The following is a 56,001-nucleotide window of genomic DNA, read 5'->3' as shown; positions in this document are numbered from 1 at the left end:
AACGCGAACACGGCGAGCGGCAAAATTCGTTGGAATACTCTCATGCCTGGCTCCTGCAGGTGCCTTTAACAACGGCAAAGTATTTGAAGCGTTCCAGAGGCGGGGATGCGCGCGCTCAGCGGCAGTCGAGGCGGGTTTTTTCTGTTGGCGTGGAATACGATATGGCGACCATGGTTGGGTGCCGACAGCCGACTGTGCTGGCACATCGGAGTGTAGGAAGTTGCCTACCGAGAAAGAAAGACAAGCCAGAGACGAGCGCGCCTCGGATGCTGCACGAGGATTGACCGACATTGAGCGTGCGGCACGAGACGCAAAGACCGCGGCTTCGGGAGCAGCGCCTGAAGGCCGCACTTGCTGTGACGTCGGCCCGCGGCATCTAAACCGAAGAGGACACCAAAACCGCGAAAGCCTAGCAGTCAGTTGCACCACACGGGAGCTTGCATTCAACCCCACGGTGCTCAAGATCCAAGTAGGCTCTGCAGCTCTCTAGGCTCAGAACGTCGTGCACCCAAGTTAGATCCTGCTGCAGCAGTCAGGACTACCCCAGAACGAATATGGCCAGCAGGGCAACAAAGAGAACAAGGGCGATCGCGGCGCCCCAGATGAGGACCTTTCCGGTGCCGCGTTGCTCTTCCTCGCGAGAAACGTCTTTCGCCATTCCATGCATCCTTTGCGAAGGTCCAAACTGAGCAACGTGCCGTGCCAGGCTGTTCCCAGCGCTCTCGGAGCCAACTTGGTGTCAGTCCAACTGCCGGTTGCCGTAGGGCTTCTTCGCTCTAGCGCTATCGGCAATACAGCGCGGCTCTCCTCTGAGCGCGGCCGCAGCTCCCTTCAGGCAAGATGCGCGAGCAGGCGGATATCTATCTGACCGAAAGCAAACAGAAGCCAGGCGTGCCCACTGAAAGCACAAGCAAGCGCAAAGGTTCCTCAACTGATGCTCGGCTGGCGGCAACTTGCTCGCCAGCCGAGTTGAGTTCAGGCGGTGGTCGGGGGAGACTGGCCAGCCACACGCTGGTGATTCCAACCTTTGCCGATGTGCCAATCAGCAACCTTGGTCGGTCTTTTTGACCTGGCCTGGCGCGGCGGTGTTGGCTGCCGTGTCCTGCTGACCTGGCGCCGCCTGCTGAGCGCTGCCAGTCTGCTGGCCGGGCGCGCAGTCTCTGGCCGAGTTCGGATTTGTGGTGCCGCTGGTGGTCGTCGTGTCGGTGCCTTGATCGCCGGACATGTTGGTCCCGCTGCTCGTCGTGCCGGTGCCCTGATCCGTCGTGCTGGGCATGGTCGTCGTGGTCGAGGTTCCGCTCGTCGAGGTTCCGCTCGAAGTTCCGCTGGTCGTCTGGGCAAAGGAAAGCCCGGCCGACACCGCCAGCACGGCCGAAGCCAAAAGGATGCGTTTCATCTTCTTTCTCCTGTCTGAATGCGCCGGATGCGCCTGGCAAATTGAACAGGCAGACAGAAGGAGTGTTCCCCGATGAAGTTCAACTTTTGTAACTCTGGTCGTAGGTCAGCCTTAGGATGGCCGGCGTATATTAGAACCTCATGACGGCGGCTCGAGTCGAAAAGCAATCAATGAGCGGAGAGGCCGTCGCGTTCCTTGTGACTGCGGTGGCGCGGTGAGGCACAAGGCTCAATGCGGAGCGCCAGCGGCCGCGATCAGCGCCTCGTCGAGAATCCACTTCAGCTTCGCCGAGCGCTGGTAGCTTCATCTGCTTGCCGTTCTTACTTGCCAGGAACGACATGCAGCGGTCGCAGTATGCCATGCGGGACCTTCAATATGTCGCCGTATGTCGCCGCGTCGGATGGCCAGGAAGCGGCCAGTGCCAGTTGGACTTTGTGATGGAGCGGCGCAGCGGCGAGCGTCCACGGGCCGTTTTCCTTGCGCCGATCTTCCGCGATCTTGGCCTTTTCCACGCATCGCTGCAGCATTTTCGCGAGGTGAATTGAGACCCGCCACGACGCTGATCTCTGCGACGGTCAAGGCCCGTTCGGCGGGCTCTACTCCGGAACAATGTCCTCTTCTGAAAGTTTCCTTAGATCGCAAAGGAGATTCGAGATGTCAGAAAGCCGCGAATGGTTTGTCCAATGGCTTAGAGATGCCCATGCCATGGAAGAGCAGGCCGAAACGATGTTGAACGGGCAGTTGGGTCGCATCGAGAACTATCCCGAGCTGAGCGACCGGATCCGACAGCACCTCGACGAGACGAAGCAGCAGGCTGCCCGGCTGAAGACTTGTCTCGATCAGATGGACGAGGGTTCATCCACGATGAAGGACGCTGGCGGTAAGCTGACGGCGATGGCGCAATCGCTGAGCGGCGTCTTCGCTGGAGACGAGGTGATGAAAGGATCGCTCGCGAGCTACACGTTCGAGCACATGGAAATCGCCTCCTACACGATCCTGATTGCCGCTGCTCGATCGCTCGGCGAAACGGAGGCTCTTCGGGTTTGCGAAGAGAATCTGCGAGAGGAAGTCGCGATGGCGGATTGGCTGAAAACCCGTCTTCCCTCGACGACCGAGCAGTTCCTTGCGCGGGCCGAAGCGGACAGCGACAGCGCCAAGCGGTGATCGGGTAGGAACGTAGTGACCGTGAACTGGGTGATCGGGATTCGTCCGCTAGCGCGTCCCCCTTCGTGAACGCTGGGCAACGAACACGCCTAGCAGGCGGTCGTCGAGCTGCGCATTTCGAGAAATTGCAACGACGAGCGATGCTAATATTGCGGCGTCGTCACTTAGAGAGTTGAAGCGTTCGTCTGCGCAAGCCTGGTCGAATACGCATTGGCACTAGCCAAGATCGGAAGGGCTAGCGCAGCGCTCGGCGAGATCAAGCTTGAGGGGGCGTGTTAAAACGTTCGAAACGAGGTCGCGATAGCGGAATGCCCGAGAACACTCGTCCCTGATCACTGAGCAGTGCGTGCGCGGGCACCGGCAGCGCCAAGCCGGATCGAAGAAAGTTCGTCCTGACAGCGGACAGAGCGCGCCGTTGCGCTCACGTTATGGGGTCGGCAGCACTTGCACGGTTTTCGGGGTGAATTCCGCTTCAGCCGGTCGCTGGCGGTTTCGCTGAAGGCCGTGACCGACCGGCCGACGATCATCATGCTCGAAGGGGTTGACCGCTTTGTCCGATCTTCTCCGCCGTGCGCATCGTCATCGCGCCGTCCGTGGTTCCAGAATATGCAATCCGATGGCTGAACTCGTCGGGACTCGATAAATGTGAGCGCGGCATCATACTTTGCCTTCAGGACGACTGTTTCTCTGCAATGACCTCTGTCTACGCTCATCCAGTTCGGTCGGTGTCCATCTGCTCATTCAGACGTCGTTGATAGGCAAAGCCGACAGCCGCGGCGACTGCCAAACCCGCCGCCGCCAGAAGGAGTTTGTCCTCGGTATGCTCATTGCCCCATGCGTCTTGAACAGCTAACGAAGCTTCATCGAAGGGTGCGGATGCTTTTGCGACAGTCTCGCCCTGGTGCGGCCCAACGCCGCTATGGCGGATACCCGCAGCCAGACGTTCTGTCTTCTCTTTAACAGTTTCCTTGGCCACGCCGGTCAACTCGGCAGCTTCGCGTTTTATTTTGCCAGCCGTTTCAAGAGCGAAATCACTGACGCTTTCCGCCAAATCGCTAGATTGCTCCTTCAGGCGCTCCTTGGCGTACGATAGGTGATCAACCTGCTGCTCGCTGGGTGGCCGGGCTGAATTGGTCCGCAACAAGCTGATTAATCCCGCTCCGACGAGTGCAGTTGCGATCGGCGGATGGCGGAGGAAACGCCACCCCAAACCGGCCCCAATCGCCAAAGCAGCGCTCGGATTGGCAGCCGCCTTGGCCTTGAGATCGTCAATAATCGCCTGCGCCACCGATTGCATTGAGGCTCTTGCTTTCTCCACCAGCGCATCCTTTGCCTCAAGCGCTTCGTGTTTCAAATCATCGGTAAATTCGGAGAGCGTGTTTGGCGACCGAAGTGTCGACAAGTCCTCGGCGAGCTTAGCCCGGGCAGCCTCAACTTCGTATTCAAGATGCTCAAGTTGCGGATCGGCCATCATAAATCTCTCTTGCCACCGGGGCGGGCAGGTTTGCTCGACCGAGCGTTGCCCGACCGCTGCGATTTGGCCGTTATTCCTTCCGAAGGGGGGGCGCTGCCCGGTTGCAGCTTGGCGGCCGGAGTGGATGAACCGCTCGATCCACTTGGGCTTGGCGAAGGCGGCTGCACGGGTTCACTTGATTGCTCTTCTGACAAGGCGCTTCCAAAGGCGCCCGCAACGTCCCTTGCGACCTCCTTCAGGCCGTCCGAATTCAGCCCATGTTCCTCGGCGGCGCTTTTGAGCCGTTCGCCCGCCTTTGCTGTCGAGGACTTCAAGCGTTCCCCAGCTTTTTCAGCAGCATCCGTCAATCGCTCTCCTGCTGGGCCGAGCGTGCGCCTCTCGACATCGCTGGCCGGCAAAGCAGCAGCTATAGCGGCACCAGCTGCGAAGCCGGCCAGAACAAAAGCCAATGGCTGTTCTTCCACCATGCGGCCAATCGTGTCTTGCAACGTTGATTGGGCTTGCTGCACCACGCGCCCTGACTTCTCGGATACGGAGCGACCGGCCTGTTCTGCGTATGACGCGGCGGATGATGCGTACTGACTTGCGGTTTCACTCACCTTCTCCCCAATGCCGGCTAAATTGTCGCGCATGGCCTCTGCTGTCTCGCTAGCCTCTTCCTGCGCTTTGGACGCCCCGCCGCTGGCGGTGCGTACGTGCGGAGCATTTTGGCGCCCGTCGGTTGCACGGGATTGCTCGCGATGCCCGGCACTTGAACTGCGGCTGCGCATTAGCAGCGCGCACCCTGCTGCGACGAGCAGAAGGCCTTCGGGATTGTTCCTAGCGGAGCTGAGAAGCCATTCTTTCGTTCCAAAATCCTGGACCTGTGAATTGCGGCTCATGTTAATTGCTCCTTGGTTGTCGCAATATCCTGCTTTATTTGGCTTATGGAGTGTGTCGGCAGAAGTTCTTTTTGCGCATCAGCGCGGCCCCGATAGTAGGCGAAACCAGCGGCGAGGGCCGTTGCGGCCGCGACGATCAGACACGACCAGTGCAGGGCCATCCCTAAGCTGGCTATTCCAAGTACGAGGGCTTGCACTAGAAGCAGAGCGGCGACCACTCCCAGCCCGCCAGCAGCAGACATCCACACACCTGCTTGGAGCTTCGTTGAGACGTTGGCGGACAGCTCCGCATGCGCCAGGCGCAACTCTTTTTGAAAGAGGTCCGCGACGTCCGCCAACACTGCCGACAGCGCTTGAGGGAGAGGCGAATTCTTCAGTTGTTCCTGTGCCATCAGATCAGTTCGCTCCCTGCCGCCTTCCCTTGTTGGACTCTGGTGCGGGAGGCGCGCTCTTCAGTGTGCGGAACGTCAAAAAGCCCGCTACGGCGGCCAGCCCAAACACCAAACCCGGCTTGCGCCTCGCCAAATCGGACGCTGCAAGAACCAGCTGATCGACGGACCTGTCTCGCAGGTCGTCTGCGTATCCATCAAGCCTATTCGCGAAGGTGCGCACGACCCCAGCGACTATCGGTGCGTTTGCGTCGAGGTCCTCGGCCGCACGCTTGGTCGAACTCGCCAGTTGGCCCATCACCTCGGCGCCGCTGCCGACCTGACGGTCCAACATCTCCTTCACCTGATTGGTCACGGTGGACGCGCCACCAACGGCCGCCCGTTTGGCGGTTTCCGCTGCCCCTTGCGCTATGTCGGACGCTTTGGATAACGTGCCGCTTACGGTCGCTCCTATGTCTTCCGAGGTACCGTCACCAGCTCTTACCGCAGTCGGGGGACGCCGTTCAGAATTCCGGTTGTTCATGGTTTCCTCCATTCGAGGAGCAAACGGAGGTAAGGCACGTTGGTTCCCAATGAGTGACTATCTGGGGTGTCAAGTTGCGTTTGCGAACTCGTGGCGCGCATCGCGTGCTTTTGCATTGGGAATGATGGGTAGCTTGCGGGCGGGCGCAATGCGAATAGTCATCTTTTCCTTTCCTGTCTGAAGGCGCGGGGGGATCATATCTGGCGACGGTGAGCGCGATGAGGAAAAGGATGGAGCGCGGACCTTTACGGCCGCCGCGCACCGGTCTTCGACCGCTGCGTCTGCCGCTGTCATTGGCGATCGGCGCCAAGCCCACGAGTTTGGCGATGGCCTTATTGGAAAGGTGTCAATCTCGGACAACTCGGCCATCAGGAGTACGCGGGGCCCTTGACCGAACCGAAGACCTGATCGAGACAGGCCCACAGCGGATCGTCGTCGAGTAGCGAGCGATCTCGCCCTTCAAGTCGGCGGCTCTGACGCTTGAGCAGAACAATGAACCTCGTCGAGGCTGGCGAGGTTTCGGCATCGGCGACGATGCTTTTGCGTTGCTTCTGGATGGTGAGATCGCCAGTCACCTGGGCAAGCCGGGCGACCAGCGCCTTGAGCCGTTGCTCACGCTCGGCTGCAGCCGCTTGACGATGGCGTGCAAATTGATCTGCGCGCTACGCGTTGCGCTCGTCCAAACGCGACTGCTGGTCGGCGGCATCGGCCGGTCCGCCCAGTGTGTCGGCGACCGTGGCACCTCGCGCACCCATCGGCTGCTGCGCACCTGTGGTGGTGTCCATCGCTGTCTGATGCTCCATCTCGGAATTCAGCTCCGCACCTACAACCAGGATAATCACAGAAATCCAAGTCCACATCATCAAGCCGATGACTGCCCCAAGAGCTCCATACGTGGCGTTGTAGTTGGCGAAGTTTTCAAGATAATAGGAGAAGCCTATCGAGACTGCGATCCAGACCACAGCGGCGAGGAAGGCGCCCCATGTCGCCCATTGCCACTTTGCCCTTTCCCGGCTGGGTCCGTAGCGGTAAATCAGCGTGATCCCGACGCCCACCATGATCAGCATCATCGGCCACCGAAAGATCCGCACAAGGGCTTCGGTCCAGCCGCCGAGGTTCAGCAGCACAAGCATGGCCGGCACAATCCCCACCGAGATGATAAAGCCGATACCAATGAGGATGGCGCCAAGTGTGAAGCCCAAGGCCAGGAGATTCAGGTGGATGAAGCCGCGCTTTTCACTCTCCTCGTAGGCGATGTTCATGGCTTCGAATAGCGTCTTTATGCCGTTACTGGCGCTCCACAGTGCGACGGCAAGGCCGAAGATGAAGCCGAAGCTGAGCGCGCCAGCCTTCTGAGCGGCCAAGGACGCAAGCTGAGATCTGATAATATCCAGACCTCCCGAAGGCAGTACGCCGCCAAGGAACGCAATGTGCTCAGCGATGGTCTGAGGATCGGCGACGAAACCGTAGATGGACACGAAGGCGGCAAGTGCTGGAAAGAGGGCAAGAAGCAGATAGAATGCGGCCCCGGCCGCGATAAGCATAACACGGTCCTCGGTGAGCTCAGCGAAGACCCGCCACAGCACGTCCTTCCAGCCGCGGCTGGGAATCTCTGACGGCCATTCGGCATTGCGTCCGCGGCTCTCCCGTTCGGCCCGCCGCTCAAGTTGCACTTGACCTTCGTAAGCGTCCTCGGTTGTTTTCTTCGACATGGCCGCCGGTCCGGAGCATCTTCTTCGCGGGGCAAACGTATAATAGCGCCAAAGGATGCAGGTGCAGACCTGCGCTTACAAATAAAGATCCGCCGCCTGTACCAACACCTGCGCCATCCCCACTTGGCCCTTCGGCTCCCATGCCCATCTGGCGGAGGATGCGACGGCTGAGCGTGCATGTTGTCGGGACGACGCAGCCTGATCTAAATCCTCATTGCGCTGGATCACTTTAACGACACCCACGTTACCAGCCATGATCTCACTCGCGCCTGAACATCAGTTCGTCAACGCCGGAAGCATTCGGCTTCATGTCGTTCAGGCCGGGCCTGCCGAGGGTAAGCCGGTCATGCTCCTGCACGGGTTCCCGGACTTCTGGATCGGCTGGAGACGGCAGATCCGTACGCTCGCTTCCGCCGGATATCGGGTCATCGTTCCCGACCAGAGGGGCTACAACACCAGCGACAAGCCCGAGGGCATCCACGAGTACACGCTCCCCAAGCTCCTCGGCGATGTCGTCGCCCTGGCCGACGCGCTCGGCATCGGAAGGTTTCACCTCGTCGGCCATGACTGGGGCGGCATCGTCGCTTGGGCCGCCGGGGCAAACTTGCCTCATCGCCTGGACAAGCTCGTCATCCTGAATGCGCCCCATCCCGAGGTGCTGTTTACCCATGCCCAGCGATCTCCGACGCAGTTTCTGCGGAGCAGCTACGCGGTTTTCTTCCAGATCCCCTTGCTGCCCGAAGCCGTTTTGGGTGCGCGCCGCTCGGCCTTGCTCGCACGAGCACTCAGGACATCCAGCCGGGCAGGCGCCTTCGAAGAAGAGGAGATTGCAGAATATCGGCAGGCCTGGGAGCGGCCGGGGGCGCTGACCAACATGCTCAACTGGTATCGCGCCCTGCGCTTTCGCCCGAGCCTGAAGGAGCGGATCACGACGCCCACTCTTGTAATCTGGGGGATGCGGGACCAGGCTCTGGAATCCGGGCTGGCCAAGCGCAGTCTCGCCCTTTGCGACGATGGCCGCCTGCAGACTTTCGAGAAGGGGACGCATTGGGTTCAACGCGAAGAGAGCAACGAGGTGAATGCGGCGCTTCTGGCGTTCCTGGAGGGCTGAGGAACTCAAAAATGGATAGAAACTGGGGGCAGCGTCAGATGGAGCCGGAGGAGGCCTGCAGGGCATTCCTGGCTGCTGCAAAAGAGGAGGGGACATTACAACTAGCTAAGTTGGATTGCGGTATAAGGTTCCCTTGTCTCCGACCAACACCGCGCTTTGCGGAGCCCGCCGCCAGCAAGGAGAGGCGACGGACCCCCGCCACAGCGGCTGCACATCCGAAGAACGACCGCTGCAACCTCTAAACCCGCGAGGGGCCTACATCGTTCCCCTATCCGCGCCTACAGCTGGGTTGGTCAACGGGCTCTTCCCGCCTAAGTTCCCCCTCATGGCACTTTACTGGTTATCCCCTCCGGTCTACGTCAGGGCCAACCGACCTGGGCTCACCTACGGGGTGAGCCACGTCAAGGGAGCCGCCGAGGAACATGAAGTGGCCGAAGAGGGGACCGAAGTGGAAGCTGGCGATCCAGTCCTGCGCCGACGCATTTTAGGGGCGGCTGACCCCGGTGGAGGTCCGTCAGGCCTTCGAGGCTGCTGCCAAAGAGGCCAAGACGTTCCTTCCTGCTGATTAGCCATCGAGAACGATGCAGAGTGCCCCTCTTTGCGAATGCCGACGCCGGCACAGTCCCGGTTATCTTCGGTTCTCGTGCCGACCTGGCTGAACCATCTGACGGCCACCACCAGATTAGTTGCCACCGCCGCGACTTGGGTCCTGGCTGTCCCGGACGAAGCCAGGGCCTTCTCACGTCCAGGCTAATAGCCCGTTTGAGGCGTTTCGGCTGCCGCGGGAGAAGGCAGTATTTCGGGCTTCAAGTGGGGCGGCTCTTCAGTGTTAGCGAGGCCGGCATGACCTCACATCAGATCTTCAACCATCCGCGCAATTTTCCCCAGACCTGCGGTGGTCCCTCTTGTTCTAAGGAGTCCCTGTTCAGCCGCCGCCGCCTTGAAGGCCTCGAGCGCAGCTTGCTGGCTGCAATGCCCGGCGAGGGACTCCTCGACCATTCGGATCGCGTTGAGCCGCCCCGGCTTTCCCATTCTAGGCCATGGTTGCTGAAGCACCTTCATTGCGTCGGCTATGGACGCGACCACGGTCAGGTTGCGATTGAGGCAGATTGTAATTGGACTGAAGGCCCGCATTCTTGTCGCTCCCCACGATTGAACGCAGCTAAACGCGAAGACAAGGGCAGTGGTTGCATGAATGTGGATTACCGCGAATTCAAAGAACCGCTGGCCGATTCGATTGAGGCTGAGCTGGCTCTCCTTGGGCCCGGCACTTTGCCTAGCCGGACCATCCTCTCGTCGTACAACAGGACCCGGCCGGCAAAAAGCATCTGTGCACCGTCCGACGCCGCGAACTATTTTTCGAGCTCGTCACGCCGCTTGCCCGACGGCTTCTCAAGCACACCGCGACGAATTCGACGGCTGTGAGGGAGGAGATGAAAAGATTATGGTCGTTTCGTTGGGCCGTCCTTTAGAGCAGGGGCTCCGAGGCGGTTTGTATCGAGCAGATGTCGCATCAGATCTTGACCTGGAGATCGGCTCCGGCAGCGGGATCGGCGCAGCGCGGCAAGGATGCCACGTTCCTTCGGCGGCTCACCGGCGATGGTCTGGCTGACGGCCCCGCGAAGGCGCGAAGCATCGAGGCCTTCTTCTGCCAGTCGGGCGAGCCAACTTTCTTTGGCTGGGAGGGCGGTGCAGTGCTTCGGCTCGGAACTGTTGACACATGCGCCAGACTGGCAGACCGGAAGCGGCGGCGTGCCCTGACGTCATGGAGACTAGCCTCGCTTCCGAAGCCGCAGATTGTGATCTCGTTGGCTATGCAGAGCATCCAGCCGTCGTTTTGATCCGTTTCCGTCATCCAGAGCCAGCGACCATCCATGATCCGTCTCAACCGCTTAAAAGCCGGTCTTGCCCCGCCGCGACTGTGTGGAAATCAGCCATGTTTCAAAGTCGGAATGCTGGACGAACTCGCCAAGGAACTGGAGCGACGCAAGCACTGCTTCGTTCGCTACGCCGACGACTGCCCTCTATGTTCGCAGCGAGCGTGCGGGCGCACGGGTGATGGCCAGCGTCGAACACTTCCTCGACAGGCGTCTGAAGCTGAGGGTCAAGATACGGAAGAGCGCGGGTCAGCTTAGGAGAGGAGCGTTTCATAGTCTGGTGGGGCCTAATTCGCCTCGTAGTCCTAGTGGTCACCTATAGGCGCTCACCGGTCCCCTGAAGCGCCGGATAAACGCTCCGCTCACTGACCCCCAGTTCCTTTGGCTATCGCTGTTCTGGTCATGCCCTCGGCATCCAACTTCACGATCTTGTCGCGCTTCCCCATCGCTGCTGGCTTCCGTCCTGGGTACTTGGTCTTGTCGCCTTTGACGGCATCGATCCCGATCCGTTGGCGCTCCAGCATGACGCTACGCTAAAGGCCATCCGCCAGTATCTGGCGCCCTTCTACAAGTGGCGGCAGGCCGAGATCGTGGCGACGGCCGAGCCGCTGATGCCTGGCCCCCAGGCCTTTATGCGCATCATCAGCCGGCGCGATCAGGCCAGACCTTTGATACGCCTGTTCGTGGCCTCCACGCTCATATCGGCGCAGCGGGCGCTCGACATCACTAGAGCTCATTGGCAAGCAGCCCGCCGATATACACTGGCCGTGTCCAGGCGTGGGCGTGGCCTTTCCGCTTGGGTATTAGGGTGCGGCCTGCCCGGTCGGCCGTCCCTCGATCGACCCTGAGTTGCTGATCCGCATGCGGATCGTCGGCAGCTCGTCCTCGACTCGATGCGCGAAGTCGTCGACGCCGTGCGCACCGGGAAGACAAGCCTGGAGCTGTAGCGGCCCCGCCTGTCCCGCCCCGGTGTCGTCGCTTCGCTGGCGCTAACGGTGAGACCGCATAGATCTGGTCCAGTATTTTCAGCATCAGAACGTTGAGCTGGCGGGAACTTGCTCGCCAGCCGAGTTGAGTTCAGGCGGTGGTCGGGGGAGATCAGCCAGCCACACGCTGGTGATTCCCAACCTGAGCCGATGTGCCAATCAGCAACCTTCGTCGGTCTTTTTCACCTGGCCCGGCGCGGCGGTGTTGGCTGTCGTGTCCTGCTGACCAGGCGCCGCCTGCTGAGCGCTGCCAGTCTGCTGGCCGGGCGCGCAGTCTCTGGCCGAGTTCGGATTTGTGGTGCCGCTGGTGGTGGTCGTGTCGGTGCCCTGATCGCCGGACATGTTGGTCCCGCTGCTCGTCGTGCCGGTGCCCTGATCCGTCGTGCTGGGCATGGTTGTGGTGGTCGAGGTTCCGCTCGAAGTTCCGCTCGTCGTCTGGGCAAAGGAAAGCCCGGCCGACACCGCCAGCACGGCCGAAGCCAAAAGGATGCGTTTCATCTTCTTTCTCCTGTCTGAATGCGCGGGATGCGCCTGGCAAATTGAACAGGCAGACAGAAGGAGTGTTCCCCGGTGAAGTTCAACTTTTGTAACTCTGGTCGTAGGTCAGCCTTAGGATGGCCGGCGTATATTAGAGGCCTCTTGAAGAAGACACTGCCCGCACCAGAATCCATGGCATGGCTCGGAGAATAGGCATTGGTGACCAGGTGGCGATTACGGCCAGGGTTCTGACGCGGGTAACAGAGGACCGCGTAAGGGTCTCGATCCCAGGTTACGACTTCCCACATTCCATCATCGACCACACCAAGGTGAACCGAGGCCAGCAAATCGACCTGAAAGGCGAGGTCACGCGCATCGACGAGGACACCGTGACTATCGACCTCGGGCCGCTGGTCACGGTCGACCGTGACAAGGTCCGGCTAATGGAGAAATATCGGCCGCCAAAACGACGAAAGGCACTTGTCGTTGCCCCGGATTAGAACCGACAACATCGCGACAGGCTATGAGGGCAGGCCGCATGACGGGCCGGTAGAGGACGAGTCGAAGCACTTGGTCTACTGCCCAGTCTGCGGCCAAACGTTCGACGCGCGCGATCTTGGACAGGTGTTCCACCACGCTGAGCCGCAGCACGAGCCGCTTCCGGTCGAGCAATAGTCCAGCTAGTTGAGCTCCGGCGGCAGACCGACGTTGAGACCCTTCAGCGCGCCACCGACGTACGTTGGATGAGAAAAGGGTGCTGCGTGCACCGCGCCTTCCCCGCGCGCCGATGTTCCACCTGGACCGCAAAAAAGTCCCGCCGCACTGCCAGAACGGCGGGACCGATCAAACGCTTTGCACCAGGCGGGGGGATGCGGGGTGGGCTTGCCAAGTGAGCGCGGACCGTAACCAACCCTAAGCGCAACGGCGGCAACGCGTCCACAACCGCCGGTTGGAGCGACAGGACGATTGAGCCGCCGGCAGGTCAAGTCATCCCGGGTCGCTATCGCTCGCAACCAGACGGTACCGGAAATTGTTGCGGATGTGGTCGTTGAAATAGCGGCCCTTGGCGAACGCGGCCCGGAACGCGGCAAAGGTTTCCGGCGGTACCCCCTCAAACTCGTACCGCTTGCCGCTGGCGACGAACCACACCGAGAGGGTCCTTCTATCCAGATCATATTCCATCTTGCGGATCGAAGTAGATGGCATGAGCACCACAGGCCGAGGCCCGCGCCCTTGCGGGGGAGCGCGGGCCGATCGGGATACCGATCTGCAGCAATACCTGGAGGGGAGGAATGGCTGCGTGCACCGAACTTGCGCGGCGGTCCCGTGTTCCAACCAGGATACACAAAAAGCTAGCCGCACCTTTCGGCATCATGCGGACGTTGGATTTCTGAGAAAGCGGGAGCGTCAATACCAACTTCTGGCGATGGAATTTTCCCGTGAGATAGGCACGCTCCACGGCGAAAGGAGTGCCCCGCCATGGCCGTCCTCGCCTATAACCTTGCCAATGACATCAAAGGATCGTGGAGGGTCGTCTTCGTGCCGGACGAACTGCATCTGTATGTGGAATTCAGCCAGCCAGACGCCGACACAAACCCGGCTGATTGGATGAGCGTTGATGATTTCCTTGCATGGCGGCCGAAAGGCGCACTCCACGAGCGAGCGCGCGACAGCTTGGTTTCGCTCATTTGCAAGGCGCTGACAGGGCGATGAGACACGGCAAACCCGCACCGAGATCGAGTGCGAGCGCCGCGAGTGGGCCTAGGGCCCCACAAGCCAGTGCCACCCCGCCGCCGGCAAACCGCGGCGGGCGAGTGCCTCGGGGACACGATGGTAGATTGCTAATGCGTCCGCGTGTGGCCTTAAGTCGCAAACTATTGGCTTCAGAAGCAGGGCGTAGGGCTTCATTGATGGTGCTACCAACACCATATGGTGACCCATAGCCCTCCAAAACGAGAGAAGCTCGTCCCGACGGGTCGCACTGCGGCCGTCAGCTGGTAATTGCTACGAACTAGGAAACCATCATGCCTGAAAATCCTGAAAATATCAGACCAACTTCGAGAGACGTCCCCCTCATTCAGCTAGGCCTCTATCAGTGCCGCTTCCCGGTGAGCGAAGACGCTTCTGTACCTGGCGGTTATCGTTTTTGTGCTGGGCCAACTTCGCCGGATCGCGTCTACTGCGATCACCACCACAACATTGTGACCGCCGTGGACCCTCGTCGAGCCCGTTCGGGTCTTCACCTCGCTCAACGACGCGCCGCGTAAGCCTGACTGGCGGCGGCCTCCCGGCCAGGCGCTATGCGCTCCAAGGCCTTGGCTACGACCTTGCCGTCGGCTCGGTCTGGCCCATCCTGCCTTATGCCGTCTTCGCCGATGTATCCCCGTCGCCCGATTGAGAACGACGACTTCTCGCCGAGCCCTTCAGCTCGCTAATCGCACAAACGCGTCGGCTCCAAAGGTTTGTCTGTCAGCACATCTTCAATGTGCCCGCGCCTGAAGCCCCAACATCTTCTGCGACCAAACCGCGTACCTGGCACCGCCGATCGGTTGCTGCGGCGGATTTTTGCTGTTCGCAGCTGAACAATGCCTATCAACCTTGTCATCGCACCTAGTCGCACGTAGCGGCCGTTCGAATTCTCATCGCTCGGCGCGATGTTTGGTCCGTCTGCCCAGAAGAGCGGAGCAAGCCATTGACACCCACGAAGTTGCTGATTGGGCAGATCGCTGTCGTATTCGCAATTGTCATTCTTGGCGTGTGGACTGCAACCCAATGGTGCGCCCACATGCTCTCCTATCAGCCGCCACTGGGCGCGCCATGGTTTGTGACAGTCGGCTGGCCGATCTACCAGCCGTGGAAACTGTTCGAATGGTGGTTCCAATTTGACGCCTATGCGCCTGAAGTCTTCGACAAGGCTGGCATACTTGCCGGAGCCAGCGGGTTCCTGGGCTGTGCCGCCGCGATAGCTGGGTCCCTCTGGCGCGCACGGCAGCGGGGGTTGGTCACCACCTATGGGTCCTCACGATGGGCCATGAAGCTGGAGATCGAGAAGGCGGGGCTGTTTCAGCCGGCCGGCGTTTTCCTTGGCGAACTGAATTATCGCTATCTGCGCCATGACGGACCGGAACACGTCATGGCCTTTGCGCCGACACGTTCGGGCAAGGGCGTCGGACTCGTTGTTCCAACCCTTCTTTCCTGGACCGGCTCGGCCGTCATTCACGACATCAAAGGCGAGAACTGGCAGCTGACCTCTGGCTGGAGGTCGAAGTTCTCGCACTGTCTCTTGTTCAATCCGACCGATCCGAGATCGGCGCGGTACAACCCGCTGCTGGAAGTGCGCAAAGGTCCAGATGAGGTCCGCGACGTTCAGAACATCGCCGACATTCTCGTCGATCCGGAAGGCGCGCTGGAGCGGCGGAACCATTGGGAGAAGACCAGTCATTCACTCCTAGTTGGCGCCATCTTGCACGTGCTCTACGCCGAAGAGGAAAAGACACTCGCCCGTGCCGCCACCTTCCTGTCGGACCCGCAACGCTCATTCGCTGCGACACTGCAGCGGATGCTGACCACAAACCACCTCGGCACGGTGGACAAGCCTCAGGTCCATCCGGTCGTGGCCTCGGCGGCTCGTGAGGTGCTGAACAAGTCAGAGAACGAGCGCTCAGGCGTTCTCTCGACCGCCATGTCGTTTCTCGGGCTCTATCGTGATCCAACGGTGGCCGCGGCAACATCGGCCTGCGACTGGCGCATTGCCGACCTTGTGGATGCCGAGCGACCGATGTCGCTGTATCTGGTCGTGCCGCCGTCGGATATCTCGCGCACTAAGCCCCTGGTGCGATTGGTGCTCAATCAAATCGGCCGGCGGCTGACCGAGCGCCTGGAGGGGGATCCAAAGAAGAGCCGCAAGCATCAGCTCCTGATGATGCTGGATGAATTTCCGGCGCTCGGTCGGCTCGACTTCTTCGAGACTGCGCTCGCCTTCATGGCAGGCTACGGCATCCGCGCTTATCTGATAGCGCAATCGTTGAACCAAATCTCCAAAGCCTATGGCGAGAACAACGCCATTCTCGACAATTGCCATGTGCGGATTGCCTTTTCCTCAAATGACGAGCGCACGGCCAAACGCATCTCGGACGCGCTCGGTACCGCGACGGAACTCAGATCGATGCGCAACTATGCCGGCCATCGGTTGGCGCCCTGGTTGTCCCACGTCATGGTAAGCCGCCAAGAGACCGCTCGCCCCCTGCTGACGCCGGGTGAGGTGATGCAGTTGCCGCAGGCTGACGAGCTAATCCTGGTTTCGGGATTGCCGCCGATTCGCGCCAAGAAGTTGCGTTATTACCAGGATCCGAATTTCACGGAGCGAGTGCTGCCTTCGCCGGTGCTGCGCGACGGTGCCTACGCGGATCGGCCCACGTCGCGCCCGGACGATTGGAGCGGACAGGTGCGCGGCGTGGATCGGCGTCTTGCTGGCGACGACGACAGTGCCGGCGCGGCAATCGAAGACGGAGGTGTCCAGCAGCAGCGCCATCCGGGCCTGCGCGAAGAACGGACCCTCGTCGTCCAGGAGCCTGATCAGGGCGATCTGTTCACGCCCGCAGACGATGACTGCGAGACGCTCGCCGACAAGCGCGTCATGGATCGGATTTCCACCGCCGCACGTGCGTACGGCCTCAACGAGGGAATGGGCGACGACAAGGACATCGTGCCCGGCTTCTGAACGGCGCGCCATACGCGGGCGCATCTCAGCGTAGATAACGGCCGTAAGCGATTTCGAGGATCTCGACGATGCTCGTTCCCGTCGCCGGTGCATCAGCGCCGGTCAGAGGGAACGAGCAGCATGAAGCCCCACCGCATTCGTCACCAGTTTTTGCTTGAACCCGAGTTGAGCCAGAAGCTGGAGAACCTCAGCCGCAATCCATCGACCACCAAATCGGCCATTGTGGCGCACGCGGTCGAGACCTTTATCGAGCGGCGTGGGGAGAATGAACTCGACCAGCGCTACGGCAAGAGGCTCGACCGTCTTTCCCGCGACCTCGGACATGTCAGGCGCGATGTCGAGATGATCCTGGAGAGCCTGGCGCTCTTCATCCGCTTTTCGATCACGCTTCATGCTCACACGCCGGTGCCGGACAGGGCCACGCAAGCGATTGCCCAGGAGCGCTTCGACAAATTCGTCGAACAGGTCGGCCGCCAAATCGCTTCCGGGAAACGGTCACTTGGCACCGACGATCGCAGGGGAGGGGAAGGATGAGTTCTCATCCGGAAGCCGACCATCGCCGCCGCGTCATGCTGCGCACCGCCATGGGTCCGGCGATCACCGAAGCCCTTGCCGATCCGACCGTCATTGAGGTGATGGTCAATCCCGACGGTGCGCTGCGGCTCGACCGGTTGGGTGAAGGCCGGGTCGACACCGGCGTGCACATGCATCCTTCTGAGGCCGAACGCATCATCCGCCTGGTCGCCTCCCACGTGCGCGCCGAGGCGCATGCTGACAATCCGATTGTCAGCGCCGAATTGCCATCGGGCGAGCGCTTCGAGGGTCTGCTGCCGCCTGTCGTGCTGGGGCCATGCTTCGCCATCCGAAAGCCTGCGGCGAAACTCTACACGTTGGCCGACTATGTCGCCGACCGGGTCATGCTGCCGCTGCAGGCCGATGCGCTGAAGAAGGCGGTCCGCGAGCGGCGCAACATCCTGGTCGCCGGCGGCACGTCGTCGGGCAAGACAACACTTGCCAATGCGCTGCTGGCACAAGCCGCCGATTGCGACGAGCGGGTGATCCTGATCGAGGACACGCGCGAACTGCAATGCGCGGCGAAGGATTGCGTTGCCTTGAGGACGAGGCGGGGGTCGGTCACGCTCGCCGATCTCGTGCGCTCGACCCTGCGGCTCAGACCCGACCGCATCATCGTGGGCGAAGTCAGGGGCGCGGAAGCCCTGGACATGCTGAAGGCATGGAACACCGGGCATCCCGGCGGCATCGCGACGGTTCACGCCAATTCGGCGCGCTCCGCTCTCTACCGTATCGAGCAGCTCGCCCAGGAAGCCGTCGTCACCGTTCCCCGCCGCCTCATCGCTGATGCGGTAGATCTGATCGTCTTCATCGCTGGGCGCGGATCCTCGCGCCGCATTGACGCGATCGCTGAGGTCACCGGTCTCGACAGCAGCGGTGATTACGCCGTCACCCCGCTCACGCTTCCGCAACTCCAGCAGTTTTGAAAGGTCACCTCATGCTCAAGAAGCTTCGCTTCCTTTCGTCCACCGCGCTCGCGTTTCTTCTCACCCTCCCGGCCCACGCAGCGGGCTCCGGCATGCCTTGGGAACAGCCGCTGCAGCAGATCCTTGAGTCGGTGCAGGGACCGGTCGCCAAGATCGTCGCGGTGATCATCATCATCACCACCGGCCTGACCCTTGCTTTCGGTGACACGGCAGGCGGTTTTCGCCGGCTGATCCAGATTGTCTTCGGCCTGTCGATCGCCTTCGCGGCATCGAGCTTCTTTCTCTCCTTCTTCTCCTTCGGCGGCGGGGCACTCGTCTGATGGCCACCGGAGAGCAGCATATCGAGGGTTTCGAAGTCGCCGTTCACAGGGCATTGACTGAGCCGATCATGCTGGGCGGCGCGCCGCGAGCGGTGGCGATCCTCAACGGCACGGTGGCCGCGGCAATAGGCCTTGGCCTGCAGCAGTGGATCGCCGGACTGGCGCTCTGGATCGCCGGCCACACGCTCGCGGTCTTTGCCGCTCGCCGCGATCCGGACTTCGCCAGCGTGCTTGTCCGTCATCTTCGCCTGACGGGGTGGCTTGCATGCTAAACCTTTCGGAGTATCGCGGCAAAGCCGATCGGCTTGCCGATCATCTGCCCTGGGCCGCTTTGGTCGCGCCCGGCATCGTGCTCAATAAAGACGGTAGCTTCCAGCGAACCTTCCGGTTCCGTGGCCCCGACCTTGAAAGCGCGACCGAAGCCGAATTGGTCGGCATCTGCGCACGAGCCAACAATGCGCTACGAAGGTTGGGCTCCGGATGGGGGTTGTTTTTCGAGGCCGAGCGCGTTGAAGCGCTGGGCTATCCGAGCTCGGCTTTTCCCGATGCTGCCTCATGGCTGGTCGATGAGGAACGGCGCGCGGCCTTCGAGGGCAAGGTCGCGCACTTCGAGAGTCGCTATCATCTGACCTTGGTCTTCATGCCGGCGCCAGATGGCCAGGCGCGGGCGGAAAGCGCACTGGTCGACTCGCATCACTCGGGAGGGGCTAGAGACTGGCGCCAGGAGCTGGCGTGGTTTCGCGACGAGACCGACCGCGTCCTGGATTTGCTGTCCGGCTTCATGCCGGAAGTGCGCGCCCTCGATGATGCCGAGACGCTAACCTATCTGCACGGCACAATCTCAACCTACCGCCATCCGGTCGCCATGCCGGAAACGCCAATGTATCTCGACGGTGTTCTGGTTGACGCGCCGCTTACCGGCGGCCTGGAGCCGATGCTGGGTGAGCAGCATCTGTGCACCCTCACCATCCTTGGTTTCCCGAACGTCACCCGGCCAGGGATCCTCGACGCGCTCAACCATCAGGATTTCGCCTACCGCTGGATGACGCGCTTCATCCCGCTCGACAAGACGGAAGCCACAAAGACACTGACCCGGTTGCGCCGTCAGTGGTTTGCCAAGCGCAAATCGGTCGCAGCCATCCTGCGCGAGGTCGTGACCAACGAACCCGTCCCTCTCGTCGATAGTGACGCCGACAACAAGGCGCTCGATGCGGATGCCGCCCTTCAGGCATTGGGCGGCGATCACGTCGGCTTCGGCTATCTCACCACAACGGTGACGGTATGGGACCAGGACCGACAGGCCGCCGCGGAAAAGCTCCGAGCGATTGAGCGCATAGTCAATGGGCTCGGCTTCACCACGATCCGTGAAAGCATCAATGCGGTCGAGGCGTGGCTCGGCTCGTTGCCCGGTCATGTCTACGCTAACGTTCGCCAGCCGCTCGTTCACACGCTGAATCTTGCCCATGTCATGCCGCTGTCGTCGGCGTGGGCCGGTCCGGTGGATAACGAGCATCTCGCCAACGTGACTGGGACCGAATCCCCGCCGCTTCTCTTCGCAGAGACCAATGGGTCGACACCGTTTCGGCTTTCCACCCACGTTGGCGATGTCGGCCACATGCTGGTCGTTGGGCCGACCGGTGCCGGCAAGTCGGTTCTGCTTGCGCTAGTCGCTCTGCAGTTTCGACGCTATGCCGGGGCGCAGGTCTATGTCTTCGACAAGGGCAATTCGGCTCGTGCGGCAACACTGGCCATGGGCGGAGAACACCACGCGCTGGGCGCGGATGGTGCGCTTGCCTTCCAGCCACTGAGCAATATCGGCGACCAGGCTACTCGCAGCTGGGCGGCGGAATGGATCGCCGGCCTCGTTGCCCATGAGAATGTCACCGTTACGCCGGACGTAAAGGAGGCGATCTGGTCGGCACTCATCAGCCTTGCCACTGCGCCGGTGCAGGAACGCACGCTGACGGGCCTGTCGGTTCTGCTTCAGTCCAATGGGCTCAAGGCCGCGTTGATGCCCTACACGCTCGACGGTCCCTTCGGCCGGCTGCTCGATGCCGATGAAGATCGGCTGGCTTTGTCGGATGTGCAGTGTTTCGAGACCGAAGAGCTGATGCACCAGGAAGGCGCCGTGCTGCCGGTGCTCACCTATCTCTTCCATCGCCTCGAGGAGCGGTTCGACGGCCGGCCAACACTGCTCATGCTCGACGAGGCCTGGGTCTATCTCGACAACCCGCTCTTTGCCGCCCGCATCCGCGAATGGCTGAAGGTGCTGCGAAAGAAGAACGTCTCCGTCATTTTCGCCACGCAGTCACTTGCAGACATCGCTGCCTCGTCGATCGCGCCGGCAATCATCGAGAGCTGCCCACAGCGCATTTTTCTTCCCAATGACCGTGCCGTGGAACCGCAGGTGCAGGCAGCCTATGAGCGCTTCGGCCTGAACGAGCGACAAATCGAATTGGTCGCCCGTGCCACACCGAAGCGCCAGTATTATCTGCAGTCGCGCCGCGGCAACCGCCTCTTCGAGCTCGGGCTCGGCCCGATCGCTCTTGCGCTCTGCGGCGCCTCTGATCCGGCCACGCAAGCTTTGATCGACAGCGTCCTGTCAGAGCACGGGCAGGACAGCTTTGCCTCCCGGTTCCTGAGTGCGCGCGGCCTCGATTGGGCTGCCGAGCTTCTCCAGCAATTCCCTCAACCAGACAAGGAGCAATCGTCATGATGCGGCGCCGCCTTCTCACCAGCCTGATCACCGTTTCCCTAATCGCAAAACCGATGGCCGACTACGTCCAGCCGGCCCACGCCCTAATCGTGTTCGATCCGTCGAATTATGCGCAGAACGTGCTGACAGCGGCACGTTCCCTGGAGCAGATAAACAACCAGATCCAGTCGCTTCAGAACCAGGCGACCATGCTGCAGAACATGGCGCGCAACCTTCAGCGCCTGGATTTTTCTTCCGTCGGCCAGCTCACAGGTTCGCTCCAACGGATCGACGGCCTGATGACCCAGGCCAGCGGCCTGAGCTTCGATCTCGACAAGCTTCAGAACCAGTGGCGTTTGCAATATCCGGAAAGCTACGACGCCACAATCAAGGTCAGCGATGTGGCGAGCGCCGCGCGCGAGCGCTGGCAAAACGCCATGCAGGCGTTCCGCCAAACCATGAGCGCGCAGTCGCAGATCGTGGAGAACGTGCGGGCCGACGGCGACCTGCTTACCGATCTCGTCAACCGCAGTCAGGGCGCGGCAGGTGCCCTTGAGGCAAGCCAGGCCACCAATCAGCTGATCGCGCTTTCGACCAAGCAGCAGATCCAGATCCAGACGCTGCTCGCGACCCAGTTCCGGGCTGAAGCCGAAGATGCTGCCCGCAAGGCGCAGTCCGAGGAAGCCGCCCGCGAGACGACGAAGCGTTTCCTGGGCACCGGTACGGCCTATCCCGGCAACTGATCAGCAGTTCTTCAAGACAACGAGGAAGGCGGCGACATGAATGACCTCGGCGTCATTGATCGCTTCATGGAGACTTTTACCCGCTATATTGATAGCGGGTTCGGTCTGCTTTCGGGCGACGTCGCCTTTCTCACCACCATCCTGATCGGCATCGACATCACGCTGGCAGGCCTGGTCTGGGCGTTCGGCGGCGAGCCCAATGTTCTTGGCCGGCTTGTCCGAAAAGTGCTCTATGTCGGCGCCTTCGCCTTCATCCTGAATAATTTTAAGAACCTCGCCGACATCATCTACCATTCCTTTGCCGGGCTCGGCATCAACGCATCGGCCGGCAATCTGTCCGCCGACAGTCTCCTGCGGCCAGGCCGCATTGCCGCGGCCGGCTTCGAGGGCGCCTGGCCGCTGCTCAATCAAGCGAGCCAGCTAGTCGGCTTCCCCGAGATCTTTGGCAACGCGCTGACCATCTTCGTGCTGCTTCTCGCCTGGTTTCTGGTCCTCATCGCCTTCTTCATTCTTTCCATCCAGCTTTTCATCACCATCCTGGAGTTCAAGCTCACCACATTGGCCGGTTTTGTTCTGGTGCCCTTCGCGCTCTGGAACCGCTCGGCGTTTCTGGCCGAGCGCGTGCTCGGCAATGTGATCTCGTCGGGCATTAAGGTCATGGTGCTTGCTGTCATCGTCGGCATCGGCTCCACGCTCTTCGGCGAGTTCGCTTCCGCGCTGCAAGGCAAGGAGCCGGACTTGGCCGCAGCCATGTCACAGGTACTGGGCGCGTTGGCGCTGCTTGGGCTCGGCATTTTCGGACCGGGAATTGCCTCGGGTCTTGTTTCCGGCGCGCCGCAGCTTGGCGCGGGAGCCGCACTCGGAACCACCGCGGCAGCCGCCGGATCAACGCTCGTTGCCGGAGGTGCGGCGCTTGCCGGCGCGCGCATGGCAACCGGCGGCGGTCTCGCCGCCGTTCGAGCCGGCACGGCCATGGGATCGGCTGCTTCCACAGCTTGGCAGATGAGGCGTGCAACATCGCCCGAGTCCGGCCTCTCCGGCGTAGCTGCTGGACTGCAGGGCGTTGCCGGCGCAACTGGCGGCGCCGCGATTCGGGGAATGCGATCTGCAACAGAACCATTCCGGCGCAGCGCCGATGCCGGCCGCGATGCCGCCTGGACCGCGACGGGCGGCACGCCGACCGCATCAATGACCGGAAACCCTGCCGCGTCAGGTGCCAATGCCGCGCCGGCGTGGGCGAGGCGCTTGCGTTCCGAACAGACCGCGCGCGCCCATCGCCATGCCGCCACGCAGGCCGTCCGTGATGGCGATCGGGGTGGAAGCGGCGCCAACCCCTCTCTCAATGACAAGGAAGACTAGATGCTCTTCAAGCGACCTGTTCAACGCTACGGGAAGACGCCCCACCCCGTCACACCATACCAGAAGGCCGCCCAACTTTGGGACGAGCGCATCGGCACAGCGCGCGTGCAGGCAAGGAACTGGCGCCTGATGGCCTTCGGCTGCCTCGCTCTGGCCACCGGGCTCTCTGGTGGACTCTTGTGGCAGTCGATGCAGGGCCGCGTCGTGCCCTATGTCGTCGAGGTAGATCGTTTCGGCGAGGCGCGCGCCGTCGCTCCAGCAATCCGGGACTACGAGCCCACCGATGCCCAGATCGCCTGGCATCTCGGCCGCTTCATCCAGAATGTCCGCTCTGTTTCCACCGATGCGGTGCTGGTGCGGCAGAATTGGCTCTCGGCCTACGACTTCGCCACCGACCGTGGAGCCCTCTTTCTCAACGAGTACGCTAAGGCCAACGACCCGTTCGGCAAGATCGGCACGCGCAGCGTCTCGGTGCAGGTGACGAGCGTGGTTCGAGCGTCCGACAGCTCCTATCAAGTCAAATGGACCGAGCAGGTCTTTGAGCGCGGCAGCCTCGCCAGCACAACGCGTTGGACCGGGATCCTCACCATTGTGATCCGGCCGCCGAACAATGCCGATCAGCTGCGCAAAAACCCGCTCGGCGTCTTCATCAACGCCATCGACTGGTCGCGCGAGCTCGACAGTGCCGCGCAAACTTCCGTTCCCCCAAAGGAGCCCGCCAATGATAAATAGACTCTCGTCGCTCCGCACTGCGCTGATCCTGTCTGCGTCGGCTGCGGTCATTTCCGCCTGTGCCTCGAAGCCGGTGCCGCCACCTCAGATTTCCTATGATGCTGCCAAGTTCCAACCGGCGGCAATCGAGAAGGCGCCGGAGAAGCCCGTCAAGGTCGTGGAAGTGCCGAAACCGCTGCCGCTGCCCGGCCAGTTGCAGCCCGAGCCGGGCAAGGCTGCTGAAGACAAGCGCTCGCCTGAAGAACGTGTCGCCGATGCCAACAAGGCGGCGACGCAGCAACCCACCAAATATGGCTATGTGAATGCGGTGCAGGTTTACCCCTTTGCCGAAGGCGCGCTCTACCAGCTCTATGCCGCACCGGAGCGCGTCAGCGATATCGCTCTGCAGTCAGGCGAGAAACTCCAATCCGTGTCGGCCGGCGATACAGTGCGCTGGGTAATTGGCGACACCGTCAGTGGCTCCGCCGATGACCAGCGCACCCATGTGCTGGTGAAGCCCTTCGCACCAGGACTTGCCACCAATCTGGTGATCACCACGGACCGGCGAAGCTATCACCTGCAGCTTCAAAGCACGGATAAGACCGCCATGGCGGCGATCTCCTGGACCTACAGCGAGGACCAGATCATCGCGCTACGCCGGCGCAATGCGCAGGCCGAGGCTGCTATGCCAGTGGCGTCGAATGTGGCTCTCGAAAATATTCGCTTCCGCTATTCGATTACGGGCGACATGCCGCCCTGGAGGCCGACGCGCGCCTTCGATGATGGCAGCAAGGTCTATATCGAGTTTCCGCGCCGCATCGATCAGGGCGAGGCTCCGCCGCTCTTCATCGTCGGTGCTGACGGGGATAACCAGCTCGTCAACTACCGCATACGGGGCAACTATTACATCGTCGATCGCCTCTTCGCCGCAGCCGAACTGCGCCTCGGCGCCAAGCAGCAGCAGGTGGTGCGCATCACGAGGACCGACGGCAGGCAAGCGCCGAGGCGGATATTGCTCTTTTCGCGTTCCAGCAGGTGAGGGACGGCCCATGACGGATACTTCCCGCTCCGATGCTCCACCGAAACTCGATCCAGAACAGCTGCAGCTGCGGGCCTCGCCTCGCCGCGCTGTGCGCTTCAAGCGCGGCATTATTGTCGCCATTGCTGCTGTTGGTTCCGGCAGCGTTCTAGGCGTCACCATGATGGCGCTGCAGGGACCGGCGCTGCGCATCAAAGAGCAGGCTGAAGAGCTTTACAACACTGAGCGGAAGCCAACCGCGGAGGCAATTGAAAGGCTGCCTAAGGACTATTCCGGGATCAAGCCCAAGCCTCCGGCGCTTGGACCACCGCTGCCCGGCGACCTCGGCCGCCCCATCCTTGAGCACCAACGCCAGCTGGGCATCGCGCCGGGCCAGGAGGTTTCGGCGGAGGAGCAGCGCCTTGCACAGCAGGCGATCGAGGCGCGCGAATCGCAAGTCTTCTTCCGGATCGAAAATCGACCCCGGCTAACGGATGCCGCCGGCAACGGGCAGGGCGGGCGTCCACCCTTTGAGGGGGCGTCTCCGCAGCCAGATACCGAAGGCGCGCGAGCTTCCGTGGCACCGGCAGAGGGTGACCAGAACAACCAACAGCGCAAGCTCGATTTTGTCAGCCAGCGGAATACAAGGGGAATCTACAATCTGCATGCACTGCAGACGCCGGCTTCGCCGTATCAGCTGATGGCCGGCAGCGTCATCGCAGCGAGCCTGATCACTGGCATCAATTCCGACTTGCCCGGCCTCGTCGTCGCACAGGTCACCGAGAATGTGCACGACACAGTCACCGGCAGCACCTTGCTCATTCCGCAAGGCTCTCGCCTGATTGGCACCTATGACAGCGTTGTTGCCTTTGGACAAAGGCGCGCGCTGCTGGTCTGGCAACGGATACTGCTGCCCGACGGCTCTTCGATCGAAATCGACAATCTGCCGGCGACGGACACCGCCGGCTATGCCGGGCTTGAGGACAAGGTGGATTTCCACACCTGGCAGCTGATGAAAGGCGTTGCGCTGGCCACGTTGCTAGGGGTCGGCACCGAGCTGAGCCTCGGGGAAGACGAAAGCGACCTGGTCAAAGCAATCCGAGAATCCGCTCAGCAGAACGTCGGTCGAGCTGGCCAGCGCATCACCGAGAAGAACCTCAATATCCAACCCACCATCACTGTCCGGCCCGGTTGGCCACTGCGCGTCATCGTGCACAAGGATCTTGTGCTGCGGCCGTACCCGGATTGACTGGAGTCATCATGACCAATCTGAAACTCGGCAAACTTCCGGATCGGACACCTTCGAAGATCACCATAAGCGTAAGTGCAGACATGAACCAAGCACTGAAGGACTATGCGGCGCTTTATCGTCAGACCTATGGCGAGTCCGAATCGGTAGCGGAACTGATCCCGTTCATGCTGGCGGAGTTCCTGGAGAGCGATCGAGCGTTTGCCAAGGCCAGAAAGGAAGGGCTCCCTGTCGTCGACAAGTCAGAGAAATCGCGGCGGCAGCCAATTTCAGGGTCCGAATAAGTGACAGCGACCAGTGAGTCCGAGGGGGCACCTTTTTAGGCGGGCAAATGCATTGAAGCAATTTGCCGGCGACAAGCCGAAACATAGGGCACAATAGACGAGCTGATCTGCCCCGAACCAATGCCGGCTCTGCGCCCAATATCGGCTGTTCGAAGTGATGGTCGCCTTGCCCAAAAGCAGCCATTCATTCACTGATAGCGCGCTTCAGACTGGGTTCGCCCGAACTGCTGCCTTGAGAGGATGCCGGCAAAGCTCCTAGGCGACGTCGCGAATCCGACCAATTCTACCGACGAGTTTCCAAGCGAAGCGACAGGAGCTTTGGCGATGATCAGAAGCGTTAGCTCTCTTGCGCCGCTCACCGGGTCGGGCGCGTGTCCGCTTCTGCCATTTTGGCGTCCTGCAAGCAGAAATTTCGCACACGTCCCATGATCGAATGAAGGCGGACGCCATGCTCGGATCGGGTGTGGCGGTCCGTTAGCGAACATTTCTTCTGCTCCCTCCAGGACCTATTCGACCGCCAACGGCGCCGGTGGAATGATCGGTCGAAGATCTTCGTCGCTCACAGATATGACGCGCGCCTGTCGTCGCCTATATGCCGGTGAGCATCCTGGCGATCCTCACGGCATATCGATCGGTCATCCCCGACGTGAAGTCGGCAAGGGCGTGTAGCGCTTGCTCGGCATTGGCAATGTTCCGCAAGTCTAGATCGAGGGCCCTGACGAGTTGCCGATTATGGTCGGAGAGCTTCTCCTGATCCCACCTGGCGTTGGCAAGATTCTCAAATAGGGGAAGCACACCTGACATGACATTGCCAATAACGCGCCGACCGGACACCTCCAACTCGGTCTTTCTCCGGGCGGTGAATACCTGGTCACGAGAAAGGGCCTTCATTTTAGCGAAGACGGAAACCATGGATCCGGTATCGGCTAGGGAATTAGAGAACGTGCCGCCCATGATGGCGTCGTAGTTGGCTTTGAAGGCTTGGACGCAGCTCTCAACTGCGACATTAATGCTCAAAGCCCGCAGCAATGCGATGTGCTCGGCCTGGTTAAGGCCGCTCACGTCGCGATTAGGGTTGTTGGCAGCCTCGTGTAGCAGGTCCCTGACCGTGTCGAATGGGAGCTCCCCGGTCGTGAAAGCGTCCTCAAGATCGACGATGTTATAGCAGATATCATCTGCGGCTTCGACGATGAAGACCAAGGGATGTCGCCGCCACCAGTTCCCGGCTCGGGCCCCTTCCTCGGGGAGTCCCAGCGAAGCCGCTGCGTCCTTGAACAGCTCGAGTTCGGAACGGAAGATGCCGAACTTCTTGAGACCGACATATGGCGCAACTCCTCTGGCGACGACACTCTCGCGAGCGGCAGAAGTGACCGGGTACTTGGTGAACGCCCCAAGTGTCGCCTTGGATAGTCGCATGCCGCCGTCGTTGCGGTACATCTCGAGCCGGGCAACAATTCGAAACCCCTGCGCATTCCCTTCAAACTTCATGAACTCGGTGCGGTGCTGCTTCTCTATCTCTGCCATCACCCCTTTGGCATCGTTGAACTTCTCCGCGAACCAGTCACCCATCGCCGCTTCTCCGGAGTGACCGAAGGGAGGGTTGCCAATGTCGTGGGCGACGCACGCTGCCTGAACGATGTTCGCTAGGCTGTTGGACTCGCCGCTGGCGATCCGGTGCGTCTCCTCAAGCCAACTACCGATTCGCATAGCTAACGATCGTCCGACGCTGCTGACCTCGACGGAATGGATCAGACGGTGATGCACGTGATCATGCTCGTAAAGAGGCTGCACTTGGGTCTTGTTGGCCAGCCGACGAAATGGCGCAGAGAAAACGATGCGGTCATGATCCTGAACGAAGATCGAACGGTTCAGCTTGGGCTCGTAGTGCTTGTCGCCAAGTCGTTCGCTGCACAGCAGTTTTTCCCATTCCATTTTGTTGGCCCCAAATTCCAAATGCGCTTAAATCAGTAGCTTGTGCTGAGAGGGTCGCCAAGCGAATGTCTGGATCCGGCGGTTGGTGGACGATCGTCCAGACGCGGATCTGAAGTCCGCTTCTGATGCAACAGAGCTGAAGCCGGCAGACCGCTCCCGGCCCCCGATCAGTCCTCGAACGACCGACCGTCGACCGCCTTGATGAACCGCAGAAGTGCAGCAACGCTATCGAAGATGAAGCGCGCTTCATCGGGTTGGATCAGGTCGGGATTGTCGTGTGCCAATGATTTGTTGTTCCGAATCGTGTTGAACGACTCGAGAACGCTGATTGAGCTTTTGATTATGCGCTCCGACATCTCGGTCAGGTTGCGCTGCGCAGTAAGCAGTTTAACGTATCGACCAGCTCTGGCGTGCAGCGCATCGTTCTCCCCGCACTCGCCACCACCATGCTTGCGCACGAGTGAAGCGAACCGCTTCATGCAGTAGGTATGCAGACGGTCAAGCGCCGCTTGGGGCTTTTTCGCATCGAGATCACGACGGATCGCCGCAATGAGCTCGTCCAATGTTTGACTAGGTTCGAACGCCTCAAATGCTGATGCGTCGATGTGATCGCTTGCGCCTTCAAATATCGCGACAACGGCAAAGTAGCTGTCTCTGATGCCGACCCCCGGCCACGACAAGGACTCGCGATACTCCCATAGCTCGCGCAGCGCCTTCGCAACTACGCCCGCCGGCGCCCTTTCGATGAACGAACGGAGCCGCTTCGCCTTGGACGTTCCCCTGCCGTCGAAGAGGTTCGAGACAGAGGTGTCGATGCCCAACTCTTCGAAGAAGAAGTCTGCAAAGGTTCGGTCGTTAAAATCAAGGACGTAACCAGTATCCAGAGCGAGCGACTTCTCGAACGGATCGCGTAGGCGTCTAGGGATCAGCTGCTCGTAGGTGCGTGACATCATGGACGATGCTTAGGCGGGGTTGGGACTGGTCGCAAGGTCGCACGGTCTGTTCTGAAGTCTTTCCCGGCATCTGCTTCGTCGCGAGCCGCGGAAGAAGCAATCATCTACCTCGGGTCTAACTTACGACGTCCGTCGCGTCGGGCTTAAACGTCTGCTATCGGCTGCTCTGACGCTGAGAGCCGCCAGCCCGTCTTCGATCCCACAGGAGCCATCTTCTCCCGGCCGCGACGTATCAACGACGGCGTCATGGGTACGATCGCAGCATTTCCTCGAACCCGGCCATCCAGTTGGGATTGATCTCCGTCCGGAAAACTTGCGAGCGCGTCGAGCGCAGAAATTCCACGAAGGCTGCATCGCTGCCGTCGCGCAGCACGCTGGCTCGGCTAAAATAGTGTTTGGGCCGCGTCTCAGTCGCCACGAGTTCGGCCATATCCTGAAGGGCATGGGCAAAGCCCATCAAAACTGGGTCGGCTTCAGCCTCAGCGCCGCCCCAGGCGAAATGCTCGTCCGCCCGGTAGTAGGCTTCGTCGAACCCCCGATGCGCTTCGGCGACTATCAGCCCACCTGCCAGCAGCGGCCCCAGCTTTTTGATACGCTCCGCTGCCGGCACGTGCTGGCCGAGTGCGCCGAATAGGCCGACTTCGATTCCGCCACGGGCCGCGACCGCTGATCGCAATCCATATTGCTCGAGCCGCCCTTCGCGCCCGAGCGTCTCGTAATGCTTGAGCACCGCGGGATCGAAGCTTTTCCAGAAGGCGCGAATCGGCTTCGGAACCAGAGTCTCGCCGTCGCGAATGCCGCGCACTAGTCGCACTAGCATCAGCTGACGGGCAAATAGGTTGGTGCCTTCATAGGCGATCGCTGCACGTTTCATGCCGCGCGGCAGACGCGGGAGCAGCCGGCGCAGCATCATCAGCATTTCGGTGTATTCGAGTGCCATGAAAAGAATTCGGAACAACGTATCCGCCGGGATGTTGGCTTCGATCGCAGCATCGCTTGCTGCGAGCAGGCCGAGCCCGTCAGCCTGGATCTCACTAATCAGCCGCGATATCATCGCGTGCATCCGCCGCCCCATCTTGCTGCCGAGTGTGGCGACGCCATTGGGCCGGCCATTGTCGTCGAACTTCTGGAGTGTCTCGGGCAGGAGGAAGCGTTCGCGCTTGGGACCATCCCCGCTGTTGTCGAAGCGGAGTTCTTGATATCGGTTCGCAATCCAGGCGAACATCTCGAAGGATGGCGCATCCTCGACCTGTTGCAGAATATGCGCGACCTCGTGGCCGGCGATGAAGCTGAGGAGCAATTGAGCTTCCAAGATAGCGACGAGCTGCTCATCGAAATATTTGGGCCGGGGGACGACATTGCCCGCCCCCTGATCTGCGCTGTAAGCGGCGAGACGCGCATTGGCGCGCTCGGTCATCGCGGCGGCAAGCGCAAGATCGCCGTCGTCATAGAGCGCCTCGGCCGCCCGGATAAGGAATTCTACATGTGAGATGATAGGTCGTTCGCCCCAGAAGCCACGCAAAAGCAGTAGCTCGAGCGCATTGGCCTGCTCGATGTCGACGAAGGCGACATGCACACCCTCATAGCTCATCACGACACTCGACCATTGCATAGTGCTGATTGGCACCAAGGCGAAATGGTGGAGCGTCCAGGAATAGTGGTTCGCAAGGAAACCGCGCAGGCGATGGAGCGCAGCGCGATGGGAGGCGGTAACGCGTCCTGCCGGCGTGCGGCCGAGGCGCTGCTTGATTATCTGCCAAGCCGGACGAGGGATCATGGTTCAGTGCTTGTCGCGCGCGTCGAGCAGCGCGAGGATCTCCTTTACCTGCGACGGCTTGAGATTCTTGAAGCGGACCTTCTCGCCATCTTTTTCATATTCGAATTCGCCACGCGATGTGATCAGATAGGTAAGCGAGGCAGTCACTAGCGGCACCAGAATCGGCTTCAGCTCCACGACCCACTGGACAAGGTTCGCACCGTCGAAGTTGCCGACCTCGATTGGATCACCCAGATCATTTTGGAGATCGAGCGCGTCAGCGAGCCTGAGCTCCTTCCAGAGTTGCCGAAACTCGCCGGCATGGTCGGTGGGAATGCTGATCGAAATGGTCGCCATGGTCGTCCTCCCTATTGTAATCGCAGTGGTGGATCAGCGTCGCGAGACAGTCAATCGGTCGCGTGCCTTTGGTCGAGCTGGAAGTCGCCTGAAAGTTGCGTCGAATGACGACAATGGACCGGGACCAGTCGGCAGCATCCGACTTAGGTGAAGGGCAGCTAACCGGTCAGCGCCGCTTGGAACCTTCCGGGCAGGAAACGGCAAATTTTGACATTCAGTCAGACGGTGTCCGCAATGCGCCGACGACAATTCTTTCTCTGAGATGCCTCAGTAGGCCCCACTTTGCGTTCTGTTAGAGCTTGGTCGAAGAACATTCCTGCCGCTAACCCCAAGGTTATCGTGGAATTTTGCTACCCACTTCTTTGACAAGTGGCCTGGCTTCAATCGCTCCTTGAGGATAGGTGCTTTGCTTCAACTTTAGTTGGCGACGCTCTTAACGCCAGATGCGACCGCTGCGTTATCAGCGGATTGGGTTATGCTGTTGAAAAGGACACACGCACTTTCTTTTTTCCGGAAATTGAAGCCTAAGCAGGATTTGTCGTTTGCGCACTGCAATATGCAGTCGGGATATCGGAGCGGAGAGGTCCAATAGGCATTGCCAGAAATTTCCGTTTTGATGGCGAACACCAAATTTGAGTAGCGCAAATTGCCCTCGACGACCTTCCTGGCAGCCATGATGGACTCTTCGCTTTTGACCAAGAGCGATGCGTCCCCTTTCATAAAGCAAGCTTGGAATTTCGTGTTGTAGGTAACCGCCAAACATTTGAAGTCTCTGTCGCAGGCACTTTGACACTGTTCGGAGCTCACGTTTCTCATTGGCATATCGGGCAGGTCGTTTCCGATCGCGTCCCACCCTGCCACGACCACAAATCCGCTATCTGGATCGACACTAGGTGCAGGAGTTTGTATGGGTAACGCACTAGCTTGTTCTCGAGACTGGTCACGAATGACGTCTGATGACGCAAATGTGCGACCATCCAGCCACGCACACTTTGTTGCCAGATCAACAGCCGACGAATCATTGAGACCGATCAGCTGGAGCGTTTGAACGGCAGCGCCGGGTCCGATGGGAGGCGAGCTCGGGGCAGATCGAGTCGCCAACGAAACGTTCACTTCGACGCCGTTTACACTTCGGCGAGAATAGCACCAAGCCCGGTCCCAGGTTTCGTCGTTCTCATCCTTGAAGTGGTGGCCCGAGATAAGCTCCCAGGTGCTGCCTTGGAATTCTACATTCTTGGTGGCGAACTTGTTGAAGTCGACCGTCACCACGTCAGGCTTGGCAGGCACATCAGCCCGTGGCGTTTCTTCCGGCGCAGGCTTTGGAGTTGGAATCGGAATAGGTGCGGGATCATCGTTGGGGACTGTGCGCGCGCTCGGCTGCTCCACCCTCGGCAACATCACTGGCTCGGGGACGTTCTTATCCCAGAGACCAAGCTTGATGCCCAGCCCAATCCCGACTGCCGCCACTGCAATGGCCCCGCCTGTCGCCATTCGGCGAATGGCGGTCGCTCGAGCTGTTTTCTCTTGAGCCGCGGCTTGAGCTTGCAGGGTCGGAATTGCCGACCTCTTGACGGCGAGATCGACGGCTTGTTCAAGCAGCGTGGTGTTATGCCTGACGAGCACTTTTGCGGTCCTTCATTGATACAGTCACGAGATCAGCGACCTCAGGCGGCAAATCTTGGTCCAGGGCTTTTCGAAGAACTTCGGGGTCGTCGGTGAAGAGCGGAACGTAGAGGATCTCTTTGACGATTTTTTCGACAGGCACCTCTACCCTCTTCTCAACCTCTTTCTCTACCGTAACTTCGACCGGTACCTCGACCGTTCGAACCCGCCGCCAGCGCCAACTCAAAAGCATTCTGCGAAGCAGTGTGGAAAACTTGCTCTTCGAATTATCCTCTTCTCGGGCGGCAATTCGCTGGAGAGCGAGTGCCACCATTGCCGTGATTGGTCCCGCGAGTGCGGCGATGAGCGCGAGGGACCCAAACCAAATTACAGAGATTTTTCCCGCTTGCGCTTCGGTGACTAACTCCGGTTTGCTCCCGTACCATCGTGAGGCAATACGCCGGACCTGATCGGTTCGCGCCATGGGGATCCGCTCCTTCTCCAAACCGCTGAGTTCCTTGGCAATCAGGTCTTGTCTGACCTGGTTTTGGGCCGAGATGTTTGCCTTGTTGGCCTCAGCGGCCTGCGCTTCTGCGAGCCGTTTGCCAGCGTCATCCAATCGGCGCTGCCAAGCCCCGGCATCACTGTCGCGCGTCTGTTCCAACGTCGAGCGTCTATCCATAAGTTTTTGCCTCTGGTCGGCAGTCATAGGAGGGCTGCTTGCCCGCAAACGATCGAAACCTGCACGCAGGGCGGCGACCTCTTGGTCGAGCGGCTCTATCTGAGTGTCGAACTTGGCTATAATTTTAGTGCGTGGATTAGCAAGTTTCGCCACTTCTGATTCTAGCCGGCGTGCCGAGTCGCTATCGCCGGAATCGCGCGCCATCTTGATACGTTCAACAAAGCTGTCGCGTTGACGCTCGAACTGATCAACGGCTTCCTTTGCTTCGCCGTCGCGCTGCTGAATCAACGCCAATCGAACCGCGCTTTTTTCCTCCACTTGGTCGCGAACGCGCGACGCTTCTGGAGTAAGGGCGGTCGTTCCCTCCAATTCAGCATTGACCTCGGCAATCTGCGACTGAAAGGTCGCCCGGGATTTTTCCGCAAGAGACGCAAGCTGCTCAATTTCGGAACGCGCTTGTTCGACCTGATCGGATTTTCGGCCAAGTTCGTCGGCAGAGGCGAGCTTTGTCGCTTCCTGTTCAAGGGCATCAATCTTGTTTACGAGCTCCTCATAACGCAGCTGACGCAATGCGCCTGCCCTCTCCATCCCCATAAAGACAGTTTCGAAAGTGATGCCTGCAAGAATCAGGAGGAAGACCAAGATTATGGGCTTCCAGAGCCAAGACGCGCTGAAAAGCAGTGTAGCTATCGGTATCTTGGTGAGCTCCGCGATTGCCACCATGAGAAAGGGTGCACTGGCGAGCGTCAAGTCCATTGCAGTGACAGACTCGCTTGCAGAAAACGCTTGTACGCCTAATGCTACACCTGTCGTAAGACCAATCGCTGCGGCCGCAATCTCTAGGGCCCAGGCACCACGGTAGGTCCACTGGCCATAGCTTGCCAGCTTTTGACTCATCACAGTCTGCATTTTACTCGCCCCCCCGACAGGGCAACATCACGCCTTGATCGCCTGCCAGCATACACTTAACGGTTTTGAAAGTCTTAGTTAAGGCGTCTTCTCTCTATTGTCCCAATAACTTTTTCTGCCCTTCAGATATAGAATATAGAATACCTCGTCAAAAAATGGGGTTAGCAGACCGCGTCGCCCATGCATGGTCTTCGTTGGATCGGTGTAAGCGGAAAGCCGAACAGGCCGTAGCGCTTACTCCGTTACATTTCAGCTAGCAGAGTGTTTCGCATGGGATCCCATCCTTGTCGCGATCGAGTTTTCCGCCCCATGAGCAGTTTTGCAGGTACCAGTTGGCTTCGTCGCAGGAACCGATCTGCTTGCACGTTCTCCGCGGCTCGCAAGAATAGCCGCTCTGCGCGACCAGCTTACGGCTGATGATGCCCAGCGGGCGAGTCGATGGCGCCGCGCCGTCGGCGTGCGCAGCGCGCCATTCCCAGGGTGCCTGAAACGTCCCGGCCCACAGGCCGATCTTTGAGGCTTGGGCTTGCGCCTGCTGCCCCGCATAGGCGCCCTGGCTGTAGTGAGGCCAATCCAGCGCCTGGCCGTGCTCGACCATCCAGGCGGCCACGCCCGCGCCGTCGGCGCGCCGACAATCGCCGACAAAGCGGTGGTAGCGGTCCCACGTTACGAATGTGCATTCGAGCGGCCTCGACGCGGCCAGGAATGTGTACAGCGCTTCGGCCGATCGCCGGCCGCAAGGATACTCGGCGCCATTCGCATCGCGGCACAGCTGCCAGCTCTCTGGCGCGTCGATGCCGTTGAAACGGACGCGCTGGCCGTGGATTTCGATCGTATCGCCTTCAATGACGGAAGCGACACCGGTAAGCGAGGCCGGCGCCGCCCTTCGTGGGCTGGCCTTTGATGCATCGTCGCTACGTTGCGCGCCCGACGGCGCCAGGAAGGCGGCCACCGCCGCCGCTGCCGTAAGACCGAGCATTGCCGGCACGCTCGCAAGTTGGCGCCGCCACAGCTTGGCACCGGTGGGTCTCTGCCACCGATTGGATCGATATTTGCGGTATGGCCTGCTCATCCGCTACGCCGACCAGCCCGGCCATGCGCTGTCGACCATGGGCAGGCCGGCGCAATAGTAATCGTCAAGGAACCGCCCGGTGGACCGGTCGCGGCAGCGCCAGATAACGCTGTAGTTCTGGCCATAGAATTGGTCCCACGCGACGCCATAGGTTTGTGGTGGCGGTGGCCGGTAATATGTTCCGCCTCCATAGCCGTTGTTGGCAGCGACACCCACAGCTGCGCCGCCGACAGCCGCGATCGCTATGCCTGTCGCGACAGCATTGTCGGTTTGCACAAGCCTGGTGCACTTCTCTGCTGTTGCGCCCCTGCGCACTAGAAGGGCCGCTACCCTGCTACGATACTGTTCGTCCGTGCTGCTGGCGAGAACGTGACATAGCGCAACGGTATTCATTCCCGTGAGATCGCTGTCCGACACGACAGCGCTCGTAGAGCAGCCGCTGACGCACAGGGCTGCACTTGCGATGAGTGCTCCAATTTTCATGTGAATCCCCCAAACAAATATTGGGGCGAGTCCGACCTAGAAGTCCAGAGTTTTGTTTTTCACTTTGCTACGATTCACAGCATGCTGCGGCTAGCTGGCATCCACTGCAACCAACCCTTCCGCCGGTCGTTGACTGATGCTGGGTTGATCTCAGCCACTCCAGAACTTGCCCGCTGGCTCAAAACCGGCGGGCTTTTTTTCCGCGACGCCGGAAGGCTCTATCTCGCCGCATGTTGTGGTACATCGGCACGCCGTCATCGGGCCGTGCCGTTGACCAAGGTGGTCCCTCCGCCATGGTCGGCCGGCGCAGCCTTGACCGTCCGCGCGGGCCATCCCAATCAAGCCCGCTGGCTTCGGTCGGCGGCTTTTTATTTGATCCCCGGCGCCGTCGGCTTGGATCTAGATCCTCGCCAGTGCCGGATTTGAAGGTAAGCTGCGGCGGTATGATCGCACTTCGCGCGGGACGGACCATTGGTGTGCAGCAAGAGCGCCGAGTTCATTCGGCCAAGATTCTGCACTAGGCCGAGGTAGGTGAAGGCAGATAGCTATCCGGTAATCGCTGAGATATGGAGATAATGTTCCCCCATGGAGGTGTGTACCAGTATTATAAGTTTCCAAACTTCATGTACGAGCGCCGTGGACGAGCTGCTGTGTGCGCTTGCCGTAAATCGCTTCCGCGAGTTCACAGTCGGAGGTTGGCTAGGACCCTAACGCGAGAGCTTCAACGGCCCCCTTCGCGATGAACTCCTCAACGAGACGCGGTTCACGTCCCTGGCCCAGGCCCGCGCGAGGCTCAATGTATGGCGCGCCGATTACAACGGCGCGCGTCCGCACTCGCACATCGGATGGCAGACACCCAACGAATGTGCATCGACCTTCAACCCGCGACGGTCGCTCGCGCTGCGCAACGTGAAACGCTCCGCGCCAGCACCCGTCGCGTCCACTGGCCATCAGGGCAAATCCACCCGCGGAAACGAACTCAAGACTGGATAAAATTTGGGGGAAACGTCAGGGCGGCCATAACTTTGCAGTCTTCAGACGCGAGGCGGCCTACAACAGCGCTGCCCACCATGCTTGTGGCCCGCGACCCACACGGCTTTTCCCTTCAGATCGTACATTATGCTTCCTTCATGATTACCGATGTCTGCATGACCTTGAGGTCTTCCCGCACCATTTCCGCGGCGAGCTCGCGCACGGATGTCTCATGCACCCAGCCGAGCTTCTCCTTCGCCTTGGTGGCATCGCCCAGGAGAAGATCGACTTCCGTGGGGCGGAAGTAGCGTGGGTCTACCTGGACTAGGCATCTGCCGGTCTCGACATCATAGCCCTTTTCGTCGACTCCCTCACCACGCCATTCGAGCTCGACGCCGACATCTTTGAAAACCCATTCGACGAATTGGCGGACAGGGGTCGTCTTGCCCGTCGCCAGCACGTAATCATCCGGTTGATCCTGCTGCATCATCATCCACATACCACGCACGTACTCACGCGCATGGCCCCAATCGCGTTGAGCATCGAGATTGCCGAGATAAAGCTTGTCCTGCTTGCCGAGGTAGATAGCAGCGGCGGCGCGGGTGATCTTGCGCGTCACAAAAGTTTCGCCGCGCAGTGGGCTTTCATGATTGAAGAGAATGCCGTTGGAAGCATGGATACCATAGGCCTCGCGATAGTTGACCACGATCCAGTAGGCGTAGAGCTTGGCGGCGGCGTAAGGGCTGCGCGGATAAAAGGGCGTTGTTTCGTTCTGCGGTACGGATTGCACGAGGCCGTAGAGCTCTGAAGTCGAGGCCTGATAGAAGCGGGTCTTGTCCTTCAGACCGAGAAGGCGGATCGCCTCAAGAAGTCGCAATGTTCCGATACCGTCGGCGTTTGCTGTGTATTCCGGCGTTTCGAACGACACCTGGACATGGCTCTGAGCGGCCAAGTTGTAAATCTCGTCTGGCTGGGATTCCTGAACTACTCGGATGAGATTAGTCGCATCAGTGAGGTCACCGTAATGCAAAATTAGGCGCGGATCGGGATCGTGCGGGTCTTGGTAGATGTCTTCGATGCGACCCGTGTTGAAGGAAGAGGAACGTCGCTTAATCCCATGAACGACGTAGCCTTTTTCCAGCAGAAGACGCGTGAGATAGGCACCATCCTGTCCCGTTATGCCCGTAACCAGAGCAACTTTCCTGTTCTCGCCCATTTTCTTCCTGCTCTATGGTAGTTGAAGTTTCGAATCTGGCTCGCCACACCGGCGGCCCGCCTCATACCCTATGGTAGGATTTCGACAGATGCGGCGCGGAGCTCGTCATTGACAGTGTCAGCCAGCGAGCACACCTGCTCCTGCTTCGAGGCATAGCAAAACAGAGTCTCGCCGCTAACCTGCCTAAGTCGCACATGCGGCCTGAGTGCCGAACTCAGCTCACGGGGTGAGCGACATAGATTTCAATCACGTCGCACCCGATTTGCTCATCAATCAGCGAGTTAGGACGCCCTTCTGGGATTCTACATCCGTTCTCAAGCACGCACAGTCGGTTGCCCAGCCGCTCCGCTTCTTCCACGAAGTGGGTGGCCAGTGGAATCGTATTGCCCTGCGCCAACAGGGCACGTAGCAGTTCCCAGATAAAATGGCGAGCATGCGGGTCCAACCCACACTAGAACTCCACCATCCCTCTTTTGCGCTGACCAAGTAATCTTTGCCTGCTTCAGCGTCTTCTAATGGAAATTGGTTTGATCAGTGAAATCGATTGTTTGGATGAGGTGCATCCATAAAATGGATTGTTTGACAGGGCAGCGCGGCACCATCGGCGGCACAAAGTCGTGGGCGCGAGGTTTCGCTCCGCGCGAAGACAAAGTTCGTGGCAGTCGGGGGCTTTGGGCGAACCGCACATCTGAGACGGCGGCGAAAAGCCGGGTAGGGCATTACGTATTGACCTCCAAGGAATTTCGGGCGCGCTAGCCCGAAAACGGTGGCTGGGCTTCAACGATGGGCGGGACGAGGCGACCATCAAACTGTGATTCATACTGTAGGCGATCGCAGTGCGGCGAATTTGAACGGCCGCCTTTGCCAGCCCTCGCCATCGCATCCGGCTACAGGTGCCGAAGATCTTCTCGATCCGAGTACAAATTCTGTGGATCGGTTGGTTCCAGGCGTCGAGCTTTCGGCCTCGTCGCGCCCCCACATAGCGGTTGCGACGATGCGCGGCCTTCCACCCTTGGCGCGCACCGCGTCGCCTACCGAGGCAATCATCTCGGCGCTGTCGGCAAACACTTCGCCGGGATTGTCGGGCAGAGCATCAGGAACGGCGTTGCCGTCCTCGATGTGGGCGCCGTGACGGCGATCTCCTCGACAAGGGCCGTATCGGCGTAGGCACCGAAATGGGCTTTGAAGCAACGAAACGCTGGTCGGCGCTTGTACTTGACCCAATGGCCCTCTTCATCATCTTCGCTGGCCGAGGCGATGATCGCCGCATCGACAGGCGTGCCGATCTTCACCTGGATCGCTGAACTGGCGGGTGATCTCGGCGAACAACAGGGTCATGAACCTCAAGGGCCTGTCGAAAACGGACGAGAGCGGGTTCGCACAGGTGTCCGCTCTGACACCGAGAACCCGCAGAACCGTCGGAACGATCCTCCACATGGCTGCAGACGCCAAAATTCCTCTCCCGGCCATCGTCGCACAGCATCGCGTGCCAGTCGCTCAGTCCAGCCGGCTCGAAAGCTATCCGGCAGGAGTTGCGCCATGTTGGCGCACTTGAAAGCGTCAGAGGGCGCCGTGTCGCATCTTTCGATGGGACCGGACGCCATGATGGCCATAAATGACGTGGATGGCCTGCGCCTGACATTCGACGGCTGGCGGGTCCTGCACATCCGTCCTTCAGGAAACGCCCGCAAATGACATGTTACGTCGAGGCAGTTAAGAATTGGACTTGAAAAAGGGACTTTGTGGACTGCCTCGACCGGCTGTTTCGCTTAGCAAAGCGCGGCCCCACGTCAGCAGAGGCTCATGGTCAAGGAACGCCTTAGTATCCATCACATGGATGGGCCACATTCACGCAATCAATTTTACACATGTCGCCGGGCGCATTAGAGAACGCTGAATTTAAACCGGAAGCGAGTGTACCCGGCGTCAAGATTTGCGAGCGTCACAGAGATAAGGATAGGCAGTGCTGAGGAGCTCTTCTGCCCCACGCGCAGCCTCTACCAAATCGCCCGGCGTAACGGTCGACTAGTATCGATTAAGAGATCCCAAGTCAGATGCAACCTCGTCTCTGAAACGAGATTTCCGAAAATGCAGGTCAGTGGATTGGTAAAGCGCAGGTTCGTCGTCTCTCAGAGGCGTACGGGGTTCGGTGATTGTCTGTGGTCGCTGGCGGCCGCTTGGCGCTACGCTCAGCGGTCGGGACGAACGCTAGCCGTCGACTGGCGCGGGTCCTGCTATCTCGACCAACCCTTCACAAATGCCTTTCCGGTGTTCTTCCAACCGATCAATGACATCGCTGGCGTACCGGCTATTTGCGACGACCGGATCAACGACTTTTCCTTCCCGGGTCCATTCTTCCCGGAGTGGTGGAATAGGCCAGCGATCGACTGCCTTTACCGCCCAGATGAGCAGATTTTCCAAGAGCGCGACGAGTTGGGCGAGCTCTTTCAGGCCGAACACGATGTCGAAGCGAACACAATAGTGTGTGACGCTTGCTTGATGTGGCGCTGCGATGAGGATGCCGAGCGGCAGGTCTTCCAGAGTGTCAAGCCTCGGTCTGAAATTCAAACACGCATAGATGCCATTTACCAAGAATGTTTTGAGGGGCACAGCATCATCGGGGTTCATGTTCGACATGGTAACGGTGAAGACATCATGGACCATGCGCCCTACTGGGCCGATCCGGAGTTCGCCGTTCGACAAGTGTGCGCTGCGGTTGATAAGGCTAAAGCGTTGCCGCACCCCAAGCCTGTGCGGCTGTTCTTGTGCACGGACAGCGCGCAAATCCTGGATCATCTGTCGGCCAAGTTTCCCGATCTTCTCACCGTCCCCAAGCATTTCCGATCCGATCAAGACGGCCCCTTACACACTGCAGCACTTGGGATGGACGGCGCAATTTCCGCCCTCGTTGAGATGTATCTTCTCGGGCGCTGCGATACTGTAGTTCGGTTTCCTCCGACGAGCGCCTTTACACGATATGCACGCCTTTTCGTACCGCGGGTAATTGAGTTCGATCTGAAGGACCCAAGTCGTTTGATTTTGATAGAAGGCAGCCAAAGAATCTCTCATCTTGATTAAGACCGCTACCTGGGCAATTCGGCAAATGGAACGAACAGGCATAGAGACATCGACCGCAATCCACGAGAGGCGGGCCATGGCATACGCTAAATGTCCCGCAGCTGCTCAGCTTGATCCGCAGGCTTGAGGATCCGGACACACTGCAGCAGTTCTTGGCTCCATTCGGGACTGTTGCCGACGTCGATGAAACCAACGGCCTTAGGGCACGAATACAGAATGACGAGATCATTCATCTGCGGCCGTCCGGCAACGCGCCAGAACTTCGCTGTTACTCGGAGCGCCGCAAGACCATCCTAGAGCGACGGCGGTCGTGACGCTGACGCTAAGGGCGCGGGCAATGACGTCCAGAGACGAAATCGAGGTTGTTTAATGAAAGTGGTTCCCGTCATCATCAGCGGTGGAGCCGGATCGCGGCTATGGCCCGCTTCGAGGCAATCGCACCCCAAACCTTTCCTTAAAGTAGCAGATGGACATTCTCTCATTCAGCACACTGTGCTGCGCGTCGGTTCGATAAAGGGCGTAGTGGAACTCGTCGCCGTGACATCTGGGGAACACCTCTTCCTTACCAAGGACGAGTTCGACGAACTAGATTCCGTGGTCCTGCCACGCACCTTTCTGCTCGAGCCTGAAGGCCGGGATACGGCCGCAGCCGTTGCGGCAGCCGCCATCCATGCCAAGGCAACGCAAGGCCCTGACGCGATTCTATGCGTCTTCCCAGCCGATCACATGGTTGGCAACCTGCCTGCATTTTTAGACGTCATGTGCCGGGCCATCGAACATGCGAAGCTCGGGCGGATCGCCACATTGGGCATCACCCCAACCAGACCGGACACGGCATTCGGCTATATCGAAGCGGATGGTGAGAAAGTCGTCCGTTTCGTTGAAAAACCGGATCTGGACACAGCCAAAGCCTATGTCGCGTCCAAGCGCTTCTTCTGGAACGCCGGCATTTTCTGCTTTAGCGCACAAACCATGCTCGACGAGATGGCATCGCATTGCCCCGCGGTGATCCAGGCCGCCTCCGACAGCTACGAGAACGGGCGCTTCAGTCAAGGCGAAGGCTTTGCCAAAATCGAACTCGCGCCTGAGCATTTCGGCTCCGCCCCGCGAATCTCGCTCGACCACGCTGTCATGGAGAAGACGAACAAACTTGCCGTGGTTGCCTGCGACATGGATTGGAACGACATCGGATCCTGGAACGCAATGGCCGATTTGATCGCCCCCGACGAAAGCGGGAACAGGATACGCGGCGATGTGCATATGGTCGACACGACCGGCAGCTATGTGAGCTCCGACAAGCGCGTCATCGGCACGGTCGGTGTCAGCGATCTGGTGATCGTCGATTCCCCGGACGCTTTGCTTGTCGCATCCCGCGACCGCGTTCAGGACGTCAAGAAGCTGTTCGAGGGCCTCAAGGCTTCAGGACATGAAGCTCACCTGGTCCATAGCACGGTACACCGGCCGTGGGGTACCTACACGGTTCTTGAGGAAGGCGAGCGCTTCAAGATCAAACGCATCGAGGTGAAGCCCGGTCGGCGGCTGAGCCTGCAGATGCACTATCATCGTTCGGAGCACTGGGTCGTGGTCAGCGGCTCCGCGAAAATCGTCAATGGCGAGCAGGAGTTGTTCCTGGCGACAAACCAATCAGCCTACATCCCCTGCGGCCACAAGCATCGGCTGGAGAACCCAGGCAGAATTGACCTGGTGATCATTGAAGTGCAGAGCGGCGATTATCTCGGCGAGGATGATATCGTTCGCTTCGACGACGTATATGGTCGAACGTAGATTTCACCCGCATGACGAGAACGGTCAACGTGTCGCTGACTAATTACCACTAGGAAGGCCGTCTGCCCACTCAGGACCGGATGCTTGTGGAATCGGGAATTGACCAAGGCAGCGGCGAATGACCGCAATCGGCATCAGGGTGGGACAAATCAACCGGAAAAGACCGGAGAGCATAGTAACGCAACACAGTCCCACTGTCGAATAGCCTTTGATATTTCTGACTTTCCAAGCACCCTCAGGGCCCACCAAAATTATATCAATGGCTTATGGCCGACTTCGCTCTGAAGTGGGCCAAATCGACCTCGCTATCCCCGCAGCACTCAGTTCGATTGTTTTCGCATGAAAACGAGCAAGGACCGGGGGAGGGCGATCTTGTGCTGGCTTCTATGTCCAATCTTGCTCCTGTTCGTCGTCAGGTTGTGTGCAGCCACATAGCGCGGCTATCGCGAGGCTGGAAGGCCTCCGATCGATAGGTGCGGCGAACGGCGGCAACGAGGTGCGAATAGGATGGCTGAGCGTATGATCGAGAATACCGCAGTTGCGGTCTAGCGCGAAATGCAGCGTCTGTGACTCATCGGTCATTGCAGCGGGAAATCATGACCCTAAGCCGCCCTTCATCTGCCCACCAGCGCCCAGAAGAAGGCGAAGATCCGTCACAATGCCTACCTGTACCAAGGCTTCAAGCAGTTCACCGCGAATGTGAAGACCGCCAGCCATTGCTTCTTCATTTTCGGCCATTCGCTCGCTACGAATGACGACCACATCCTTAACCGCATAGCGCGTGGCAAGTTTCTGGCATCTATGGTGAACCAGCATCCGCGGATAACCAGCGGATCATGAACCACGCGAACGAGCTAGCGGTACAGCGCAACGAAAAACCGCCGCTTGATGTCGTCTTTTATGATGCTGCTACAGTTCATGTCTGGGGTTTAGGCTTAGAAGCGGAATGACTGCCAACCAGGTCATCGAGCCGGAAACTGACCGGCCGGTCGGCCCAAAAATGACATTCAGTTGCCTCCAGCCTTTCGACACGAGCCACTTCACGATCTCGCGATTGCCAGCTAGCGGCTTGTTGCTCGAGCTGCGCGATCCTAGTCTGTGGTCGCTATGCCTCAGCAAGAAGAGTCCGGTTCCTAGCCGGGCGGAGGCGCAACGAGATAGCCAGCTCAGGACAAGGAGAGCAAGCCATGGTCGCTTTTACCCTCAATGGCGAGGCGCGAACACTCGACGTCGATCCAGAGATGCCGCTGCTCTGGGCGATCCGTGACGGCATCGGACTCACAGGAACGAAATTCGGTTGCGGCCTTGCCCAGTGCGGCGCTTGCACGGTTCACGTTAACGGCATGCCGACGCGCTCGTGCCAGACCGCAGTCGGCGACATCGAAGGAGCCTCGATCACCACCATTGAGGGCGTGTCGGGCAAGATCGGCGAAACGGTCCAGGCCGTGTGGGCCGAGTTCGACGTACCTCAATGCGGCTATTGCCAGTCTGGCCAGATCATGTCGGCCGTGGCCCTCCTGACAGAGGCGCCGAAGCCGACGGACGATGATATTGATTCGGCGATGAGCGGCAATCTCTGCCGCTGCGCCACCTATCATCGCATCCGCGCGGCCATCCACGAGACCGCCAACCGGCTGGAGACTTGAGGCATGTTGCAGTTTCTCCCGAAGCATAATGCCGTGGGGCCCACGCGCCGCCAGTTCCTCCTCGGCACGGCCGTCACCACCGCGGGCCTCGCCGTGGGCTACCGGCTAATGATGGCCGCGCCCGCCAACGCACAAACGACGCCTGCAGCGGTCCAGGCGAACCCCTTCCAAACCTATGTCGAGATCACACCGGAGAACCGAATCGTCATCCACTCGTCGCAGTTCGAGATGGGACAAGGCTCCTATTTCGGCATCGCCACCCTGGTTATGGAAGAGCTCGACGGCGCCTGGGCGCAGGTCCACGTGGTCGGCGGATATGGCAATACCGCGCTCTACGGCAATCTCGCCTGGGGCGGGGCCGCGCAGGGAACCGGTGGCTCCACGTCGATGAGCTCGTCGTGGGAGCGCTACCGCAAGGCGGGTGCTGCCGCACGGGCCATGCTGGTGGCGGCCGCGGCGCAGCGGTGGGACGTGCCAGCCGGCGAGATCACAGTGGCTTCCGGGGTCGTGTCGCACGCCTCAGGGATGCAGGCGCGCTTCGGTGACCTGGCTGAAGCCGCAGCGGGAATGCCGGTTCCCGACGACGTGCCGCTAAAGCCGCGCGACAAGTGGGCCCAGATCGGATCGGACAGCCTCAAGCGCTACGATTCCGCCGGCAAGACCAATGGCGCGCAGACCTACACGATCGACCTCAAGATGGATGGACTCAATACGGCCGTTATGATCCATCCGCCGAAGTTCGGCGCTGAGATCGAGAGCTTCGACGCCTCCAAGGCCAAGGCACTCGACGGCATTGTCGATGTCGTCCAGACGCCGCGCGGCATTGCCGTGGTCGGCAGGGACATGTGGACGGCGCTCAAGGGCCGCGATCTCGTGGAGGTGACCTGGAACGAAGAGAAGGCCGAAAGGCGCGGCACGGCCGAGATCATGGCCGAATACAATAAGGCAGCAGACGATCCGGGCGCGGCCACCGCGCGCGACGACGGTAACACTCCCGCAGCGTTGGCCAGTGCTGAGAAAGTCATCCAAGGGCACTACGAATTCCCCTATCTTGTCCATGCTTCGATCGAGCCACTCAACGCGGCCGCCCGAATCAACGAAGACGGCACCATCGACGTCTGGGGCGGACACCAGATGCCCGACCTTTATCAGGCGGCTGCCGCTCAAGTAGGCGGCACCACGCCGGACAAGGTGAGGCTGCACGTGATGAAGACCGGCGGCAGCTTCGGCCGCCGAGCGGTCTCCGACGCAGATCTCATTATCGAAGCTGTTTCCACAGCGCGTGCACTGGGACCCGGCAAGCCAGTGAAGGTGCAGTGGACCCGCGAGAACGACATGCGGGGTGGGCGGTACCGGCCGGCCTATGTGCACGCAGTCAAGGCGGGGCTCGACAAGGAAGGCAATGTCGTCGCTCTCCATGACCACATCGTGGGCCAATCGATCGCGGGCGGTTCGCCCTTTGCGGCGATGATCGAGAACGGCATCGATCCGACCTCCGTGGAGGGCGCCACCAACCTGCCCTATGCGATCCCGAACCTGAAGGTCGAGCTGACCACCACGGACGTGAACATCCCAGTGCTGTGGTGGCGTTCGGTAGGCTCCACCCACACCGCTTACGCAATGGAAACCCTGATTGATGAGCTCGCCGCCGCTGCGAACCGTGATCCGGTCGACTTCCGCTTGTCGATGCTCGGTCACCATTCACGGCATGCCGGCGTGCTGAAATTGGCTGCTGAGAAGGCAGGCTGGGACAAGCCTCTGCCGGAAGGCCATTTCCGCGGCGTGGCCCTGCATGAAAGCCTCTCGACCTATGTCGCCGAGGTGGTGGAGATCACCTTCAACGATGGAAATGATTTCAAAGTCGACCGCGTCGTCTGCGCGGTAGATTGCGGCACCGCGATAAATCCTGATCAGATCCGCGCTCAGATGGAGGGCGGTATCGGCTTCGGGCTAGGCGCGATCCTCCAGGAGGAGCTGACCCTGACGGGCGGTGTCGTAGACCAAGAGAACTACGACACCTATATGCCGCTCAGGATCGAGCAGATGCCGCGCGTCGAGGTGCACATTGTGCCGTCCGACGAGCCGCCCACGGGCGTTGGCGAGCCGGGTGTGCCGCCGATCGGCCCGGCCGTCGCCAACGCGCTACGGGCGGCGACGGGCAAGACGATCCGCAAGCTGCCGATCATAAAGAACTTGTCAGCATAGCCGGGAATGACACCATGAAAACGGCCGGATGAAGATCGCGGTCGTAGGTCGTTTTTGAACGCCTCCTGACAGGCGATCACCTCCATTCGATCAATTTCCGGCGGCTGCCCGGTCCAATATCCGGTTTAAAGACGGTAACCCGTGTTCTGAACGACCGCAGACGGTCGTTGGTGCTGGTAGCACTAAAGAACCGCTTTCGAGACGCAAACGCCGCACGCAAATGTCTCGAAAGGGTCACGCTAGAGACTTTGTACCACCTAGTTGCATGTCTGCTATCGCTTTCTGGGCGCGAGAAGCGGCCGGTCCTCTGACGGCCCCATAACAGGACATTGATGTCTTCGCGCTGAGCGTCAGCAGTTGGCGCTACCGCGACCCTTCTCAGGAAGGCTGCACACCGACGCGATCTTCCTTTCGCCTTGCGCAAACCTCCCTTCCGAGTGAGGCGTTCAGTGCGTTGGCTTGGTGGACTGAGGCACTTCTGAGTGGGACAACAACATTGAAAAACATTGGAAAAGATTTGAATGCTCTGAAGTCCCACTGATCTCTTACCAATTGATTTTTATGGCTTTCTGAATACCCTCCGGGCCCACCATTGGCTCCTGCTGCCATTGCCCGCCGGTGCGCAGGAAAGCTCGGCCTCGAGCTCCGGCAGCGGCGGCAATTCGACCACAACCGGCTGGCTGGACACCTTGCTTTTGTCTGTCTTGCACGGCTTGATCCGGATCCACTTCTCCACGGGTCGGACTGCCCAGTGCGGCAAAAGGGCGGCTGCGGCGTGAAAATAGGACAGGAGAAGAGGCCGATCTCGTCCGCGTTCTGCGCAGAGGGTGAGCGTGTGCCATAGACCAAGCGAGTGACGTTCGTTCAACCCACCGGCTGGACCGAGCGGGCCGTCGCCTGAGTAGCACTCACCGTGTCCGTCGTAACGGACGACTTTTGTCTGATAGTGCACCGGCTTCATGCGGTCTTGACGTCGAAAATCGGCCTTCACATATTTTCCGCAGGTTGCTGCCGATTGCTGGGGCGACCATCCTCAACCACCTGAAATCGTTCAAAGATTGGAGGTTTCGATGAGCGAGAGAACATTTGAGAGTCCCGTGTTCGTGAGAGCCGCGGAAGGTCTCATTCAAGAGATCGCCTGTCTTGAGGATGCTTTCGATTTTCTCGACGAATGGCCGAAGCATCGGCGAGGCGTGATCTACGAAACGGCAAAGCGCGCGTGTCACCGCGCCTACGACGGTCTCATACCGTTAAAAGTCGCGCGGGATGCGTTCGCCGGCTTTGCCCGCTCCGTGAAGATCCTCGAGGACGTCGCAACGGCGATGCCTTGGGTGGCAGCCGCAAAGTCGGGCGAGACGGGCGGCGTTGCCGCCTGACCGTTTCGGAGGGAGGAAATCATGCTTTCTCAGCCCTTCGAAAAGCCCGTTCGCGTCTGGGTCGGACTCGGATTCCCGAGGCAGCTGAATTCGGTCGTGGATGCCTACCAGTTCGTCACCGACTGGTGCGGGAACAGCCCTGAACAAAGGGCTGCGATCCGCGCCTGTAAAGCCGCATTGGCCGGCGAGATCGACGCGGAGACGGCGCGCGGCGTTCTCGTGCAGTTCGCCAGGAAGAAAGACATCCTGGTCGAAGACGGAATGATGCCGCCGGTCACCACTACCGGGCAGGTTCTGCAAGCTTGATCCGCGGGCGGTTTCAGAGGCGGTGGCCATCGGGCCGCCGCCCAAAAGGTGCGCCGTGCGAAAACGCGCGCGTCGATGCGCCGGCAGAGTTTGCTGGCGGTTTCTATGTGCACCGCACTCCACTGGGTTGGGCGGTGAGCAAGGTTAAGGTCACAAGCTGTCAGACGTTGCGCCTGTTTCGCTGACTAGATGGGGTAACGGACCGCCAAGCAACCCGCGAGCGGAGCGCGCCACCCAAGCGCCGTAGCAAAGTGAGCCGCCCGCTTAGCGGCCCATTACCCCGCCTAGGTAAGACGTGGCGCCGCGAGCGCCGATGGAGTAATCTTGCCCCATCAGTTCTCGGGAGTAAGAGCCATGAACGCAGTTCCTCGATGGCGGCTCGCAGGCGACTGGTTCGACATCTGCAGCTGCGACATCCCTTGTCCTTGCGAATTTGCACAGCGGCCGACCGGCAATCACTGCCAGGGCGTGCTCGCCTGGCACGTGCGTGAGGGCCAATACGGCGACGTGAAGCTCGACGGCCTGACGCTGGTGGCGCTCGGAGAGTTCGAAGGCAATCTCTGGGCCGGCGAGGCAAAGGCCGTCATGGGCATGTACCTTGATGAGAAGGCCAACGAGAAGCAGCGCGAGGCGCTGCAGACCATCTTCGGCGGGCAGGCCGGCGGCTGGCCGGCGGGCTTTGCCGCCAACATTGGCGAAATGCGCGGCATGGAGTTTGTGCCGATCGCCTTCGAGGTGGCGGGCGACCTCGCCACCTGGCGGGTCGAGATCCCTGGCCGCGTCGTCGGGCGTGCGGAAGCGCTTTCGGGGCCGACTACCCCACCCGGCAAACGCGTGCAGACGATCAACCCACCGGGCTCCGAGGTCGGTCCCGGCCAGGTTGCCACCTGGGGCCGTTCCGTCGAGGTCAGCACCAAGGGCTTCGGCCTCGACTGGACGGGCACTGCCCGCTCGAGCAAGCACATACCGTTCGAGTGGACCGGCCCGAGCTAAGGCGGTGGCAGACCCACGCGCCATCGGCCGGTTCTCCTTGCCGCCGCTTGTCAGAAGGCAGGGCGGCGTGCCACTCGGCCTGCTTGCTTCCCTCGCCCTCCTGACGGCGGCAGCCTGGGCGGTGACGCTCTACCAAACCCTCAGCATGAACATGCCGATGGGCATTGCCGTGCGCGGACGGATTGGAGGCGTGGAGGGTATGGCCGGCATGGCGATGGGCGGCATCGCCGCCGAGCCTTGGTCGATCGGCAACGCCGCCGTGTTTCTCGCGGTATGGACCGTGATGATGGCGGCGATGATGCTGCCTGCTGCTATGCCGATGATCTTCATGTTCGCGTCGGCACAGTCAAGGCGCGAACGCCGCCTTGCAGTTCCGACCTGGATCTTCGTCGCCGGCTATATCCTCGTCTGGGCTGGAGCCGGCTTTCTAGTGTATGCGCTGGTCCAGCTCGGCAGCGATATCGCGATGAGCTTCGATCCGCCTCAGCGTTCGCGTTGGGCGCCGCTCGCGCTCGGCGCGACGCTCGCAGCGGCTGGGCTCTACCAGTTCACGGCGGCCAAGCACATCTGCCTCGGGCACTGCCGCTCGCCACTGGCCTTCATTGCCGAGCACTGGCGCGACGGGCGGATCGGCGCCCTTCGCATGGGGCTGCGGCACGGCCTGTACTGCCTCGGCTGCTGCTGGGCGCTGTGTGCCGTTCTGGTCGCGGCCGGTGTCATGAGCCTCGCCTGGATGCTGCTTTTGACGCTGGTCGTCTTCGTCGAGAAGCTGTTGCCGCGCGGCCACCGCTTCGAGGCGACGGTGGGGATCGCGTTGCTCGTGCTCGGTATCGCGGTGGCGAGCGGCGCGGTGGCGATGCCATGGATGGCAGGGTAGCGCCGACGACGGCTCGGCCCGACGTTAACGGCGTCGGCAAGGAAGCGGGCCGAAGGGAAATCGTCTCTCCGTCGCGGGCGACCACCTCGAAGGGTCCGCCATGGATGTGCATGGGTGGATGAAGCCGTTGTCGGTGCCGATGAAACGCACTTTCAGGGTCTCGCCGACCTTCACGCGGATCGTCTCTGGCGCGAGCCGCTGGAGTGGAGCTTCTCGCCATCGGCACTTCGGCAAGTCCAGCCCGATAAGTAAGTACTCCTCGCGGCCGCTATCAGGCGCCACGTCTGCCGCCGCCAAGGCCAATCCCGTTTTACGAATCGGAGCCTGATATATCCCAGGCGCCGACACCGTTTCCCGCCATTCCCTGGAACAGATCATCCGCTTGCGCCGGTGAAAGGCTCGTGTCGGTGGCGACCCACCAGGTGAGGACCGCAAGAAATGCGCCGGCGATGAACTGGACGGCGAATTCGACGGGCACTCCACCTCCACCGACCCGCTTTTCGACAAGTTCTGCTCGGACAGCGCGGCGGATACGCTCGCGCAATTCGTCATGGATCGTGTCGCCGCTGCTCGCAAGCAGCGCGTGGTGAAGCGACCGGAACGCAAGTGCGTGTTCGAACATGGGAAGGCTAAATGCAAACAGGCGAGTACCAATCTCCTGACTTGCCGACATGCGCCCACGGCTTAGCGACCCCAGATGCGCCTCGATGGTCGCGCTGCGTAGAGCATCCTTGTCTGCGTAGTGGGTATAGAAGGTCGACCTGCCGACATTTGCTCTCTGGCAAATGTCGTCGACCGTGATGGCCGCATATGCGTGCTCCGGGATCAGGGCAATAAGCGCATCCTGCAGCAGCGCGCGCGTCCGCGCGACGCGGCGATCGATGGTATTTGAGTCGCTCGTCCGGTCGATTTTTATGGTCATCGCCACGTTCGGCGCCTGCTTCTGGACATTCAAAGGTCTGGTGTCCGGAATCTCATGCTGGACATTGTGTCCAGTATGATACGCCAAGTCCAGAAGCTCAAATCGTATATTGGACAGGCCGCAACGGAAGGTCGCCGACATGCACTTATCTGGTCACCGCGCCGGCAACGGACGGCATTCGCGCAAGGGCGTGATCGCGATGGCCCTGCTTGCCAAACTGTCGCTCGTCGCCGGCTTCCTCTTTGTGGCCAATTTTGGCATGGGCTACATCGGCGCCGGCGCCTGGGTGGCGGCATTCCACGGCCTTATCCTAGCAGCAATCGCGATCGTATTGCTGTGGGGCTTCCTTTCTCGCATAGGCCTCGGCGGAAAAGGCACGCACAGCACGAGCGACAGGGGGATCGGCATCGTCCTGCACCGGGCGGCGGGCTATGACTGGCTTGCGCGCGTTCTGACCTTCGGCTGCGAGGGGCGGTTTCGCGAGCACATGCTTCGCTTGGCGAAGCTCCGGCCCGGCGAAGCGGTGCTTGATGTCGCCTGCGGAACGGGAACCCTTGCGATTGCCGCGAAGCGGCTAGTGGGTTCTGATGGAAGCGTCACAGGCGTCGATGCATCGGCTGAAATGATCGAGAGGGCGCGCGCCAAGGCCAAAAGGTCTGGCCTCGATCTGACTTTCGTCAACGGGACGGCGCAGAAGCTTCCCTTCAAGGACGCACGGTTCGACATTGTGATCGGCACACTGATGCTGCATCATCTGTCGAAGCCCGTTCGATCGGCCTTCGTCCGCGAGGCAGCACGCGTCTTGAAGCCCACTGGCCGGCTGTTGCTTATCGATTTCGGCAGGCCGGTACGCAAGTCCAGATTGCCGAGACTTCATCGACATGGTCACGTGGACATGAATGGGATCGCCTCGTTGTTGACCGAGAGCGGATTCAAGGTCGGCGACATCGGCGCCGTCGGAACCAAGAACCTGAACTATGTTCGCGCGACGACGGACAAGGTCCGATCAGCGTGACCGAGGCATGCAACAGCCGCCAGACTTAAGCGTCGCCCCGAAAAGTCACGCGACATGGAGCCCGGGCCTCGAAGGCGTAGCAGTCTGGCGGGTCGTGCGAACTGAGCGCCGGCCTTGCCGACTCGTGGCAGGGTCGTCGACGTGGGTCGTGACGGCAAGCCCCTGATCCGCATGTCGATGCTGATCTCGGCCGAAGCCCGCCGCGGCGGCCAACGTCTCGGCGCTTCAATCGGTCAGCGTTGTAGATATTTGACGAGCGCCGCGATCGCGAGCACGAGGGCGACCAACACCAGGATCCAGATGAGGCCAATCCCACCCATCAACCACATGCCCTCTGACCCATCCATCATGGAAATGATCCTCTAGCGCGAAGGCTGAGTTCGCCGCCCACGATTGGCGAGTGCAAGCTAAGTTAAGTCGCCGGCAACCTCCGCCAAGACAACGGTGATTCCGGTTACAGAACGGGGAAAGATGCATACTCCGGCAATTCTACATTCCCCCGCCGCAGCCGTCGGACAGGTCCCATACATTCACAATTTGCCTGCCGTCAAAGCCGTGTTCGTGGATCAGGTATTTCGCCAGTCCGCCATACACTCTCCAGCGCCAGCACGGGCAGCAGCAGGGGCCCTTCTCCTCGGAATTGGCCATCGCGTAATCGTAGGCCTTCTGCTCGTCCCCGGTGAGCTTCAGATCGTAGTAAGGCAGCATCTGCTGCGCGGTCGCCGCCGGTATGTCGTACGGGTCGCTGGGGATCATCGGGATGGCGCGATATTGGGTAAGCCCATTTACCTGCTCGCGATAGCGTTTCAATTCCATCGGGCTGCAGCACGAGCCCTTGATGCGCGCCATCGCGGGCATGGTCGCGATCGACTCGGTAAACTTGGCCGAGCAGGTGCTGTTGCCGCTCTCGCTAAGATCTTTGAACCGTTTGGTCAATTCGGGATCGTCGGCAGCGATTGCCAAATCCGGTGCGAGAAAGCCTGCAGCCGCGGCGGCGCCGAAGACGCCGAGAATGACGGTGCGTCGGTTTGGGGTCCTTGTCATTTGCCGCTCCTCGCCTGCTCGATGAGCTTCTTCAGCGTCGCAAGATCGGTGGCGCCGGGAAAAATCTGGTCGCCGGCGATAAATCCCGGCGTTCCCGTTATTCTCAGCGCCTGGGCCAGTTCCATGTTGCGGTCGATCAGCGCCTGGATGTCCGGCTGCCGCATATCGCCCTTCATGCGCTCGACGTCCAGCCCGGCCTCGGCGGCGATCTTGAGGACGGCCGCCTCGGTCACCCTTGTCTTGGACCCATAGAGCGCCTTGTGAAACGCTGTGTATTTGCCCTGCTTGTCGGCGGCGAGCGCCGCCTTGGCCGCGAACACCGAATCTGGGCCGAGGATGGGGAATTCCTTGTAGACGATCCTGAGTTGCGGATCGTCGGCCGCAGCCTGTTCCATGACCGGCGCCATCTGCCTGCAATAGGGGCAATTATAGTCGAAGAACTCGACCAGGGTAACGTTGCCCTCGGCGTTGCCGCCGACTGGACTTTGCTTGTCACGGAAGATGTCGTCCGCGCGCGCCTTGAGCACCTGCCTGGCCTGGGCTGCATCTGCTTCACGCTGGCGCTGGTCCAGGCTTTTCAGCGCCTGCACGAGAACCTCCGGATGCGCCAGGATATAGTCGTGTATCCGCTGGTCGAACTGATCCTGGGACATTTCGCCTGCAGCATTCGCCTGTATGGCTTGAAAGCCAGGATTGAGCAGGAACCATCCTGTCAGGCCGGCAAAGAGCAGGGCGCGGGCGATGCCGCTGCAATACCTGGCTGCATCTCTTGGCTTGGTGAACATGCGCGTCTCCCTTTCTTGTCGTCGAGAATGTCGGTGCCTCTCCGTCAAAAGAGGCTCTTCAATTTTGCCAGCCAGCCTTCGTCCCGTTCGTGGTGCGTGCGCTCGACATTGTTGGTGAGCGCGTTGACGAAGGTGACGAGATTGACGGGCGCGAAGTTCAGGCCGTGGAAATTCGCCCGCCAGCGGCCCTCCTTGTCGATCACATGCGTGACGATCCCGTGCATCTGGTAGCCATCATTGGCCAGGCTGAATTTGTGACCGAAGGCTTCCGCCAGATTGCGGGTCATATCCTCCGGCTGGCCCGGGGCAGTGGTCAGGAACAGCCAGTTGACAGGGTCGAGCCCATGCGCCGGTCCATAGGCATTGAGCACATCGGGCTTGTCCTTTGTGGGATCGGTGGTGATCGTCACGAAGGTGACCTGATCCTTCATCGGCGTGCTATTCACCATCTTCTGGATCTCGGCGATCTTCTCGGCATGCAGCGGGCAGACGTCCGGGCACGATGTGTAGATGAAATGGAGGACGACGACCTTGCCGATGAGGTCGGCCGGCCGCACGATGCGACCGTCGGCGGTGCGCAGCGTGAAATCGGGCGTTGGGCTGTCGATCTGCTGGAAATATTTCTCGTCGTTCTGCAGCATGGCGTCGACTTCGTCCATTGAATGCGCCGGCGCTCCATGCGTGAAGCCGGCGATCAGCGCGGTGAAGACGATCAGGCCGCACAACAGACGCCTCCATTCGTTCCAGGCGGATGAAACGTCCCGAACCGCCGGCTCGTCCCGGTTTCTGGCAAGCATCAGCCTTTTCCTTTCGGGCTAGCGGCAATACGGCTGCGGATGAAATCGACCATGTCGGGAGAATCCCATTCAGCCGGCCCGATCAGCCGGCCGATCTCCTTGCCGTCGCGGTTGATAAGCACGGTCATCGGCAGGCCCACCGCGCCGAGCGTGAACATGACTTTGGCTGAGGTATCGATGTTCAGCGCAAGGTGTGTAACGCCGGTCTCGGCGAAGAATTTCTTCACGGCGTCGGGACCCTTCCGGTCCATCGACAGCGCGACGACCTCGAAATCCGGTCCGCCGAGCTTGGCCTGCAGCCGATCAAGCGTCGGCATTTCCTTGCGGCAGGGCGCGCACCATGTCGCCCAGATGTTGAGCAGAACCACCTTACCGGAGAAATCGGCGAGCGTTTTCGGCTTGCCGGTGCCGTCCTCGAAGCTGATTTCCGGCACGGCGGCGGGCGTATCGAGCAGTGTGAAGTTCTCAGATGCCCCCGCTGCCACGGAGGGCGGCGGAAACGCCAGCAGCGAGCAGACAAGGAAGATAGCCCATTTGCACTTGATCACGGTGCGCTCACTCGGTCGCATAGACGGTCGGCGCCTTGCCGTCCTTGGTGAAGGCGTAGATCGTCCAGGTCTCGGACTTCTCGCCGCCCATGCCGGGCGCGC

The 56,001-nt window shown here is 60.4% G+C and carries 57 protein-coding genes and 5 pseudogenes (2 of these 62 only partly in view); 30 read left to right on the top strand and 32 right to left on the bottom strand.

The window, feature by feature from the left end:
- The 3 genes from NKH83_RS10425 to NKH83_RS10415 form a co-directional block, all read right to left on the bottom strand.
- Positions 1-44, bottom strand: the start of a protein-coding gene (locus NKH83_RS10425) for a hypothetical protein (protein ID WP_352803809.1). It extends 127 nt beyond the left edge of the window; only the first 44 of its 171 coding nucleotides appear in the window; it begins with the start codon at positions 42-44; its stop codon lies beyond the left edge, outside the window.
- 998 nt (positions 45-1,042) lie between these two features.
- On the bottom strand, positions 1,043-1,396 hold the full coding sequence (locus tag NKH83_RS10420; protein ID WP_352706230.1) for a hypothetical protein: 354 nt from the start codon (positions 1,394-1,396) through the stop codon (positions 1,043-1,045).
- A 320-nt stretch (positions 1,397-1,716) separates the two neighbouring features.
- On the bottom strand, positions 1,717-1,908 hold the full coding sequence (locus NKH83_RS10415) for a hypothetical protein (RefSeq protein ID WP_023680339.1): 192 nt from the start codon (positions 1,906-1,908) through the stop codon (positions 1,717-1,719).
- Positions 1,909-2,050: 142 nt separating this feature from the next.
- Here NKH83_RS10415 and NKH83_RS10410 point away from each other — a divergent pair, with 142 nt between their 5' ends.
- The gene (locus tag NKH83_RS10410) at positions 2,051-2,560 is read left to right on the top strand and encodes a ferritin-like domain-containing protein (protein WP_352457928.1); all 510 of its coding nucleotides are present in this window, start codon (positions 2,051-2,053) and stop codon (positions 2,558-2,560) included.
- Positions 2,561-3,269: 709 nt separating this feature from the next.
- Here the strand turns inward: NKH83_RS10410 and NKH83_RS10405 are convergent.
- The 6 genes and pseudogenes from NKH83_RS10405 to NKH83_RS10375 form a co-directional block, all read right to left on the bottom strand.
- A complete protein-coding gene (locus tag NKH83_RS10405; protein WP_352803805.1) occupies positions 3,270-4,034 on the bottom strand; it encodes a hypothetical protein in 765 nt (254 codons plus the stop codon).
- Complete coding sequence (locus NKH83_RS10400) at positions 4,031-4,915, bottom strand: hypothetical protein (protein ID WP_352803802.1); 885 nt, start codon at positions 4,913-4,915, stop codon at positions 4,031-4,033. Before NKH83_RS10400 ends, NKH83_RS10405 begins: the two co-directional genes overlap by 4 nt.
- Complete coding sequence (locus tag NKH83_RS10395; RefSeq protein WP_352706221.1) at positions 4,912-5,307, bottom strand: phage holin family protein; 396 nt, start codon at positions 5,305-5,307, stop codon at positions 4,912-4,914. The genes NKH83_RS10400 and NKH83_RS10395 overlap by 4 nt, the downstream gene beginning before the upstream one ends.
- A gap of 4 nt (positions 5,308-5,311) precedes the next feature.
- Entirely contained in the window at positions 5,312-5,659 is a 348-nt protein-coding gene (locus NKH83_RS10390; protein ID WP_352457932.1) for a hypothetical protein, read from the bottom strand.
- A 237-nt stretch (positions 5,660-5,896) separates the two neighbouring features.
- Positions 5,897-6,441, bottom strand: a pseudogene (locus NKH83_RS31620) (transposase); the annotation flags it as partial.
- Between the two features lie 48 nt (positions 6,442-6,489).
- Positions 6,490-7,539 (bottom strand): YihY/virulence factor BrkB family protein, encoded by a 1,050-nt coding sequence (locus tag NKH83_RS10375; protein ID WP_352706213.1) that lies wholly within the window; start codon positions 7,537-7,539, stop codon positions 6,490-6,492.
- Positions 7,540-7,792: 253 nt separating this feature from the next.
- On the opposite strand from NKH83_RS10375, the gene NKH83_RS10370 reads away from it, so the two are divergent.
- Positions 7,793-8,650: an alpha/beta fold hydrolase gene (locus NKH83_RS10370; RefSeq protein ID WP_352778304.1), complete on the top strand. Its 858-nt coding sequence runs from the start codon at positions 7,793-7,795 to the stop codon at positions 8,648-8,650.
- Between the two features lie 849 nt (positions 8,651-9,499).
- Here the strand turns inward: NKH83_RS10370 and NKH83_RS10365 are convergent.
- From NKH83_RS10365 to NKH83_RS10355, 4 genes and pseudogenes are all read right to left on the bottom strand, one after another.
- Complete coding sequence (locus NKH83_RS10365) at positions 9,500-9,784, bottom strand: DUF982 domain-containing protein (protein ID WP_023680323.1); 285 nt, start codon at positions 9,782-9,784, stop codon at positions 9,500-9,502.
- Between the two features lie 308 nt (positions 9,785-10,092).
- Entirely contained in the window at positions 10,093-10,305 is a 213-nt protein-coding gene (locus NKH83_RS31615) for a hypothetical protein (RefSeq protein WP_502895030.1), read from the bottom strand.
- Positions 10,306-10,448: 143 nt separating this feature from the next.
- Positions 10,449-10,602 (bottom strand): annotated as a pseudogene (locus NKH83_RS10360) (diguanylate cyclase); the annotation flags it as partial.
- A gap of 1,070 nt (positions 10,603-11,672) precedes the next feature.
- Positions 11,673-12,011, bottom strand: coding sequence for a hypothetical protein (locus tag NKH83_RS10355; protein ID WP_352457937.1), 339 nt, complete (start codon positions 12,009-12,011; stop codon positions 11,673-11,675).
- A gap of 176 nt (positions 12,012-12,187) precedes the next feature.
- Here NKH83_RS10355 and NKH83_RS10350 point away from each other — a divergent pair, with 176 nt between their 5' ends.
- A complete protein-coding gene (locus tag NKH83_RS10350; protein WP_352473687.1) occupies positions 12,188-12,490 on the top strand; it encodes a hypothetical protein in 303 nt (100 codons plus the stop codon).
- 487 nt (positions 12,491-12,977) lie between these two features.
- Here NKH83_RS10350 and NKH83_RS10345 read toward each other — a convergent pair whose 3' ends face one another.
- Entirely contained in the window at positions 12,978-13,196 is a 219-nt protein-coding gene (locus NKH83_RS10345; RefSeq protein WP_023722567.1) for a KTSC domain-containing protein, read from the bottom strand.
- 273 nt (positions 13,197-13,469) lie between these two features.
- Between NKH83_RS10345 and NKH83_RS10340 the strand changes: the two genes are divergently transcribed.
- The 14 genes from NKH83_RS10340 to NKH83_RS10275 all read left to right on the top strand — a co-directional run bounded on the left by NKH83_RS10340 (position 13,470) and on the right by NKH83_RS10275 (position 26,588).
- Positions 13,470-13,703: a hypothetical protein gene (locus NKH83_RS10340; RefSeq protein WP_352457940.1), complete on the top strand. Its 234-nt coding sequence runs from the start codon at positions 13,470-13,472 to the stop codon at positions 13,701-13,703.
- Between the two features lie 311 nt (positions 13,704-14,014).
- Positions 14,015-14,257 carry a GcrA family cell cycle regulator gene (locus tag NKH83_RS10335; protein ID WP_352473685.1) on the top strand — a complete coding sequence of 81 codons (243 nt, stop codon included), beginning with the start codon at positions 14,015-14,017 and terminating at the stop codon, positions 14,255-14,257.
- A gap of 425 nt (positions 14,258-14,682) precedes the next feature.
- Positions 14,683-16,710 (top strand): conjugal transfer protein TraG, encoded by a 2,028-nt coding sequence (locus NKH83_RS10330; protein ID WP_352803793.1) that lies wholly within the window; start codon positions 14,683-14,685, stop codon positions 16,708-16,710.
- A 120-nt stretch (positions 16,711-16,830) separates the two neighbouring features.
- Entirely contained in the window at positions 16,831-17,244 is a 414-nt protein-coding gene (locus tag NKH83_RS10325) for a CopG family transcriptional regulator (RefSeq protein WP_352547797.1), read from the top strand.
- Positions 17,241-18,209 (top strand): P-type conjugative transfer ATPase TrbB, encoded by a 969-nt coding sequence (gene trbB, locus NKH83_RS10320; protein ID WP_352467841.1) that lies wholly within the window; start codon positions 17,241-17,243, stop codon positions 18,207-18,209. The genes NKH83_RS10325 and trbB overlap by 4 nt, the downstream gene beginning before the upstream one ends.
- A gap of 11 nt (positions 18,210-18,220) precedes the next feature.
- Positions 18,221-18,529, top strand: coding sequence for a TrbC/VirB2 family type IV secretion system protein (locus tag NKH83_RS10315; protein WP_352547795.1), 309 nt, complete (start codon positions 18,221-18,223; stop codon positions 18,527-18,529).
- Positions 18,529-18,801, top strand: a complete 273-nt coding sequence (locus NKH83_RS10310) for a VirB3 family type IV secretion system protein (RefSeq protein WP_352803788.1) — start codon at positions 18,529-18,531, stop codon at positions 18,799-18,801. The genes NKH83_RS10315 and NKH83_RS10310 overlap by 1 nt, the downstream gene beginning before the upstream one ends.
- Positions 18,795-21,245 carry a conjugal transfer protein TrbE gene (gene trbE, locus NKH83_RS10305; protein ID WP_352803785.1) on the top strand — a complete coding sequence of 817 codons (2,451 nt, stop codon included), beginning with the start codon at positions 18,795-18,797 and terminating at the stop codon, positions 21,243-21,245. Before NKH83_RS10310 ends, trbE begins: the two co-directional genes overlap by 7 nt.
- On the top strand, positions 21,242-21,967 hold the full coding sequence (gene trbJ, locus NKH83_RS10300) for a P-type conjugative transfer protein TrbJ (protein ID WP_352594742.1): 726 nt from the start codon (positions 21,242-21,244) through the stop codon (positions 21,965-21,967). Before trbE ends, trbJ begins: the two co-directional genes overlap by 4 nt.
- A gap of 36 nt (positions 21,968-22,003) precedes the next feature.
- Complete coding sequence (gene trbL, locus NKH83_RS10295) at positions 22,004-23,326, top strand: P-type conjugative transfer protein TrbL (RefSeq protein WP_352803781.1); 1,323 nt, start codon at positions 22,004-22,006, stop codon at positions 23,324-23,326.
- Positions 23,327-24,058 carry a conjugal transfer protein TrbF gene (gene trbF / locus NKH83_RS10290; protein WP_352589295.1) on the top strand — a complete coding sequence of 244 codons (732 nt, stop codon included), beginning with the start codon at positions 23,327-23,329 and terminating at the stop codon, positions 24,056-24,058.
- The gene (gene trbG, locus NKH83_RS10285; protein WP_352803779.1) at positions 24,048-25,076 is read left to right on the top strand and encodes a P-type conjugative transfer protein TrbG; all 1,029 of its coding nucleotides are present in this window, start codon (positions 24,048-24,050) and stop codon (positions 25,074-25,076) included. The genes trbF and trbG overlap by 11 nt, the downstream gene beginning before the upstream one ends.
- A gap of 10 nt (positions 25,077-25,086) precedes the next feature.
- On the top strand, positions 25,087-26,304 hold the full coding sequence (locus NKH83_RS10280; protein WP_352803776.1) for a TraB/TrbI/VirB10 family type IV secretion system protein: 1,218 nt from the start codon (positions 25,087-25,089) through the stop codon (positions 26,302-26,304).
- A gap of 11 nt (positions 26,305-26,315) precedes the next feature.
- Positions 26,316-26,588 (top strand): DUF2274 domain-containing protein, encoded by a 273-nt coding sequence (locus NKH83_RS10275; RefSeq protein WP_352483803.1) that lies wholly within the window; start codon positions 26,316-26,318, stop codon positions 26,586-26,588.
- A gap of 588 nt (positions 26,589-27,176) precedes the next feature.
- On the opposite strand, the gene dgt is transcribed toward NKH83_RS10275, so the two are convergent.
- The 8 genes from dgt to NKH83_RS10235 all read right to left on the bottom strand — a co-directional run bounded on the left by dgt (position 27,177) and on the right by NKH83_RS10235 (position 36,127).
- The gene (gene dgt / locus NKH83_RS10270) at positions 27,177-28,520 is read right to left on the bottom strand and encodes a dGTP triphosphohydrolase (protein ID WP_352803772.1); all 1,344 of its coding nucleotides are present in this window, start codon (positions 28,518-28,520) and stop codon (positions 27,177-27,179) included.
- A 167-nt stretch (positions 28,521-28,687) separates the two neighbouring features.
- Positions 28,688-29,473, bottom strand: a complete 786-nt coding sequence (locus NKH83_RS10265; RefSeq protein WP_352547780.1) for an abortive infection family protein — start codon at positions 29,471-29,473, stop codon at positions 28,688-28,690.
- Between the two features lie 244 nt (positions 29,474-29,717).
- Positions 29,718-30,890 (bottom strand): hypothetical protein, encoded by a 1,173-nt coding sequence (locus tag NKH83_RS10260; protein ID WP_352803768.1) that lies wholly within the window; start codon positions 30,888-30,890, stop codon positions 29,718-29,720.
- Positions 30,891-31,253: 363 nt separating this feature from the next.
- Entirely contained in the window at positions 31,254-31,586 is a 333-nt protein-coding gene (locus NKH83_RS10255; protein ID WP_352530888.1) for a hypothetical protein, read from the bottom strand.
- A 417-nt stretch (positions 31,587-32,003) separates the two neighbouring features.
- Entirely contained in the window at positions 32,004-33,209 is a 1,206-nt protein-coding gene (locus tag NKH83_RS10250; RefSeq protein ID WP_352803764.1) for a PAN domain-containing protein, read from the bottom strand.
- Complete coding sequence (locus NKH83_RS10245; protein ID WP_352803761.1) at positions 33,193-34,779, bottom strand: hypothetical protein; 1,587 nt, start codon at positions 34,777-34,779, stop codon at positions 33,193-33,195. The genes NKH83_RS10250 and NKH83_RS10245 overlap by 17 nt, the downstream gene beginning before the upstream one ends.
- Positions 34,780-35,032: 253 nt before the next feature.
- A complete protein-coding gene (locus NKH83_RS10240) occupies positions 35,033-35,731 on the bottom strand; it encodes a thermonuclease family protein (protein ID WP_352803758.1) in 699 nt (232 codons plus the stop codon).
- Positions 35,732-35,854: 123 nt separating this feature from the next.
- On the bottom strand, positions 35,855-36,127 hold the full coding sequence (locus NKH83_RS10235; protein ID WP_023680062.1) for a hypothetical protein: 273 nt from the start codon (positions 36,125-36,127) through the stop codon (positions 35,855-35,857).
- Positions 36,128-37,048: 921 nt separating this feature from the next.
- Between NKH83_RS10235 and NKH83_RS10230 the strand changes: the two are divergent.
- Positions 37,049-37,327 (top strand): annotated as a pseudogene (locus NKH83_RS10230) (integrase core domain-containing protein); the annotation flags it as partial.
- Positions 37,328-37,451: 124 nt separating this feature from the next.
- Here NKH83_RS10230 and gmd read toward each other — a convergent pair.
- The 3 genes and pseudogenes from gmd to NKH83_RS10215 all read right to left on the bottom strand — a co-directional run bounded on the left by gmd (position 37,452) and on the right by NKH83_RS10215 (position 39,814).
- A complete protein-coding gene (gmd, locus tag NKH83_RS10225; RefSeq protein WP_352479096.1) occupies positions 37,452-38,522 on the bottom strand; it encodes a GDP-mannose 4,6-dehydratase in 1,071 nt (356 codons plus the stop codon).
- A 131-nt stretch (positions 38,523-38,653) separates the two neighbouring features.
- Positions 38,654-38,970: pseudogene (locus tag NKH83_RS10220) on the bottom strand (nodulation factor ABC transporter ATP-binding protein NodI); the annotation flags it as partial.
- A gap of 595 nt (positions 38,971-39,565) precedes the next feature.
- Positions 39,566-39,814: a hypothetical protein gene (locus NKH83_RS10215; protein ID WP_352803754.1), complete on the bottom strand. Its 249-nt coding sequence runs from the start codon at positions 39,812-39,814 to the stop codon at positions 39,566-39,568.
- Between the two features lie 247 nt (positions 39,815-40,061).
- Between NKH83_RS10215 and NKH83_RS10210 the strand changes: the two genes are divergently transcribed.
- From NKH83_RS10210 to NKH83_RS10160, 11 genes are all read left to right on the top strand, one after another.
- Positions 40,062-40,217, top strand: a complete 156-nt coding sequence (locus NKH83_RS10210; protein WP_352483792.1) for a hypothetical protein — start codon at positions 40,062-40,064, stop codon at positions 40,215-40,217.
- A gap of 393 nt (positions 40,218-40,610) precedes the next feature.
- Positions 40,611-41,600, top strand: coding sequence for a nodulation protein NodZ (locus tag NKH83_RS10205; RefSeq protein ID WP_352803750.1), 990 nt, complete (start codon positions 40,611-40,613; stop codon positions 41,598-41,600).
- 110 nt (positions 41,601-41,710) lie between these two features.
- Entirely contained in the window at positions 41,711-41,914 is a 204-nt protein-coding gene (locus NKH83_RS10200) for a hypothetical protein (protein ID WP_348633214.1), read from the top strand.
- Between the two features lie 55 nt (positions 41,915-41,969).
- On the top strand, positions 41,970-43,385 hold the full coding sequence (locus NKH83_RS10195; RefSeq protein WP_352479100.1) for a mannose-1-phosphate guanylyltransferase/mannose-6-phosphate isomerase: 1,416 nt from the start codon (positions 41,970-41,972) through the stop codon (positions 43,383-43,385).
- A 618-nt stretch (positions 43,386-44,003) separates the two neighbouring features.
- The gene (locus NKH83_RS10190; protein ID WP_352803946.1) at positions 44,004-44,225 is read left to right on the top strand and encodes a DUF4917 family protein; all 222 of its coding nucleotides are present in this window, start codon (positions 44,004-44,006) and stop codon (positions 44,223-44,225) included.
- Positions 44,226-44,572: 347 nt separating this feature from the next.
- On the top strand, positions 44,573-45,031 hold the full coding sequence (locus NKH83_RS10185) for a (2Fe-2S)-binding protein (RefSeq protein ID WP_352803747.1): 459 nt from the start codon (positions 44,573-44,575) through the stop codon (positions 45,029-45,031).
- 3 nt (positions 45,032-45,034) lie between these two features.
- Positions 45,035-47,236, top strand: coding sequence for a xanthine dehydrogenase family protein molybdopterin-binding subunit (locus tag NKH83_RS10180; RefSeq protein WP_352803745.1), 2,202 nt, complete (start codon positions 45,035-45,037; stop codon positions 47,234-47,236).
- Positions 47,237-48,306: 1,070 nt separating this feature from the next.
- On the top strand, positions 48,307-48,612 hold the full coding sequence (locus NKH83_RS10175; protein WP_352479369.1) for a DUF982 domain-containing protein: 306 nt from the start codon (positions 48,307-48,309) through the stop codon (positions 48,610-48,612).
- 21 nt (positions 48,613-48,633) lie between these two features.
- On the top strand, positions 48,634-48,918 hold the full coding sequence (locus NKH83_RS10170) for a DUF982 domain-containing protein (protein ID WP_352479368.1): 285 nt from the start codon (positions 48,634-48,636) through the stop codon (positions 48,916-48,918).
- A gap of 354 nt (positions 48,919-49,272) precedes the next feature.
- Positions 49,273-49,911 (top strand): DUF1326 domain-containing protein, encoded by a 639-nt coding sequence (locus tag NKH83_RS10165; RefSeq protein WP_352479367.1) that lies wholly within the window; start codon positions 49,273-49,275, stop codon positions 49,909-49,911.
- 4 nt (positions 49,912-49,915) lie between these two features.
- Positions 49,916-50,788: a DUF2182 domain-containing protein gene (locus NKH83_RS10160; RefSeq protein WP_352479366.1), complete on the top strand. Its 873-nt coding sequence runs from the start codon at positions 49,916-49,918 to the stop codon at positions 50,786-50,788.
- 5 nt (positions 50,789-50,793) lie between these two features.
- Here NKH83_RS10160 and NKH83_RS10155 read toward each other — a convergent pair.
- Together NKH83_RS10155 and NKH83_RS10150 are read right to left on the bottom strand one after the other, a co-directional pair.
- A pseudogene (locus NKH83_RS10155) lies at positions 50,794-50,974 on the bottom strand (multicopper oxidase domain-containing protein); the annotation flags it as partial.
- Positions 50,975-51,098: 124 nt separating this feature from the next.
- Positions 51,099-51,851, bottom strand: coding sequence for a TetR/AcrR family transcriptional regulator (locus NKH83_RS10150; protein WP_352479365.1), 753 nt, complete (start codon positions 51,849-51,851; stop codon positions 51,099-51,101).
- Here NKH83_RS10150 and NKH83_RS10145 point away from each other — a divergent pair.
- Positions 51,850-52,725: a class I SAM-dependent methyltransferase gene (locus NKH83_RS10145; RefSeq protein WP_352479364.1), complete on the top strand. Its 876-nt coding sequence runs from the start codon at positions 51,850-51,852 to the stop codon at positions 52,723-52,725. The two genes, NKH83_RS10150 and NKH83_RS10145, sit on opposite strands and share 2 nt — an antisense overlap.
- A gap of 489 nt (positions 52,726-53,214) precedes the next feature.
- On the opposite strand, the gene NKH83_RS10140 is transcribed toward NKH83_RS10145, so the two are convergent.
- The 5 genes in view from NKH83_RS10140 to NKH83_RS10120 are tightly spaced (at most 44 nt apart) and all read right to left on the bottom strand, a layout consistent with a single transcriptional unit that may run on beyond the window.
- A complete protein-coding gene (locus tag NKH83_RS10140; RefSeq protein ID WP_352479363.1) occupies positions 53,215-53,769 on the bottom strand; it encodes a hypothetical protein in 555 nt (184 codons plus the stop codon).
- Positions 53,766-54,554 carry a DsbA family protein gene (locus NKH83_RS10135; RefSeq protein ID WP_352479362.1) on the bottom strand — a complete coding sequence of 263 codons (789 nt, stop codon included), beginning with the start codon at positions 54,552-54,554 and terminating at the stop codon, positions 53,766-53,768. Before NKH83_RS10135 ends, NKH83_RS10140 begins: the two co-directional genes overlap by 4 nt.
- Positions 54,555-54,598: 44 nt before the next feature.
- Positions 54,599-55,351 carry an SCO family protein gene (locus tag NKH83_RS10130; protein ID WP_352479361.1) on the bottom strand — a complete coding sequence of 251 codons (753 nt, stop codon included), beginning with the start codon at positions 55,349-55,351 and terminating at the stop codon, positions 54,599-54,601.
- A complete protein-coding gene (locus NKH83_RS10125) occupies positions 55,351-55,899 on the bottom strand; it encodes a TlpA family protein disulfide reductase (protein WP_254819350.1) in 549 nt (182 codons plus the stop codon). The genes NKH83_RS10130 and NKH83_RS10125 overlap by 1 nt, the downstream gene beginning before the upstream one ends.
- A 7-nt stretch (positions 55,900-55,906) precedes the next feature.
- Positions 55,907-56,001 carry the final stretch of a DUF411 domain-containing protein gene (locus NKH83_RS10120; RefSeq protein ID WP_352691287.1) on the bottom strand. Its footprint extends 346 nt past the window's final position, so 95 of the gene's 441 nt are visible here — the last part of the coding sequence; the start codon falls outside the window, past its right edge; the stop codon is at positions 55,907-55,909.

The sequence above is a fragment of the Mesorhizobium sp. M0909 genome, assembly GCF_040319515.1.
GTDB lineage: Bacteria > Pseudomonadota > Alphaproteobacteria > Rhizobiales > Rhizobiaceae > Mesorhizobium.
The sequence above is the reverse complement of the archived record's forward strand: the minus strand, read 5'-3'. Positions and strand labels throughout refer to the sequence as shown.

Bases quoted from the DNA above. Each gene is read 5' to 3' on its own strand.
- NKH83_RS10420 (WP_352706230.1), bottom strand. From the start codon at position 1,396: ATGAAACGCATCCTTTTGGCTTCGGCCGTGCTGGCGGTGTCGGCCGGG.
- NKH83_RS10410 (WP_352457928.1), top strand. From the start codon at position 2,051: ATGTCAGAAAGCCGCGAATGGTTTGTCCAATGGCTTAGAGATGCCCAT.
- NKH83_RS10405 (WP_352803805.1), bottom strand. From the start codon at position 4,034: ATGATGGCCGATCCGCAACTTGAGCATCTTGAATACGAAGTTGAGGCT.
- NKH83_RS10400 (WP_352803802.1), bottom strand. From the start codon at position 4,915: ATGAGCCGCAATTCACAGGTCCAGGATTTTGGAACGAAAGAATGGCTT.
- NKH83_RS10395 (WP_352706221.1), bottom strand. From the start codon at position 5,307: ATGGCACAGGAACAACTGAAGAATTCGCCTCTCCCTCAAGCGCTGTCG.
- NKH83_RS10375 (WP_352706213.1), bottom strand. From the start codon at position 7,539: ATGTCGAAGAAAACAACCGAGGACGCTTACGAAGGTCAAGTGCAACTT.
- NKH83_RS10370 (WP_352778304.1), top strand. From the start codon at position 7,793: ATGATCTCACTCGCGCCTGAACATCAGTTCGTCAACGCCGGAAGCATT.
- NKH83_RS10365 (WP_023680323.1), bottom strand. From the start codon at position 9,784: ATGCGGGCCTTCAGTCCAATTACAATCTGCCTCAATCGCAACCTGACC.
- NKH83_RS10355 (WP_352457937.1), bottom strand. From the start codon at position 12,011: ATGAAACGCATCCTTTTGGCTTCGGCCGTGCTGGCGGTGTCGGCCGGG.
- NKH83_RS10350 (WP_352473687.1), top strand. From the start codon at position 12,188: ATGGCTCGGAGAATAGGCATTGGTGACCAGGTGGCGATTACGGCCAGG.
- NKH83_RS10345 (WP_023722567.1), bottom strand. From the start codon at position 13,196: ATGCCATCTACTTCGATCCGCAAGATGGAATATGATCTGGATAGAAGG.
- NKH83_RS10340 (WP_352457940.1), top strand. From the start codon at position 13,470: ATGGCCGTCCTCGCCTATAACCTTGCCAATGACATCAAAGGATCGTGG.
- NKH83_RS10335 (WP_352473685.1), top strand. From the start codon at position 14,015: ATGCCTGAAAATCCTGAAAATATCAGACCAACTTCGAGAGACGTCCCC.
- NKH83_RS10325 (WP_352547797.1), top strand. From the start codon at position 16,831: ATGAAGCCCCACCGCATTCGTCACCAGTTTTTGCTTGAACCCGAGTTG.
- trbB (WP_352467841.1), top strand. From the start codon at position 17,241: ATGAGTTCTCATCCGGAAGCCGACCATCGCCGCCGCGTCATGCTGCGC.
- NKH83_RS10315 (WP_352547795.1), top strand. From the start codon at position 18,221: ATGCTCAAGAAGCTTCGCTTCCTTTCGTCCACCGCGCTCGCGTTTCTT.
- NKH83_RS10310 (WP_352803788.1), top strand. From the start codon at position 18,529: ATGGCCACCGGAGAGCAGCATATCGAGGGTTTCGAAGTCGCCGTTCAC.
- trbE (WP_352803785.1), top strand. From the start codon at position 18,795: ATGCTAAACCTTTCGGAGTATCGCGGCAAAGCCGATCGGCTTGCCGAT.
- trbJ (WP_352594742.1), top strand. From the start codon at position 21,242: ATGATGCGGCGCCGCCTTCTCACCAGCCTGATCACCGTTTCCCTAATC.
- trbL (WP_352803781.1), top strand. From the start codon at position 22,004: ATGAATGACCTCGGCGTCATTGATCGCTTCATGGAGACTTTTACCCGC.
- trbF (WP_352589295.1), top strand. From the start codon at position 23,327: ATGCTCTTCAAGCGACCTGTTCAACGCTACGGGAAGACGCCCCACCCC.
- trbG (WP_352803779.1), top strand. From the start codon at position 24,048: ATGATAAATAGACTCTCGTCGCTCCGCACTGCGCTGATCCTGTCTGCG.
- NKH83_RS10280 (WP_352803776.1), top strand. From the start codon at position 25,087: ATGACGGATACTTCCCGCTCCGATGCTCCACCGAAACTCGATCCAGAA.
- NKH83_RS10275 (WP_352483803.1), top strand. From the start codon at position 26,316: ATGACCAATCTGAAACTCGGCAAACTTCCGGATCGGACACCTTCGAAG.
- dgt (WP_352803772.1), bottom strand. From the start codon at position 28,520: ATGGAATGGGAAAAACTGCTGTGCAGCGAACGACTTGGCGACAAGCAC.
- NKH83_RS10265 (WP_352547780.1), bottom strand. From the start codon at position 29,473: ATGATGTCACGCACCTACGAGCAGCTGATCCCTAGACGCCTACGCGAT.
- NKH83_RS10260 (WP_352803768.1), bottom strand. From the start codon at position 30,890: ATGACCGAGCGCGCCAATGCGCGTCTCGCCGCTTACAGCGCAGATCAG.
- NKH83_RS10255 (WP_352530888.1), bottom strand. From the start codon at position 31,586: ATGGCGACCATTTCGATCAGCATTCCCACCGACCATGCCGGCGAGTTT.
- NKH83_RS10245 (WP_352803761.1), bottom strand. From the start codon at position 34,779: ATGCAGACTGTGATGAGTCAAAAGCTGGCAAGCTATGGCCAGTGGACC.
- gmd (WP_352479096.1), bottom strand. From the start codon at position 38,522: ATGGGCGAGAACAGGAAAGTTGCTCTGGTTACGGGCATAACGGGACAG.
- NKH83_RS10210 (WP_352483792.1), top strand. From the start codon at position 40,062: ATGTTGGCGCACTTGAAAGCGTCAGAGGGCGCCGTGTCGCATCTTTCG.
- NKH83_RS10205 (WP_352803750.1), top strand. From the start codon at position 40,611: ATGCAGGTCAGTGGATTGGTAAAGCGCAGGTTCGTCGTCTCTCAGAGG.
- NKH83_RS10195 (WP_352479100.1), top strand. From the start codon at position 41,970: ATGAAAGTGGTTCCCGTCATCATCAGCGGTGGAGCCGGATCGCGGCTA.
- NKH83_RS10185 (WP_352803747.1), top strand. From the start codon at position 44,573: ATGGTCGCTTTTACCCTCAATGGCGAGGCGCGAACACTCGACGTCGAT.
- NKH83_RS10180 (WP_352803745.1), top strand. From the start codon at position 45,035: ATGTTGCAGTTTCTCCCGAAGCATAATGCCGTGGGGCCCACGCGCCGC.
- NKH83_RS10175 (WP_352479369.1), top strand. From the start codon at position 48,307: ATGAGCGAGAGAACATTTGAGAGTCCCGTGTTCGTGAGAGCCGCGGAA.
- NKH83_RS10170 (WP_352479368.1), top strand. From the start codon at position 48,634: ATGCTTTCTCAGCCCTTCGAAAAGCCCGTTCGCGTCTGGGTCGGACTC.
- NKH83_RS10165 (WP_352479367.1), top strand. From the start codon at position 49,273: ATGAACGCAGTTCCTCGATGGCGGCTCGCAGGCGACTGGTTCGACATC.
- NKH83_RS10145 (WP_352479364.1), top strand. From the start codon at position 51,850: ATGCACTTATCTGGTCACCGCGCCGGCAACGGACGGCATTCGCGCAAG.
- NKH83_RS10150 (WP_352479365.1), bottom strand. From the start codon at position 51,851: ATGTCGGCGACCTTCCGTTGCGGCCTGTCCAATATACGATTTGAGCTT.
- NKH83_RS10140 (WP_352479363.1), bottom strand. From the start codon at position 53,769: ATGACAAGGACCCCAAACCGACGCACCGTCATTCTCGGCGTCTTCGGC.
- NKH83_RS10135 (WP_352479362.1), bottom strand. From the start codon at position 54,554: ATGTTCACCAAGCCAAGAGATGCAGCCAGGTATTGCAGCGGCATCGCC.
- NKH83_RS10130 (WP_352479361.1), bottom strand. From the start codon at position 55,351: ATGCTTGCCAGAAACCGGGACGAGCCGGCGGTTCGGGACGTTTCATCC.